Source organism: Bartonella sp. CL434QHHD, assembly GCF_042195145.1.
In the GTDB taxonomy this organism is placed as follows: Bacteria; Pseudomonadota; Alphaproteobacteria; order Rhizobiales; family Rhizobiaceae; genus Bartonella.
In genome coordinates, this window is sequence record NZ_JBHINT010000006.1 from 1 (window position 1) to 57,665 (window position 57,665).

General features: G+C 37.0%; 47 protein-coding genes, 3 tRNA genes and 1 pseudogene. 42 read left to right on the forward strand and 9 right to left on the reverse strand.

Translation table 11 applies throughout. The features are described 5' to 3' along the window. The first annotated feature begins 448 nt into the window (after window positions 1–448). A complete protein-coding gene (gene ndk, locus ACFILN_RS01020; RefSeq protein ID WP_375631370.1) occupies window positions 449–871 on the forward strand; it encodes a nucleoside-diphosphate kinase in 423 nt (140 codons plus the stop codon). 329 nt (window positions 872–1,200) lie between these two features. Here the strand turns inward: ndk and pgsA are convergent, their stop codons facing one another. The 3 genes from pgsA to ACFILN_RS01035 form a co-directional block, all read right to left on the reverse strand. Beyond that, on the reverse strand, window positions 1,201–1,782 hold the full coding sequence (gene pgsA / locus ACFILN_RS01025; RefSeq protein WP_273723320.1) for a CDP-diacylglycerol--glycerol-3-phosphate 3-phosphatidyltransferase: 582 nt from the start codon (window positions 1,780–1,782) through the stop codon (window positions 1,201–1,203). 72 nt (window positions 1,783–1,854) lie between these two features. Beyond that, window positions 1,855–3,834 (reverse strand): excinuclease ABC subunit UvrC, encoded by a 1,980-nt coding sequence (gene uvrC / locus ACFILN_RS01030; RefSeq protein ID WP_375670673.1) that lies wholly within the window; start codon window positions 3,832–3,834, stop codon window positions 1,855–1,857. Between the two features lie 397 nt (window positions 3,835–4,231). Next, entirely contained in the window at window positions 4,232–5,095 is an 864-nt protein-coding gene (locus ACFILN_RS01035) for a 23S rRNA (adenine(2030)-N(6))-methyltransferase RlmJ (protein WP_273791128.1), read from the reverse strand. Between the two features lie 1,644 nt (window positions 5,096–6,739). Here ACFILN_RS01035 and tatA point away from each other — a divergent pair. The 9 genes from tatA to ACFILN_RS01080 all read left to right on the forward strand — a co-directional run bounded on the left by tatA (window position 6,740) and on the right by ACFILN_RS01080 (window position 15,493). After that, window positions 6,740–7,042 (forward strand): twin-arginine translocase TatA/TatE family subunit, encoded by a 303-nt coding sequence (gene tatA, locus ACFILN_RS01040; protein ID WP_375658302.1) that lies wholly within the window; start codon window positions 6,740–6,742, stop codon window positions 7,040–7,042. Between the two features lie 55 nt (window positions 7,043–7,097). Further along, a complete protein-coding gene (locus ACFILN_RS01045; RefSeq protein ID WP_273791130.1) occupies window positions 7,098–7,502 on the forward strand; it encodes a twin-arginine translocase subunit TatB in 405 nt (134 codons plus the stop codon). Further along, on the forward strand, window positions 7,499–8,281 hold the full coding sequence (tatC, locus tag ACFILN_RS01050) for a twin-arginine translocase subunit TatC (RefSeq protein WP_375637380.1): 783 nt from the start codon (window positions 7,499–7,501) through the stop codon (window positions 8,279–8,281). Before ACFILN_RS01045 ends, tatC begins: the two co-directional genes overlap by 4 nt. A gap of 61 nt (window positions 8,282–8,342) precedes the next feature. Then, a complete protein-coding gene (gene serS, locus ACFILN_RS01055) occupies window positions 8,343–9,620 on the forward strand; it encodes a serine--tRNA ligase (protein WP_375631757.1) in 1,278 nt (425 codons plus the stop codon). A gap of 133 nt (window positions 9,621–9,753) precedes the next feature. Continuing rightward, window positions 9,754–10,413 carry a protein-L-isoaspartate(D-aspartate) O-methyltransferase gene (locus ACFILN_RS01060; RefSeq protein ID WP_273791164.1) on the forward strand — a complete coding sequence of 220 codons (660 nt, stop codon included), beginning with the start codon at window positions 9,754–9,756 and terminating at the stop codon, window positions 10,411–10,413. 155 nt (window positions 10,414–10,568) lie between these two features. Then, window positions 10,569–11,750 carry a peptidoglycan DD-metalloendopeptidase family protein gene (locus ACFILN_RS01065; RefSeq protein WP_375667425.1) on the forward strand — a complete coding sequence of 394 codons (1,182 nt, stop codon included), beginning with the start codon at window positions 10,569–10,571 and terminating at the stop codon, window positions 11,748–11,750. Window positions 11,751–12,433: 683 nt separating this feature from the next. Continuing rightward, on the forward strand, window positions 12,434–12,886 hold the full coding sequence (gene yajC / locus ACFILN_RS01070; RefSeq protein WP_375637377.1) for a preprotein translocase subunit YajC: 453 nt from the start codon (window positions 12,434–12,436) through the stop codon (window positions 12,884–12,886). Window positions 12,887–13,348: 462 nt separating this feature from the next. Beyond that, on the forward strand, window positions 13,349–13,735 hold the full coding sequence (locus ACFILN_RS01075) for an Mth938-like domain-containing protein (RefSeq protein ID WP_273791135.1): 387 nt from the start codon (window positions 13,349–13,351) through the stop codon (window positions 13,733–13,735). A gap of 897 nt (window positions 13,736–14,632) precedes the next feature. After that, a complete protein-coding gene (locus ACFILN_RS01080; RefSeq protein ID WP_375658303.1) occupies window positions 14,633–15,493 on the forward strand; it encodes a phytoene/squalene synthase family protein in 861 nt (286 codons plus the stop codon). 913 nt (window positions 15,494–16,406) lie between these two features. Here ACFILN_RS01080 and ACFILN_RS01085 read toward each other — a convergent pair. Continuing rightward, window positions 16,407–18,296, reverse strand: a complete 1,890-nt coding sequence (locus ACFILN_RS01085) for a peptidyl-prolyl cis-trans isomerase (protein WP_375670675.1) — start codon at window positions 18,294–18,296, stop codon at window positions 16,407–16,409. Between the two features lie 154 nt (window positions 18,297–18,450). Between ACFILN_RS01085 and tpiA the strand changes: the two genes are divergently transcribed. The 15 genes from tpiA (at window position 18,451) to ACFILN_RS01160 (ending at window position 33,471) form a co-directional block, all read left to right on the forward strand. Further along, the gene (tpiA, locus tag ACFILN_RS01090; RefSeq protein ID WP_375670677.1) at window positions 18,451–19,215 is read left to right on the forward strand and encodes a triose-phosphate isomerase; all 765 of its coding nucleotides are present in this window, start codon (window positions 18,451–18,453) and stop codon (window positions 19,213–19,215) included. An 82-nt stretch (window positions 19,216–19,297) separates the two neighbouring features. Further along, on the forward strand, window positions 19,298–19,750 hold the full coding sequence (secG, locus tag ACFILN_RS01095) for a preprotein translocase subunit SecG (protein ID WP_273791139.1): 453 nt from the start codon (window positions 19,298–19,300) through the stop codon (window positions 19,748–19,750). A 127-nt stretch (window positions 19,751–19,877) separates the two neighbouring features. Next, window positions 19,878–21,506 (forward strand): CTP synthase, encoded by a 1,629-nt coding sequence (locus ACFILN_RS01100; protein WP_273791140.1) that lies wholly within the window; start codon window positions 19,878–19,880, stop codon window positions 21,504–21,506. 36 nt (window positions 21,507–21,542) lie between these two features. Further along, complete coding sequence (gene kdsA, locus ACFILN_RS01105; protein WP_273791141.1) at window positions 21,543–22,379, forward strand: 3-deoxy-8-phosphooctulonate synthase; 837 nt, start codon at window positions 21,543–21,545, stop codon at window positions 22,377–22,379. Window positions 22,380–22,450: 71 nt separating this feature from the next. Beyond that, window positions 22,451–23,737 carry a phosphopyruvate hydratase gene (gene eno / locus ACFILN_RS01110; RefSeq protein ID WP_375643079.1) on the forward strand — a complete coding sequence of 429 codons (1,287 nt, stop codon included), beginning with the start codon at window positions 22,451–22,453 and terminating at the stop codon, window positions 23,735–23,737. Window positions 23,738–23,829: 92 nt separating this feature from the next. Beyond that, complete coding sequence (locus ACFILN_RS01115) at window positions 23,830–24,237, forward strand: TM2 domain-containing protein (RefSeq protein ID WP_375631359.1); 408 nt, start codon at window positions 23,830–23,832, stop codon at window positions 24,235–24,237. A gap of 382 nt (window positions 24,238–24,619) precedes the next feature. Continuing rightward, window positions 24,620–25,051: a TM2 domain-containing protein gene (locus ACFILN_RS01120; protein WP_375643078.1), complete on the forward strand. Its 432-nt coding sequence runs from the start codon at window positions 24,620–24,622 to the stop codon at window positions 25,049–25,051. A 383-nt stretch (window positions 25,052–25,434) separates the two neighbouring features. Beyond that, the gene (locus ACFILN_RS01125; RefSeq protein ID WP_375660883.1) at window positions 25,435–25,887 is read left to right on the forward strand and encodes a TM2 domain-containing protein; all 453 of its coding nucleotides are present in this window, start codon (window positions 25,435–25,437) and stop codon (window positions 25,885–25,887) included. 185 nt (window positions 25,888–26,072) lie between these two features. Further along, window positions 26,073–26,384 carry a septum formation initiator family protein gene (locus tag ACFILN_RS01130; RefSeq protein WP_012754998.1) on the forward strand — a complete coding sequence of 104 codons (312 nt, stop codon included), beginning with the start codon at window positions 26,073–26,075 and terminating at the stop codon, window positions 26,382–26,384. 136 nt (window positions 26,385–26,520) lie between these two features. Next, window positions 26,521–27,561, forward strand: coding sequence for a pyruvate dehydrogenase (acetyl-transferring) E1 component subunit alpha (gene pdhA / locus ACFILN_RS01135; RefSeq protein WP_273791144.1), 1,041 nt, complete (start codon window positions 26,521–26,523; stop codon window positions 27,559–27,561). A gap of 16 nt (window positions 27,562–27,577) precedes the next feature. Continuing rightward, window positions 27,578–28,945 carry a pyruvate dehydrogenase complex E1 component subunit beta gene (locus ACFILN_RS01140; protein ID WP_375670679.1) on the forward strand — a complete coding sequence of 456 codons (1,368 nt, stop codon included), beginning with the start codon at window positions 27,578–27,580 and terminating at the stop codon, window positions 28,943–28,945. 14 nt (window positions 28,946–28,959) lie between these two features. Beyond that, window positions 28,960–30,303, forward strand: coding sequence for a pyruvate dehydrogenase complex dihydrolipoamide acetyltransferase (locus ACFILN_RS01145; protein WP_273791146.1), 1,344 nt, complete (start codon window positions 28,960–28,962; stop codon window positions 30,301–30,303). 213 nt (window positions 30,304–30,516) lie between these two features. Next, complete coding sequence (gene lpdA, locus ACFILN_RS01150) at window positions 30,517–31,977, forward strand: dihydrolipoyl dehydrogenase (RefSeq protein WP_375658306.1); 1,461 nt, start codon at window positions 30,517–30,519, stop codon at window positions 31,975–31,977. Window positions 31,978–32,044: 67 nt separating this feature from the next. Next, the gene (gene lipA / locus ACFILN_RS01155) at window positions 32,045–33,007 is read left to right on the forward strand and encodes a lipoyl synthase (protein ID WP_273791148.1); all 963 of its coding nucleotides are present in this window, start codon (window positions 32,045–32,047) and stop codon (window positions 33,005–33,007) included. A gap of 2 nt (window positions 33,008–33,009) precedes the next feature. After that, window positions 33,010–33,471, forward strand: a complete 462-nt coding sequence (locus ACFILN_RS01160; protein WP_273791149.1) for a type II toxin-antitoxin system RatA family toxin — start codon at window positions 33,010–33,012, stop codon at window positions 33,469–33,471. Between the two features lie 577 nt (window positions 33,472–34,048). On the opposite strand, the gene ACFILN_RS01165 is transcribed toward ACFILN_RS01160, so the two are convergent. The 3 genes from ACFILN_RS01165 to rirA are packed head-to-tail and all read right to left on the reverse strand — an operon-like array spanning window position 34,049 to window position 36,192. Further along, a complete protein-coding gene (locus ACFILN_RS01165) occupies window positions 34,049–34,537 on the reverse strand; it encodes a CinA family protein (RefSeq protein WP_375631353.1) in 489 nt (162 codons plus the stop codon). Next, complete coding sequence (locus tag ACFILN_RS01170) at window positions 34,534–35,724, reverse strand: bifunctional 2-C-methyl-D-erythritol 4-phosphate cytidylyltransferase/2-C-methyl-D-erythritol 2,4-cyclodiphosphate synthase (RefSeq protein WP_273791165.1); 1,191 nt, start codon at window positions 35,722–35,724, stop codon at window positions 34,534–34,536. Before ACFILN_RS01170 ends, ACFILN_RS01165 begins: the two co-directional genes overlap by 4 nt. 24 nt (window positions 35,725–35,748) lie before the next feature. Then, complete coding sequence (gene rirA, locus ACFILN_RS01175; protein ID WP_273791151.1) at window positions 35,749–36,192, reverse strand: iron-responsive transcriptional regulator RirA; 444 nt, start codon at window positions 36,190–36,192, stop codon at window positions 35,749–35,751. A 173-nt stretch (window positions 36,193–36,365) separates the two neighbouring features. On the opposite strand from rirA, the gene ACFILN_RS01180 reads away from it, so the two are divergent. The 8 genes from ACFILN_RS01180 (at window position 36,366) to ACFILN_RS01215 (ending at window position 47,548) form a co-directional block, all read left to right on the forward strand. Beyond that, a complete protein-coding gene (locus ACFILN_RS01180; protein ID WP_273791152.1) occupies window positions 36,366–38,633 on the forward strand; it encodes a PAS domain-containing sensor histidine kinase in 2,268 nt (755 codons plus the stop codon). Between the two features lies 1 nt (window position 38,634). Further along, window positions 38,635–39,993: a sigma-54 dependent transcriptional regulator gene (locus tag ACFILN_RS01185; RefSeq protein ID WP_273791153.1), complete on the forward strand. Its 1,359-nt coding sequence runs from the start codon at window positions 38,635–38,637 to the stop codon at window positions 39,991–39,993. A 3-nt stretch (window positions 39,994–39,996) separates the two neighbouring features. Further along, the gene (trkA, locus tag ACFILN_RS01190) at window positions 39,997–41,373 is read left to right on the forward strand and encodes a Trk system potassium transporter TrkA (protein WP_273791154.1); all 1,377 of its coding nucleotides are present in this window, start codon (window positions 39,997–39,999) and stop codon (window positions 41,371–41,373) included. Between the two features lie 10 nt (window positions 41,374–41,383). Then, entirely contained in the window at window positions 41,384–42,193 is an 810-nt protein-coding gene (locus ACFILN_RS01195; RefSeq protein ID WP_273791155.1) for a hypothetical protein, read from the forward strand. A 146-nt stretch (window positions 42,194–42,339) separates the two neighbouring features. After that, window positions 42,340–42,972, forward strand: coding sequence for an ATP-dependent Clp endopeptidase proteolytic subunit ClpP (clpP, locus tag ACFILN_RS01200; protein ID WP_273791156.1), 633 nt, complete (start codon window positions 42,340–42,342; stop codon window positions 42,970–42,972). A 183-nt stretch (window positions 42,973–43,155) separates the two neighbouring features. Then, window positions 43,156–44,430: an ATP-dependent Clp protease ATP-binding subunit ClpX gene (clpX, locus tag ACFILN_RS01205; protein ID WP_273723371.1), complete on the forward strand. Its 1,275-nt coding sequence runs from the start codon at window positions 43,156–43,158 to the stop codon at window positions 44,428–44,430. 183 nt (window positions 44,431–44,613) lie between these two features. Beyond that, entirely contained in the window at window positions 44,614–47,040 is a 2,427-nt protein-coding gene (gene lon, locus ACFILN_RS01210) for an endopeptidase La (protein WP_375670681.1), read from the forward strand. Between the two features lie 229 nt (window positions 47,041–47,269). Next, the gene (locus tag ACFILN_RS01215; protein ID WP_273791158.1) at window positions 47,270–47,548 is read left to right on the forward strand and encodes an HU family DNA-binding protein; all 279 of its coding nucleotides are present in this window, start codon (window positions 47,270–47,272) and stop codon (window positions 47,546–47,548) included. Between the two features lie 1,100 nt (window positions 47,549–48,648). Here ACFILN_RS01215 and trmFO read toward each other — a convergent pair. After that, the gene (trmFO, locus tag ACFILN_RS01220) at window positions 48,649–50,061 is read right to left on the reverse strand and encodes a methylenetetrahydrofolate--tRNA-(uracil(54)-C(5))-methyltransferase (FADH(2)-oxidizing) TrmFO (protein ID WP_375670683.1); all 1,413 of its coding nucleotides are present in this window, start codon (window positions 50,059–50,061) and stop codon (window positions 48,649–48,651) included. Window positions 50,062–50,195: 134 nt separating this feature from the next. Here trmFO and ACFILN_RS01225 point away from each other — a divergent pair. The 6 genes from ACFILN_RS01225 to ACFILN_RS01250 all read left to right on the forward strand — a co-directional run bounded on the left by ACFILN_RS01225 (window position 50,196) and on the right by ACFILN_RS01250 (window position 56,183). After that, a tRNA-Leu gene (locus tag ACFILN_RS01225) sits at window positions 50,196–50,278 on the forward strand. A 135-nt stretch (window positions 50,279–50,413) separates the two neighbouring features. Beyond that, a complete protein-coding gene (gene tig, locus ACFILN_RS01230) occupies window positions 50,414–51,841 on the forward strand; it encodes a trigger factor (RefSeq protein ID WP_375670685.1) in 1,428 nt (475 codons plus the stop codon). A 129-nt stretch (window positions 51,842–51,970) separates the two neighbouring features. After that, complete coding sequence (gatB, locus tag ACFILN_RS01235) at window positions 51,971–53,470, forward strand: Asp-tRNA(Asn)/Glu-tRNA(Gln) amidotransferase subunit GatB (protein ID WP_375663407.1); 1,500 nt, start codon at window positions 51,971–51,973, stop codon at window positions 53,468–53,470. A gap of 182 nt (window positions 53,471–53,652) precedes the next feature. Then, window positions 53,653–54,051 carry an NADH:ubiquinone oxidoreductase subunit NDUFA12 gene (locus ACFILN_RS01240; RefSeq protein ID WP_012755018.1) on the forward strand — a complete coding sequence of 133 codons (399 nt, stop codon included), beginning with the start codon at window positions 53,653–53,655 and terminating at the stop codon, window positions 54,049–54,051. 90 nt (window positions 54,052–54,141) lie between these two features. Further along, window positions 54,142–54,567: a DUF2155 domain-containing protein gene (locus ACFILN_RS01245; protein ID WP_273791166.1), complete on the forward strand. Its 426-nt coding sequence runs from the start codon at window positions 54,142–54,144 to the stop codon at window positions 54,565–54,567. Between the two features lie 884 nt (window positions 54,568–55,451). Further along, window positions 55,452–56,183, forward strand: a complete 732-nt coding sequence (locus ACFILN_RS01250) for a rhomboid family intramembrane serine protease (RefSeq protein ID WP_375670687.1) — start codon at window positions 55,452–55,454, stop codon at window positions 56,181–56,183. On the opposite strand, the gene ACFILN_RS01255 is transcribed toward ACFILN_RS01250, so the two are convergent. Then, window positions 56,180–57,010: a TrmH family RNA methyltransferase gene (locus ACFILN_RS01255; protein WP_375637362.1), complete on the reverse strand. Its 831-nt coding sequence runs from the start codon at window positions 57,008–57,010 to the stop codon at window positions 56,180–56,182. The two genes, ACFILN_RS01250 and ACFILN_RS01255, sit on opposite strands and share 4 nt — an antisense overlap. Before the next feature lie 206 nt (window positions 57,011–57,216). Between ACFILN_RS01255 and ACFILN_RS01260 the strand changes: the two genes are divergently transcribed. The 3 genes and pseudogenes from ACFILN_RS01260 to ACFILN_RS01270 form a co-directional block, all read left to right on the forward strand. After that, window positions 57,217–57,300 (forward strand) — tRNA-Tyr (locus ACFILN_RS01260). 31 nt (window positions 57,301–57,331) lie between these two features. Continuing rightward, window positions 57,332–57,405, forward strand: a tRNA-Gly gene (locus tag ACFILN_RS01265). A 180-nt stretch (window positions 57,406–57,585) separates the two neighbouring features. After that, window positions 57,586–57,665 (forward strand): annotated as a pseudogene (locus ACFILN_RS01270) (elongation factor Tu); the annotation flags it as partial.

Here is a 57,665-nt window from a genome sequence, read left to right on the forward strand (position 1 = left end):
ATATTAAAGGGCGTAAAACAAAACAGTCCCTTCAGGGAATTATAGGTGTACGCTATAGTTTCTAAATATATGGTTATTTTTAATTGATCTCAATGTGTGTAGAAGGATTTTCAAACCAAGTGTCTAGGTTCGTCCTCTTTAAAGAAGAAGGCTTTCAAAAAGATATATTTTTTGCATGTGAGTTTTTTCTTATGACTTTTTATTGCTTAAATGATAATTTTGATGGGAAGCATTTAAGATTATGAAAGAAGGTTCAATATTTATTGAGAGTCGGTAGCGCATCTTTATGATGGGATGAGCGATTGCAGGTATTTTTATTAAAGTTTTCTTTATAATTCATTCTATATTTTGAGAATTTGTGTAGATTTTTGCAGAGTCACTTGGCAAAGGGCTCCTTGCTCGCTATAGAAACAGTCAGAGAATGTTATAATGAAATAAAGGTGAGTAAATGGCTTTAGAGCGTACTTTTTCGATGATTAAACCAGATGCAACCCGTCGTAATTTGACTGGCGCAATTACTAAAATGCTTGAGGATGCGGAGCTACGTGTTATTGCGTCTAAACGTGTTTGGATGAGCAAACGTGAGGCTGAAAAATTTTATGCTATTCATAAAGAACGCCCTTTTTTTAGTGAATTGGTTGAATTCATGTCTTCTGGTCCAACCGTTGTACAAGTTTTGGAAGGCGAAAATGCAATAGCTAAAAACCGTGAAGTAATGGGGGCTACGAATCCTAGTGATGCAGAAGAAGGGACAATTCGTAAGGTTCATGCTTTATCGATTGGCGAAAATTCTGTCCATGGATCCGATAGTGCTGAAACGGCAAAAACAGAAATCGCCTTTTGGTTTTCTGAGATAGAAATTGTTGGTTAATAAAGCGTTTATAATAATAAAGCGTATATAAGAAGCAAAAATCCGAAACACTATATTTCGGTTTTTTGCTTATAAGATTATAGACTTTTTTGAAAGCATATGGAGCATTAATTGTTTTTTTAGCTTTTAATATTACAGCTGCTTTTACGAAAATATAAAGCCTATTTACTCTTTTTTGAAGAGCTTTTATCTATATACCACCCTTACTTGTAATGTGCAAAAAAGTGCTTGATTGATTTATCATTAATAAAAATAAATCAATCTTATGCTATTCTTATCTCTTATTTAAGTACAAAAAGATAAATTATCATTATAAATCTCCATACTCTTCATAGGATAACGTGTTTTAAACCTGCACGAAAATAATCCCACCCTGTCCACAATGTAAGGAGGGCAGAAATCCACAGCATAGTAATGCCAAACTCTACTGTGTAAGGGAAAATTTTATTACCGGCTGGTCCAGCTAAAAGAAATACAATAGCGATCATTTGTACAAAAGTTTTCCATTTTGCAAGACGAGAGACAGGAACACTAACTTTTAACTCAGCCAAATATTCACGTAATCCTGATACAAGAATTTCTCTGCAAAGAATGATAATAGCTGCCCATAGTGTCCACCCAGCGATGGTACTGTCTGCGGCAAGCAAGAGCAAACAAGCAGAGACGAGAAGTTTATCGGCAATTGGATCTAACATGCGACCAATATTGGATGTTTGTTCCCAAATACGAGCAAGGTAACCGTCAAGAAAGTCAGTAATGGATGCAACGATAAAAATGGAAACAGCAATCCAGCGAGTGATATCACTTGATTGTAGTCGCCCTTCTAAAAAAAAGCATGCAACAACCATTGGGACTGCAACAATTCGTGCATAAGTTAAAATATTTGGAAAAGAAAAAGTATGATTTTTCATGGAGCCATTTTTAATTCTTGTGAAAGAGAATATATTTCCTTAACGTAACAAGTCGAAGGTTATGAAACAAGCCTATTTTTCATGAAAATGGTTATGAATTTTTTGTGCAATTGTCATAGAAATTCCCGTAACTTTTTTTAAATCTTCAAATGAGGCACTAGCAACAGCTTTGGCACTTCCAAAATGATGAAGCAATGCACGCTTTCTTGTCGGACCGATATTTTCGATTTCATCAAGTGGGTTTTTGAATGTTGCTTTTTTTCGTTTTATCCTATGAGTTCCAATCGCAAAACGGTGTGCTTCATCACGCAGACGTTGCAAAAAATAGAGGATAGGATCACGTGGAGGAAGTGTAAAGGGGGGGATACCTTTTATAAAAAATCGTTCACGTCCCGCATGACGGTCAACACCTTTGGCGATTCCAACAACTGTGAAGAGATCATTTAATTGTAATTCAGCAAGTATTGCATGTACGCTGTTGATTTGTCCTTCACCACCATCGATTAAGATAAGGTCAGGCCAAATGGGAAAAAGATCATCATCTTTTATGTCATGACTTCTATTTGGCAGATCATACTCTTTGATAAGGCGTGAAAATCTTCGTTTAATCACTTCTTTCATCATGCCAAAATCATCGCTAGGCGTGATATCTGTTGAGCGAATGTTGAATTTTCGATATTGATTTTTAATAAATCCCATTTGACCAGCAACAATCATAGCCCCTACAGCATTTGTTCCCATGATATGAGAATTGTCATAGACTTCTATCCGGCGTGGAGGAACAGGTAGTTGGAATGTTTTAGCAAGACCTTGAAGCAATTTTGTATGGGTGGCTGTTTCAGAAAGCTTATGTTCAAGTGCTTCATGAGCATTGAGATAGGCACGATTAACAAGAGTTTTTCGTTCACCTTGTTTAGGTAAAGAGAGGGACACTTTGTGATTTGCTTTGAGACTAAATGCCTCTGTAAGAAGTGTCTTTTCTTCAATTTCTTCAGATAAAAGGATGCTTTTAGGAAGTGGTTTATCATCGTAAAATTGGGCAAGAAAACTCGCTAAAATTTCAGTGCGGGAAAAAGAGGGATCTGCTTTAGGAAAATAGGCACGGTTTCCCCAATTTTGCCCCATGCGAAAAAAGAACACTTGAATACAGGTCATTCCTTCTTTTTGCGCAATTGCAAATACATCCGCTTCTTTTATCGTTTGAGGATTAATACCTTGATGGCTTTGTATGTGAGAAAGGGCTGATAAGCGGTCACGATAGGAAGCTGCTTGTTCAAAATCGAGATTTTCAGCGGCTTTATGCATAGCTTGAACCATATCGCTTTTAATAGATTGATCTTTTCCCGAAAGGAACGCTTTTGCTCCTTTCACCAGTTCTTTATAATCACTGTCACTAATTTCATGAGTACAAGGTGCAGAACATCGCTTAATTTGATAAAGCAAGCAGGGGCGTGTACGGTTTTCAAAAACTGAATCAGTACAGGTTCGTAATAAAAAGACGCGTTGTAAAACATGAACTGTTTGTGTCACTGCACCAGCAGAAGCAAAAGGACCAAAATAGTGAGCTTTTCGTATTCGAGCACCACGATGTTTGTAAAGTGCAGGCACTCGATGATCATCTGTAATCATAATATAAGGAAAACTTTTATCATCACGTAGGAGTACATTAAAATGTGGATGCAATCTTTTGATGAGATTGGCTTCTAAAAGGAGTGCTTCTGTTTCTGTATGGGTGACGATAAATTCCATATGATATGTTGCACGAATCATGCGGGTAATACGATTATTGTGTCCTTGTTCACGTGTATAGTTTGAAACACGTTTTTTGAGATTACGGGCTTTTCCAACATAGAGAATATCACCATTTTCACCAATCATCCGGTAAACCCCTGGCTTATGCGGAAGGTGTCTAACAAACTCTTGTATGAACTTGATACCTTGGAATTGATTTTTCTCATAGCTTTGATTAGCATTATGCCATGTAATATTAGAGAGAAAAGAAAGTTTTTCCCGTTCATTTTGCGGACAATTTGTATTATTTTTCAGGACCATTCCGTTTATTACAAATATGTTGTTTGTTTAATATATGAAATATTCTTTTTTATTAAATAATGATTATTTATGTTTTTATAATTTTTTTCTATAAATAATATCTTATAGCATAAGAGTATGATTTTAGAGAGCCGATCTTTCATAAAAAATATGAGAGTTGTTATTCTAAGACAGCTTTATGAATTTGCCTAATTTATCCATTAAAATGATTGAATAGGAAATCCATGATGATTAAGAGGATAGACTTTCTAAAAGAAAAAAAATTAATTCACGCTGATCGTTATTAGCTTACCATTATAATATGTTGGTATTATCCAAAGAATCAAAGAACTTTATCATTTAATGCCTTTGTATTTTACAACATGATATTTGATTTAGAAAAAATATAGAGAAAAGTCTAACATAATAGATGTTCTTTTTGAAGCCACTTATGCGTTATTTGGGCATTTTCATCTTGTCCCAGACGGTTGATAAGAAAGGGGCTGAGTTTTTTCATTTCTTCTTCCAAAAGGTAGGGAGGGTTAATAATAATCATACCACTTCCATTCATTGTCGGTGGACTTGAACTTTTTCGGATACGCATTTCAAGCTGTAGAATCTTAGGAATTCCGGTTTGATAAAGCGCGTGAAGAAAACTTTCAATTTCTTTGTCATATTTAACAGGATACCATAAAGCGTAGATTCCTCCAGAAAAGCGACGATAGGCTTTCGTTAATCCATCAATAAGGCGGGAAAACTCTCCAGTTTTTTCAAAGGGAGGGTCAACAAGGATAAACCCACGTTTTTCTTTTGGTGGTACATGAGCATTTAAGGAAAGCCAACCATCTAAATGCAGAACTTTTGTCTGATAATCTCCTGCAAAGTTTTTTGCTAAAATATGATAATCTTCATTGTGCAATTCTATTGCGGTGAGGCGATCTTGTTTCCGTAATAATTGACGAATAAGAACAGGAGATCCAGGATAAAATACAATTTCTTTTTCCCCTTTATTGAGGGCATCAATGATATCACACCATGGACAAAGGAGTGTTCTTAAATCTTCTGGGATAGGAGTTGAAAAAAGTCGTTGGACACCTTCGCGCCACTCTCCTGTTTTATATGCTTCTAAAGAAGAAAGGTCATAAATACCGATTCCAGCATGCGTATCTATAACGCGAAAAGCTTTTTCTTTGCGTTTGAGATATTCTACAATGCGAGTGACAATAATGTGTTTAAAAACATCAGCAAAATTGCCAGCATGATAAATATGCCGATAATTCATGGAGTAAACTCTATCATATGTATAACTGTACCGGATTATTAGCATAGAATAATAGAATTGATATCCATAAAAATATTCTTATAGAAATCAAACAATACCCTCACTCCCACATTATACACTACAGAAAAAATATTAATGTCATCGGAGCATTTATTCACAAGGCTATTTTTATATTATGAGATTAATCGTTAAAATTTTAAATTTTTTATATGAAAGATAGACAAGAAGAGATCAAACATTTCATATAGAGATATTTATGTTGTAAGAGATTTTTCTTTATGATCGCGGACTCTTCCAGGAATACTATAAAAAACACTCAATTAACGAGAATATTAGTGAAGTTTTTTGAAAAATTGAAGGGTATCTTTCAAATTCATTCATAAATTTTCTTGTTTAAAGATTAAAGAATTTCAAATGCTTGATAAAAACATTGTTACATTTATAAGTTTTTTTAGCGAGCGTAAAATTATGGATAGAGCAATAAAGTGCTGGTGTTATAGTGATAGATTTTTGTAAAAGTGTGAATGAATCTCATTGCTTTAAGCAGAGCCAAAGCTTTACATTATACACGCTAAATAGCTAGGTTATTGTGTATGATGCTAAAATAAAACTTTTGAAAATTGATATGTGCTCTGCAAGCGATCTCAATAAAAATGAGGAATTTTAAACTAAAGTAAATAGGTTTATCTATCTCTAACACTATATTATCGAGCGGCTTTATGAGGTAATCTTATAAAAAAGGCTAGGATAAGAAATTCTTTTTATATGGATTATGCTTCGATACCATGCTTTTGATTGAATGTAATTTTCTATTCATGCCCATTCTGTTTTCAATACTGAGATAGGTTAAACACATGATATTATGAGAACGCATGCCCAGAATCCGGAGACGTGTAATAGTTAGAGCATACAGTGGCTTAGAGAGCTAGTTATATGGAGGTATTTTCTGAATAAAGGCGCAAGCTGGTACCTTTTTTATTTTTTAGCAGTATTGCCATACCTCTTGGCACTTGAGTTAGTTCATAAAGTGCATTTTTACTCTTTCCGCTAATAGTTTTTATTTACACGCCAGATATTTAACTGAACGCGATGATGGCTCATATTTCGTATTGTACATAGAATAATGAATGATAAAATTCCTACCCCAACGCAAAGAATAAATGTTGTGCGTAAGATGATAGTTTTTGAAGAGACTGATGATGTGTTAAGAAAGTTTTTTAGAGATTTTTCTTTCTGAATTTTTTAATTGAATACGTAAAGTGTTTTACAACATGTTATGATCTTTATCAGTAAAGGATAATTTGACGGAAATGTTTGTAATGATACGTAAAACATTGTGTAAAAGGAGAGACATTAGCTATAGTATTTACAGGAAGATGAGTAACCTAGGAGATCAGATGAAGTTATTTTAGAAAAGTTTTTAAGTGTTTTGAATTTTGTATGAGGCGGTTTATCATTGTTGAATGGTTTGTGTTATAGTACGCTAAAAAGGGATGAGAGGATAAAAAGTTCTTTTGCAATAAAAGCGTGTAATTGTTTTTAAGTTAAGAAGAAAATATACAAGTAAGATATTATTTTGATACATTCTTCAGAGGAAGCATGAATAAATGAAATCAAATTTAAAAGCATAAGTTAGAGAGAGTAATGGGTAATATTTTTTCACCAACGCATTTAATTATAATTTTATTGATTATCTTTGTGCTTTTCGGTCGCGGTAAAATTTCTGAATTAATGGGCGATGTTGCTAAGGGAATTAAAGCCTTCAAAAAAAATATGAAGGAAGAAGATGACAGCATTGAGGATAAAGTTGAAATGGCTCCTACTTCCCAAATAATTGATGTAGAATCTCAACAATCTCAGCCGTTATCGGTAAAATATGCAACAGCGCGCAGAAAGGTTTCTTCTGCTTCTAAAAAAAGCAAAACATCTGTTGCTAAAAAACAGTAACAAAAACGCAATCATCATTGTGCATTATTTTTTGATGAGAAAGTCGAATTAAGAGATGTTTGGGATTGACGGACCAGAGTTTATCGTAATCTTACTTGTTCTCATCATTGTCGTTGGACCGAAAGATTTACCTAAAATATTAAAGACAGTAGCAAAGATAAGAGCGTATGTGTATTCAACAGCAAATGAACTTCGTCATCAGTTTGATGATGTAATAAAACAAATCGAGCGCGATGATTTGCAAAAAGTATGTTCGGATATTAGCGATTCAAGCAAGAAGTTGGCAGAAACTTTTGATCCCATTCAAAATACATTAGAAGATATCCACGATAATTTGGATGTTAAGGCAACACACCATAAATCAAAAAAAGATAAAGAAATTTTGGAATGCGATCAAAACGTAACCAATAAAGATACGACAGTATCTATTGCTTCTAAAGATAAAGAAGATATGTCATGAATGTTAAGAAAGATGAAGTTGATGCCCATATGGCACCACTTTTAGAACATTTAATTGAACTTCGTCAGCGAATTATTGCTGCCTTGGTTGCATTTATGATCGCTTTTATGATGTGTTTTCTTGTTAAAGATTATATCTTAATTTTTTTACTATGGCCATATCAGTGGGCAATGAAAATAGCAGGGGGTAATCCTGAGGGTATTCGTTTGCAATCAACGCAAGTATGGGAAACTTTTTTAACGAAGATGAAGCTTTCTGCTTTTGGGGGAATTATTTTATCTTTTCCCTATACGGCTTTTCAGTTTTATAGTTTTATTGCACCAGGGCTTTATAAAAATGAGCGGATGGCTTTTTTACCATTTCTCATTGGGGGGCCTATTTTATTTTGTATTGGGGGAGCGTTTGTTTATGGTCTATTAGCGCCAATAATACTATGGTTTAGCCTTTCTCAACAATTTCTTCCAGATGTTCATTTAAAAATAGAGTTTATAGTGCGTATTTCTGATTATTTGGGCTTTATGACATCATTTATCCTAATTTTTGGTTTGATTTTTCAATTACCTCTTGTCATCAGTCTTTTAACAAAAATTGGATTTTTAACGTCTTATGATTTGGCGTCTAAACGAAAATGGGCTATTTTGCTCTCTTTTATTATTGCGGCAATCATAACGCCGTCGGATTTTTTTACGATGTTTGCAGTGGCTTTACCAACGATAGCACTTTACGAGATTTCAATTTTAATTGCTTACAGTATAGAAAAGAGAAGAAAATCCGCTTAAGAAAAGTGTATAATCTTATGCGATAAGGAATGAATAAAAACAATATAAATGAGGAATTTTTATGCTTGATATTAAGTGGATTCGTGACAATCCTGAGAAATTAGATAAAGCACTCGTAAGTAGAGGTCTTGAGCCACAAGCTGAAAGGTTAATACAACTTGATCTTGCACGTCGGTCGCATATTGCTAAGGTGCAATTGGCACAGGAACGTCGCAATGCTGTTTCAAAGGAAATAGGACAGGCTTTAGCGGTATCGGATCAGCAAATGGCTGAACGTCTTAGAGCTGAAGTTGAAGAGATTAAAGCTTTTCTTTCCTCTGCAACAGTGGAAGAAAAACAGCTGACGGAGAGTCTTGAGAAAATTCTTTCAGCACTTCCAAATATTCCATTAGATGATGTTCCAGAAGGTAAAGATGAAAGTGATAATGTCGTCATTCGACATTTTGGTACACCTCCAACATTTAATTTTACACCAAAGGAACATTTTGATCTTGGTCAAGATCTCAAGCAGATGAATTTTGAACGAGCTAGTCGTTTGTCTGGAACACGTTTTACAGTACTTTCAGGGGCATTAGCACGGCTAGAACGAGCATTAGGCCAGTTTATGCTTGATGTGCATGTCAATGAGAATGGTTACACAGAAGTCTCAATACCTCTTCTTGTTCGTGATGAAATTGTTTACGGAGCAGCACAATTACCGAAATTTGCTGAAGACCTTTTTCGTACAACAGATGGTCGATGGCTTATTTCCACAGCAGAAGTGCCATTAACCAATTTGGTCAACGATGAAATTCTTGAAATATCAGATTTACCACTGCGATTTTCTTCTTTATCTCCCTGTTTTCGTTCAGAGGCGGGAGCAGCCGGTCGTGATACGCGCGGTATGTTGCGTCAGCATCAATTTTGGAAAGTTGAAATGGTCTCGATTACCAGTGAAGAGCAGTCTTTAATTGAATTAGAACGTATGACGGAATGTGCAGAAGATATATTAAAGCGGCTTGGTTTGCCTTTTCGCACAGTGGTTCTTTCTACTGGTGATATGGGGTTTGCAGCGCGTAAAACCTATGACATCGAGGTTTGGCTTCCTGGTCAAGAATGTTATCGTGAAATTTCTAGCTGTTCAGTTTGTGGAGATTTTCAAGGTCGTCGTATGAATGCGCGCTATCGTAAAGAAGGCGATAAAAAATTGCATTTTGTTCATAGCCTTAATGGTTCTGGTACGGCTGTTGGACGTTGTCTTATTGCCGTACTTGAAAATTATCAACAGGCTGATGGATCAATTATTATTCCAGATGTTTTACAACCTTATATGGGAGGCATGCGCTGTATTACTGCTTAATTTTACGAAAGGAGAGACAATATGCGTTTATTGCCAAGAGGTGATGATACACAGACGCAAGTTTTTGCCATTTTAAAAGAAGCAGTTTGTCAGTATGATAAAAGTGTACCTCCATTGGAGATTGAATGATACTATGGGGCAAAAGGGTATTTTACAATTTCGTGAGGAGTTAGCCGCTCTTGTACTGAAAATGCGTAGCAAAGGCATTGATGACGTGCGATTTTTTTCGGCATTAGAGAAAATTCCGCGTCAACAGTTTGTTGCTGCTCCTTGGTTCAATAGTGCTTATGATAATAAAGTTATTCCCCTTGAGTGTGGTGAATATATGGAACGTTTGGAAGAACAACTCTTAATTCTTTCGGCATTATCGTTGAAAAAAAGGCATCGTGTCTTAGAAATTGGTACAGGATCTGGTTTTTGTACTGCTCTTATGGCATGTCTGAGTGACCGCGTGACAACGATTGATCGTTATAAAACGCTTGTTGATTTAGCACGCCAAAAATTTCAAACTTTAGGAATTGAAAATATTGTTATAAGGCAGATTGATGGAAGTCATAGTGTGACAGGCTTAGGATCATTTGATCGCATTCTTATTTGGCCATCACGTTTTGATGAACCAAAGGAATTTTTAGAACTTTTAGCTGAAAATGGAATTCTCATTCAGGCGATAGGACCTGACGAAGGGGTACAAACGGTGACGCGCTATACAAAAATTGGTAGTCGATTTGAGTGTTTAGAACTGTTCCAAGTGCGTTACCAACCTTTTATTAAAGGCATTGCGGAGATACTTTAATTTTTAAAAGCTAAGAAGTTTCTGCAAATTGTCTACGTTAAATTCATTTTGATCTTATATAAAGATATTTATGAATAAAACATCTCATTTTAACTCTTCGGTAATTTAAAAAAGCTTTAATGGAGTGAGTTGATTATTGATGAGTGAGCAAAACGATGTATCTAAAAGCTTTGGATAATATTTTCCAGCATAATTTTCAGAGAATAACTTTGTTAGCGGTGGTAACTATTGTTGCTGGTTGTAGTTCTGGTACACAGCGTTTTTCCAATACGTTCTCTCATCGTACGGTATCATCTCAATCAAATATATCAAGCACTATGTATACAGATCCGCGAATGCTATCATACGGTAGTGGTATGATACAAAGCACTGAATTGCCACCTGTGGAATCAGGTGATGATTCGTGGGGAGATGACAATTCTCCCTATAATTTTCCACATCAAGATAGGATAACTTCTTCTGATGGTCGCGTTATGGGCTCCCCTCCACGTAATCTTGGAACACTTTCTCGTTCACAAATGGATAAATCTCCTATTTTTCGGCGGAATTCTTATATTGTCCAGAGTGGAGATACACTGCTCAGTATTGCACGACAAGTAGGGGTTAGTGTTGAGGCATTAAAATTAGCAAATGGTATAAACAGCAATTCCATTTATATCGGTCAGGTACTGGTTGTTCCAAGCAGGCGTACATTAGCAGCTTCAAATGCACACAATAATAACGATTGGGCAGTGTCAACAACAGAATCTGCATCCCAATCTCAAGTGATGTCCTCTATAAAAAACAAGAAGTCCTCTCCTATATATAAAGCTCCTGTAACAACGCCACCCTCTGCAAAGATGAACAAATCAAGTTCTGAGAAAAATTTTTCTAAACAAATGACGCAATTGAAACATGAGACTGGTTTGTCAAGTACTGTTACGAATACAGATAATATGACGACTCCGCAAGCCACAGGAATTTCTAAGATGCGTTGGCCAGTACGAGGGCGTTTATTAAGCCAGTTCGGTCAAAAAAAGGGAACAGTAATGAATCGAGGAATAGATATTGCAGTGCCTGAAGGGTCTTCGGTAAAGGCGGCAGAAAATGGTGTGGTTATTTACGCGGGAGATGGATTAAAAGAGCTTGGTAATGTTGTGATGATTCGACATGAAAATGATATTATCACTATTTATGGATGTAATAGTAAGCTTGTTGTTAACAAAGGACAAAGGATAAGGCGCGGTGATGAGATTGCTAAATCTGGTGTTTCAGGAAATGTTAAAACGCCACGTGTCTATTTTGAGATGCGTAAGAATTCATTACCTGTTGATCCCCTTAAATATTTAGAAAACTAATTTATTGATGACTTTTACATTTGAATAGTCTTACAGTTTATAGAAAATTCATGAAAAACAATTGATTTTCTTAAATCAATAACATTGCAGCAAAAAATCATTGGTTTCAGGAGAGTAGTTCGTGGGGGGCGTTAGATATTACCATCTTTGTATTTATGAAAGTGTAAGACAATAGTATCATACTATTTGTCAGCTTTGAGTGTTCCAATTGCTCTTGCATTTGAGAGAAGCATGAAAAAAAATTTCACGCCTTTCTTAAAAAGTTTTTATCTACAGGCTCATTTCATATGTGTGACGTGCAAGAAAATCGTTTTGATTAATTCAGAAGGTTTGAAATAAGAGCGTTTTATTGTATTTAGATCTGTCGTTCGATATCAAAAACGATAAATTATCTATATAAATTAAGTTTGTTCATTAGAAAAATTATCTTGTATAATTTATTGAGTTAGTGAAAAGATTTATATTGTAGGATATACAATAGGGGAAAGTGAATCTATTTTTTAAGATTTTTCTCATTGTATTTTGGTATTCTGCCTCTTAAGGATTTATTGTATTTTTGTAAAGCTGTGATTAGATTATGTAGTTATTGCTTTTTATGATAAATTCTTTAGGAATTTTTTCTGTATCGGAATTTCATTTTAATAGAGTGGGAAATACCTGAGGTTTAACTATAGGAGATAAAAATGTTTATGACGAACGCTTATGCTCAAGTTGCAGGCGATGTTTCCGGTGGAATTTCATTTGCTAACGCTGTCCCATTCATTTTAATTTTTGCAATTATGTATTTTTTTATGATTCGTCCACAGCGTGCCCAAATGAAAAAACGCCAAGAAATGCTTAATGCAGTACGTCGTGGTGATACAGTTATAACGGGTGGTGGTATTATCGGCAAGGTTACGAAGGTTCACGACGAGAGTGGTGAATTAGAGGTTGAAATTGGTGAGAGTATAAATATTCGTGTTATTCGCTCAACATTAGCTGATGTGCGCGTTAAAGGTGAGCCGATTGCAGAAAAAAAATCAAAACTTAATGCTAAAGCAAAAACACCACAAAAGTCTAAATCTAAAACGACAACGAAAGAAGATATGAGTATCTCTGAAGAGAAAAAAGCTATATCAAAGGAAAATGCATCTTAAGGTGTAATGGCAGTTTATTACATTTTTTAAGCATTTTTGTAAAAAGCTTGGCAAGATCAAGACAATTTCATTGGAAAAGGGGCTTTTATAGTGGATACAGAAAATGGAGTTTTTGTTTTCTTTAGATTATTAAAATAGTTGCTTTATTTATAGAATATTACGCAATTTTTTTCTGTTTTTTAAATAAGATCATTGTTTTTATAAAAAGAAATTTGTGAGTAAATAAGCTGAGGAAACTTTTTAAAAGATAGATTTATTGAAGCAGGTATAGCAATTTATCGCGATTTATTACCAAATTTTCCTATATTTGTTGTATGAGAAGATTAGGGTATTATATAAAAATTTTCACTTCAGTACTAGGTTATGGTTAACATATCAATGTTTATATCAGCCTTACTTTAATTTTTATGGTGAGAAGTAGCAAAGACAATTGGATTATTCAAAAATAAAAGGTGCTTATTCATGTTCGATGCAATTCAAATTCGTGAAGCACATTTTCCAAGTCGCGCACCTATTGATGCTTATGGAAATGGTGGGTTTCGTTTTGCTGATATGTCTCATAGAGGTTCTATTATTTGTGTACCATCAGGTATTTATGGCATTGACATGGCAGGGCCTATTCCCACTCAAGGGGATATATCTCGTGTTTTAGAAGAAGCTTCTGAAATCGAAGTTTTATTAATAGGTACTGGAATTGAATTATTACGATTACCTGAAGAGTTACGGGTGCTTTTAGGGGAAAAACGTATTTCATCAGATACAATGAGTACGGGAGCGGCGGTGCGTACATTTAATGTTTTATTGGCTGAAGATCGCGCTGTTGCGGCGTTATTATTTGCGGTAGAATAGAGTATTGTTTAATAAAACAAATGCTCTCGTCTAGATGAAAGACTTGTGCGATTATTTTTCTGCGCCGTAAAGTACCGTCGTTTAAGGCGGTGATATAAGGGTATAGAATATACATAACTTAACATATTAAAGTGTTTTTAAATACAAAAGTGTTTTTAAATACAGCGGCAAGTATTTAGGACAAAGCTTGCTCGTCGTTCCTAATGAATCACATGAGTGATCAACTCTTGGCACTTGAGACAGTTCATAAGAGGCATTTTTAGTTCTTTCTCATACAGTTGTTACCTACAAGCCAGTTACGCTTGGGACGTGCAAGGGAATGGTTTTTATTAATTTAACCTGGAATTGGTTTGAAATGAAAGCATATCTACGATATTTGGTATTCTAATTTAACATACAAAACAACAAATTATGATTATAAATAAATGTATTGATAGTAACAGAAACTCACCGAGAGCAATTAGACTTTTTACAAATTGGTATTGGTAAGAACCTTTGTCTTTTAGGATGGGGAGGAGGTCAATGAGTTGATGAAGTTTTTGTGATCAGTGCATTTTTTATAAAATAACATTGTCATCTATCCACTGAAAAAGTGTTTTTCGTTGTTTGTTGTTCAAGTTTTACTATGCATGTTACGATTGTTTTTTAGCTTTTTTACTGCAAATGAAAACTTGAAGTCCTATAAGATAAGTTTTATCAGAAAAATTATTTATTTAATTTTTTTCTTTCTAAAACGAAAAGTGACTAGAAAAGAAACTTTAATTCACAATACAGTTAAGAGACACATTTAAAAATCTTATTTTCTGAACTGTATTTGCTTATCCTTCATTTTTTAATATGAATAAAAAGAGGATATTAATTTAATTGCTAAAAAAGGGACGTTAATAGGTTCATAGAATGATAGGCTCTCTTCCTTATTGTCTTGATATTTTACGTACCATAGATCGTGATCGCTATATATCAGTTTTATTTGCACCTAAAAAAAAGCGCCAAGCATTGGCTGCTCTTTATGTATTTAATGCTGAAGTTTCTCGTATCCGCGAAAGTGTACATGATCCACTCATAGGAGAAATACGGTTACGTTGGTGGTATGATGCTATTGCTCATGGTGAAATGCAAATGAGTGGAAACAATCCGATTTTGAATGATTTATTAAAAGCAATGACTCTTTTTAATTTACCTAAGACAGCTTTTTTACGTTATTGTGATGCGCAAATTTTAGATCTTTATCACAATCCAATAGAAACACTTCATGATCTAGAGCATTATTGTGGTGAGACAGCAGGCATAATTTTACAGCTTTCTTGTCAGATACTAGATCCTGAAACTGCACAAGAGTTTACAGATATCTATGAACATGGAGGGATTTCTCAAGGGTTAAGCGGTGTATTGCGTCTTTTATCATTCATGCAATCACGATATCAATATTATTTACCTACTGATATATTAAAGGCTGTAGGAGTGAATAGGGAAGATTTAGAATCCCATCGTCTCAGTGATCAACAAAAGGGTCGTATTGTTGAAGCTATGGTAGCATTATCGCGCGATCATTATACCCAATTTTACGAGTATTCTTGTACTTTACCTAGAATTCTTAAGCCAGCTTTTCTTCCATTGGTCATTGTACCGGCTTCTCTTCAAAAAGCTATACAGCTGGGGGCAGCAATTTTTCAAGAGAGTGCAACTTTGCCATTGATATATCGCTATTGGTTGATAACAAGGGCAGCAATAAGCGGCAATTTTCCAAAGATACTGTAAAAGAATATTACTACGTTGGAATGCGTAACATGGAGACTGATTTTCTCATATGAAGATAAAAGGAGCCATTGTGATTCCAAACCATTTTTTTGTTATAAAAAATGTTGATGTTTTGGTTGTTATGAACGCAAAAGAATAAGAAATTTTATGATCTTGAAAATACAGTGTATTTCTTCATCAGTAATATGTTTTATTCAGTGTATTGGATGGGTGAGATGCAGATAAAGAAAAACATGAGATAAATCTTAATACATTGGTTTGTTGGATGAAGAACTTTTAAGTACTCTGCATGTATTGATTGTAGCTCATTTGCAAATGAAATAAAATTTCTATTTTATGAGAGAAGTTATCTTAGCAGTCTATAAGTCTATAAAAAACTCTTATTTTTGAGAAATTATAACATCATAATTGATGACTGTTATGATTTATGAGTATATTGATTTATAATGATAATTCGTTTTTTCTCATATTGAATGAGAGTCTTGAATAGAAAAAGATTTCTCCATTTTTATAATGAATTTTAAAAATAGTTTTTTTGTATATTATAAGTTTGGTGTGTAAATGAAATCATTTAAGGAAGAAGCAATATGCTCCTTATGAATGATATTAAGAGTAGTAATATGATGAGCTATAAATGAGTGACGATAGGGATGATATTTATAGCTTAATGGGCGACAACCTTTACAACCTTTGGATGAATAATGTTTTTTAATGCGTTGCAAAAACGACTCTACATTCCATTGACTATTTTCTCGCAAATCCATACATGCACTGATTTGCGAGAGAATGAATCATTATACAAATGTTTGATCCTAAGATATGCAAACAAGAGATCTATCTTACCTCTTCAACTATAGACGAAGAGCTGACGGAAACTTTATCAAATAAGTTCTTTAAATTATGTAAAATCTTTTTATTGGAGAGCGTTAAAGATCTGATTATAATTTGTGCTATTAATTTCCAAAGGATGTTCTTTATTGGCAACTTGTAGCATTTCTAGCTTGAGATCTTCTCTTATCATCATATCTATATTGGTGCGGACTTCAGTTGAAAGAGTATGAGACGTGATATCTTTAGGCATGGTTACAGTCTTTATTTGATAAATGATACGGTTTGTTGCAACCGGACCTTTTATGATGCCATAATGACCTTTGGGAGCGGAAAATAATGCTTTAATGCCTTCAACGCCAAGGGTTTCAAATGAGTCTTGACGCCGGAGGGTTGGTGTTGTTTGTTTTGTAACACCAAGACTACGAGCAAGAGCAACAAGACTTTTTCCTTCCGTGAGCTGTTTGAGAGCATTTTGGGCTTTTTCATCAAGAAGACGTTGGATTTCCTCATTTTTCCATTGAGAAAGAACATCTAGCTTAGCCTCTTCAAGTGTCTTATCACGGGCAGGAATAATTTTATCGACCTTGTACCAGAGATATCCACCATTTTGAAAAGAGAGAGGATCAAGATCGACTCCTTCGTTTGATTGATAGATGGCATTCAGTAAAATATCTTTTTGAGGTAAATCCGTGAGTATTGCACCTTCAAGCGTTTTTCCTGTTTTATCAATGGTAATTGTGCGCAAAGATAACTTGTATTGGTCAGCTAACTCTTTGAGAGAAGCACCCTCAAAACGAGCATTTTCAATGGCTGCATAATTGTTACGGATATCATCAGTAGCACGATTTTTGGCAAGTGTTTGGCGAATATTTTCTTCTACACTTTCAAAAGGAAGAGAGCTTGAGGGTTCAATATGCGTGACGCGAATGATAACAGGTCCTTGTAAGTCATTTATCACAGAACTGACTTGGCCTTGTTGAAGTTCAAAAATTTCAGATGTCAGATGATTAGGAAGTTCATTTTCTGCGAGAGGCCCTTTTTTTATTTCATTAAGAGTCTTTTTTTCAGCTTTTACCAGTTCATCAAAACTCAATCCATCAGCTATTTTTTTTGCTGCATTATCGGCTTCTTCGCGTGAGGGGAATCGCAGTTCTTCGAATGTACGCTTTTCAGGCGTTACAAAACGTGAAGCATTTTGTGTATAATAGGCTTTCGCCTCATCTGTTGAGATATCTTGAGGTTTTACAAAATCATTAAGTTCCATAGATAGCAAAGAGACAGTGCGGTATTCTGGAGCACGAAATTGACTTTGATGTGTTTCAAACCATTTTTGTAATGTTGCGTAATCAGGATCAGCAATTGTTTTCTTTTCTTTTAGATCAATAACAAAATAATCAGCAATACGCATTTCTTCTTGATAAAGAGCAAGTGCTTTATAAAAGAGATTTGGTGCCTTCATATCAGAAAGTAAAGCAGCAATAAGCTGATTACGCTTTTCTTGTTTGGTGTAATAATTAAGAAAAGCACTTTCACTAATACGTAAATGCTGAAGATAGTTATAAAACAAGTTTTTATCAAAAGTGCCATTTACCTGGAACATCTTATCAGAACCAATCGTATGAGCTATTGTATCTTTTGAAAGACTTATTTTCATTTTACGTGCTTGTTCATCAAGAAGTACATTTTGTTGTAATTGATTAAATACAAAAGCAGGAATTTGGTATTGCTGCATTTCATTTGCTGTAAACATTCGTCCAAGATGAGCTGCATATGCTAAACGTGCGCTTTGATCGGCGAGTGCAAGACGATAATCATCGACAGTTACTGTGGACTGTCCAGATGTAATAAGATCTCTTTCACTTTTTTTGTGTAACTGCGGTACCCCCCATAAAAGAATGAAGCATAAGAGTAAAATAGCAAGGAAAATTCTAAAAATCCAAGAATTTGTAGCATTTCTTATGATGTCAAGCATTGTTCAAGTCCATTTTTAATGTGAGTTATTATCAAAGCTGTAATGGAATTTGCAATAAAGAGATGAAAGATGCAAGCTTTAAAGACTTGCTTTCATTTTATAATTTGGTAACTACAGATAAACAATGTATTGTAAGAGCTCTTGAGGTGAAAATATGTCTCAAAATATTCGGCCTTTTCTTGCTGGAAATTGGAAAATGAATGGAACGAGTGAATCGCTTGGAGAGTTGCGTGCTATTGCTACAGGCGTTAGCTCTGATCTAGGTCATCTTTTTGAGGCGCTTATTTGTGTTCCAGCAACGCTTTTATCGCGTGCTTCTAATACGCTGAATGGTGAAAATCTCCTTTTAGGAGGACAAAATTGTCACTTTGATGATCATGGTCCTTATACTGGAGATATTTCAGCTGTTATGCTTAAAGAAGCGGGAGCAAGTCATGTTATTATTGGGCATTCAGAACGTCGTACAGTGTACCAAGAAAATGATGCGATTGTCTGTGCCAAAGTACAAGCTGCGTGGCGAGCAGGTCTTGTGGCTCTTGTGTGTATTGGTGAAACATTGGAGGAGCGTAAGAATAATAAAGTACTGGATATTCTCACGCAGCAGCTTGAAGAATCTTTACCAGATGATGCAACAGAAGAGAATACCATTATCGCTTATGAACCAGTTTGGGCGATAGGCACCGGCAATACAGCGACTCCAGAAGATATTGCAAAAGTACATCATTTCATTCGTGATAAGGTGCGCTCTCGTTTTGGTGATGAAGGCAATAAGATTCGTTTGCTTTATGGTGGATCCGTAAAGCCATCCAATGCATTTGAGCTTTTAAGCATTGCTCATGTTAATGGTGCTTTGATAGGTGGAGCAAGCTTAAAAGCGATTGATTTTTTAACTATTTGCGATGTTTGTCGTAAACTATAGCAGAGAAATTTGAGTTTCCCCTTGGATTGTGCGTTATTTATGTGTAAATAGCTATTAAAGAGTTATTTGAAGAGCAGGGTTTATGCAAACAGTACTTATAGTTATTCATTTTTTGATTGTGATTACTTTGGTTGGTGTTATATTAATTCAACCTTCAGAAGGTGGTGGGCTAGGTGTGAGTAATAGCTCAGGGTTGATGAAAACTCGTGGATCTCGAAACCCTTTAACACGTTTGACTGCTATTTTAGCCTGTTGTTTTTTTGTTGTGTCTATTGGACTTACCGTGGTGGGTAATATATCAAATTCTAGTTCTGATATCTTAAAGCGTATACCGGTTAATTCAGAACAGAATTCTACCGATAAAGGCTCAGGCTCAGTTCCATCATCAAATGATGAGTCTTCCCCTTCTGTTCTTGAACAGCTAGGAGGCACTTCGAATTCTCCGCAGGAACAGAAACAGTCCACAAATCCTGAAGCAGAAAGTCCAGTTCCACAGGTTCTTGAAAACACAGTTCCGGATAACAGTACAAAATAGTTTTTTAAGAAAATATAGACTTTTTAAAAAGGTGATTTTTTCACCTTTTTTATTTTAGAAGAAAAATTGTTTCTTTTTGCATTTTTTGCTGGAAAAATCATTATAAATTGCTTATCACCATAAGCCCATGGCACGTTATGTTTTTATTACTGGTGGTGTGGTTTCTTCCCTTGGAAAAGGCATCGCAGCGGCGGCGTTAGCAGCGTTATTACAGGCTCGTGGTTATCGCGTACGTCTTCGCAAACTTGATCCTTATTTAAATGTTGATCCAGGTACGATGTCACCTTATCAACATGGTGAAGTATTTGTGACCGATGATGGTGCAGAAACGGATCTTGATCTTGGTCATTATGAGCGTTTTACTGGGCGTTCTGCAAATAGCCAAGATAGTATTACAACAGGGCGTATTTATCGCAATATCATTGAACGAGAGCGGCGTGGTGATTATTTGGGGGCAACAGTCCAAGTTATTCCTCATGTTACGGATGAAATTAAGAGATTCATTACGATGGGAAATGAAGAATTTGATTTTGTTTTGTGTGAGATAGGTGGAACGGTTGGTGATATTGAAGCAATGCCTTTTCTAGAAGCGATTCGTCAGCTTCGCAATGAGCTACCGAGACAAAATGTCGTTTATGTCCATCTCACATTAATGCCTTATATTCCTTCAGCAGGTGAATTAAAAACGAAACCAACACAACATTCTGTCAAAGAATTGCAAGCAGTTGGTATTTCTCCTGATATTTTGCTTGTACGTGCAGATAGATCTATTCCAGAAACAGAACGGTGCAAATTATCACTTTTTTGCAATGTTCGCTCCAATGCAGTCATTCAGGCATTAGATATGCCAACGATTTATGATGTTCCTATGGCATACCATAAGGAAGGTTTGGACTCTGAAGTTCTTTGCGCTTTTGGAATTGATTCGGCACCTTCCCCCAAGATGGATCGTTGGGAGGATATTACGCATCGTATTCACAATCCTGAAGGAGAAGTCACGATTGCTATTGTAGGAAAATATACGGGCTTAAAGGATGCTTATAAATCTCTTATTGAAGCGATTGCGCATGGTGGTTTAGCGAATAGAGTGAAAGTTAATATTGAGTGGATTGATTCGGAACTTTTTGAAAAAGAAGATTCTGTTTCAGCTTTACAAAAAGCCCATGGAATTTTGGTTCCAGGTGCTTTTGGGGCACGTGGGGCAGAAGGGAAGATTCGAGCAATTCAATTTGCACGAGAGCGTAAAGTTCCATTTTTAGGGATTTGTTTTGGGATGCAATTAGCTTGTATAGAAGCTGCGCGCAATATTGCACAGATTGAGAATGCTTCATCGAGTGAGTTTTGCGAAACAGACAATCCAATTGTAGGTTTAATGACAGAATGGCTTAAAGGAGACGTCCTTGAAAAACGTACAAGAAATGGTGATCTCGGCGGTTCGATGCGCCTTGGTGCTTTTGCTGCTGAATTAAAAGAAGAGAGTCATATTGCTCAAATTTATGGGATGACCAAGATTGTCGAGCGACATCGTCATCGTTATGAGGTTAATATTGATTATAAGGATAAGTTAGAACAGTGTGGTTTGATTTTTTCTGGGATGTCTCCTGATGGTATTTTACCAGAAACGATAGAATATGTAGATCATCCATGGTTTATTGGTGTTCAATATCATCCAGAATTAAAATCCCGCCCTTTTGATCCACATCCGCTTTTTTCTTCTTTTATTGAAGCTGCTGTAGAACAAAGTCGATTAGTTTAATGCATAAATTGGGTTACTTTGCTTTTGAGGGATAAAATGACTAAACCAAATGCCCGTGTGAAAGTTGGAAATATGATTTTTTCAAATGAAATGCCTCTTTCATTAATTGCAGGGCCGTGTCAGATGGAAAGTCGTGATCATGCTTTTGAAATGGCTGGTCGTATTAAAACAATTACCGATCAGCTTGGTATCGGGTTTGTTTATAAATCAAGTTACGATAAAGCCAACAGAACCTCTTTGGGGGCGGCACGTGGTATTGGTCTTGAAAAAGCAATGTCCATTTTTTCTGATTTAAAAAAAGAGTTTAATTGTCCCATATTAACTGATGTGCATACAGAAGAGCAATGTACAATTGTTTCTTCTACAGTGGATATTTTACAAATACCGGCTTTTTTATGTCGTCAAACAGATCTTTTGGTAGCAGCAGCCAAAACAGAATGTGTTATTAACATTAAAAAAGGTCAGTTTTTAGCGCCGTGGGACATGGAGAATGTTTTAAAAAAGGTTGTTTACAGTGGTAATCCGAATGTTATGCTTTGTGAGCGAGGCACGTCATTTGGTTACAACCGACTTATTTCTGATATGCGTTCGTTGCCTATTTTACGTTCATTTGGTGCTCCTGTTATTTTTGATGCAACGCATTCTGTTCAAGAACCTGGGGGGCAGGGGGCTTCATCTGGTGGGCAGCGTCAATTTGTTGAAATTTTAGCGCGTGCAGCTGTCTCTGTTGGGGTAGCTGGTATTTTTTTAGAAACACATCAAGATCCAGATAATGCACCTTCTGATGGACCCAATATGGTTAAAGTTGATGATTTACAAAGATTGCTTGAGACTTTAATGGAATTTGATTATCTGTCAAAAAAGTTGAGTTGAGAAGAGAAAAAATATTTCATTAATAGGGCATTATAAATGAATCGAGACTTTTATTGGATAAGGAAACACATATGACTATAATTGTCGATATCATTGGGCGTGAAGTTCTTGATAGCCGTGGTAATCCAACGGTAGAAGTTGATGTTCATTTGGAGAATGGAGCTTTTGGTCGCGCTCTGGTTCCTTCGGGAGCTTCAACAGGAGCACACGAGGCTATAGAGCTTCGTGATGGTGGTTTGCGCTATCAAGGGAAAGGTGTTGAAAAAGCGGTTGCTGCAGTTAATGGCGAAATTCTTGAAGAACTTGGTGGGCGGGATGCAACAAATCAAATTGCTATTGATCAAGCAATGATTGCTTTGGATGGAACGCCAAACAAAGCCCGTCTTGGTGCCAATGCACTTCTTGGTGTTTCATTAGCTGTTGCAAAAGCAGCTGCGGATTCATTAAATTTACCTTTGTATCGTTATATTGGTGGTACACAAGCGCATATTCTTCCAACCCCCATGATGAATATTATTAATGGTGGCGTTCATGCTGATAATTTGATTGATTTTCAAGAGTTTATGATTATCCCTATAGGAGCTCCTACTGTAAAAGAAGCTATCCGTTATGGCGCTGAGATTTTCCATGCATTGAAAAAGCGTTTAAAAGATGCGGGTTATAATACCAATGTTGGTGATGAAGGTGGTTTTGCACCTCAATTTAAAAGTGCTGATCAAGCAATTGATTTTATTATGGAATCTATCATGATATGTGGCTATAAACCAGGTGAACAAATTGCCATTGGTTTAGACTGTGCTTCAACCGAATTTTATAAAAATGGTTCGTATTTTTATAAAGGTGAGGGGAAATGCCGAGACATCCAAGAGCAGGTAGATTATTTAGCACATCTTGTGAAAAATTATCCTATTATTACAATTGAAGATGGAATGGCAGAGGATGATTGGGAAGGTTGGAAGTTACTCACTGACACAATTGGAGAAAAATGTCAGCTTGTTGGCGATGATTTGTTTGTAACGAATTCAGCACGTTTGCGTGATGGTATCAAAATGGGGGTAGGCAATTCTATTCTCATAAAAGTTAATCAAATTGGTACATTGAGTGAAACACTTGATGCTGTAGAAGTAGCACATAAAGCAGGTTATCGTGCCATTATATCTCATCGTTCAGGCGAAACAGAGGATTCTTTCATTGCAGATCTTGCGGTTGCAACGAATTGTGGACAAATTAAAACAGGTTCTCTTGCACGTTCGGATAGATTAGCCAAATACAATCAACTTATTCGTATTGAAGAAATGCTAGGAGCCCAAGCGCGTTATGCTGGTGATTTAGTGTATAGTTCTGAGCACAAAATATGAAAGTATAAGATCATTTAGATTATGAAATTGAGATTTCTTATCAAAGGCATATACGCAATAATTTTTAAGTGTTTAAATTTATAGGGATTAAGATGAGAGGTATAATTATTAGTCAAGATCAAGGAACTTATCTCGTTGCTGGTGATGATGGTAAACGTTATCAGTTTGCGACTTGGGATTGGTTGGGAAAGAATCCACCAAGGATTGGTAATGCTGTTGATTTTGTCTGTGAAGGGGGGGTTGTCAGTTCTGTTTTTCCATTGTTGAGATCAGGTACAGAGAACACAAAGATAATGTTCGCACTGCTTTGTTGGGTTGCAGGTATCTTTGGTGTCCATCGCTTTATGGTTGGTAAAGTTAGGACTGGTGCTTTAATGCTAGTTCTATCTTTATCATTGTTTGGATTGATAATTACCGGCATTTGGGCAATTGTTGATTTTATAGTCATTCTTGGTGGAAGATTTACGGATAAAGATGGAAATCAGATTACAGATTTGTGAAAATCTTATAATAAAAAAAGGTAATTTAGCTCGCTTTTTATTTTTATAAATATATTAAGTTGCATCATGCGAAATTATTGTACTACATTTATTTAATATGAGATATTAAAAAACATGTACAGCTAAGTAAACGTATTGAAAAAGACAATGCTATTTTATATGGGTAAAGCAAAGATATAAATCAACTAAAGCATGTTTTTTGTTACTGCTTATAGCAGGGGGAAATATTAGATTATTGGGGAGTTACGAACTATTTTAATTTCATGTTTATCATGGTGAGTACGAATTGTATTTACACCGTGAGGTTAATCCGCATATTATCGAATTAGAAATAATCTCTTTATGAATAACACATGAGGAGCAGCTTTATAGGTGGGCAAGAATGAAAGGTAAGATTATTGGTCAGGATCAAGGAGATTATTTTGTTTCAGGGGCTGACGGTAAGCGTTATCAATTTACGAGTTGGGATTGGTTAGGAAAAAAAACACCAAAAGTGGGTGATACCGTTGATTTTGTATATGAAGATAATGTTGTTAAATCTGTTCTCCCTCTCGTGAGTAAAACTCAGTCAGAAAAATCAAGATTGGCGATAGCACTTGTTTGTTGGTTTTTTGGATGGTTGGGAATTCATCGCTTTATGGCAGGTAAAGTTGGAACGGGTATTGTAATGCTTCTTATAAGCCTACTAAGTATACCATTTACTTTTGGGGTAGGGATACTTTTAGTAACTGGTCCTTGGTCATTCATTGATTTTATAGTTATTTTATCCGGATATTTTAGGGATGAAAATGGGGATAAAATTATAAATTGGTAGAAATTTTAGAATAATATAAAAAGTAAAGAGTGAGGCACTTTCTTTACTTTTAATGTTGTCAATATATTAATTTAATAATGTAAATTATTTTAATATATGTCTTTAAATGTGAAATATTAAAGAAAATTATGAATATTTAAATAAAACTATTGAAAAAGACTGTACTATTTCATATGAAAAAAGCAAAGGTGCAAATCGAACAGCGTGCTTTGTATTACCACTTGTAATTGCGGGAATTTTAAGTTGTTGGGGAATTTTTAGCTTTTTAAATTGTCATATATCACGGTGAATACAGACTGTATTCATGCTGTGAGGTTTATTCAACATATTATCATATTAGAAGAAAAGCTTCTTTATGAATAACAATTTTATAGGTGGTGAAGATGAAAGGTAAGATTATTGGTCATGATCAAGGAGATTATTTCATTTCAGGGGCTGATGGTAAGCGCTATCAGTTTGCGAATTGGGATTGGTCAGGAAAAACGCCGCCGAAAGTTGGTGACGTCGTTGATTTTGTGTGTGAAGGGGATACCATTAAATCTATTTTCCCTATCTCAACTGAAGGTCAGTCACAGCAATCAAAAGTGACGTTAGCGGTCGTTTGTTTTTTTCTAGGTGGACTAGGAATTCATCGTTTTATGGTTGGTAAAGTTGGAACTGGTATTGCAATACTTCTTATAAATATAATAAGTGTAATAAGTATAATAAGTATAATATTTATGCCGGTAGGGCTTATAGGAATTTTTTTGATAATTACACCTTGGGTATTGATTGATTTTATAGTCATTTTAACAGGAAGTTTTAAGGACAAAGATGGGTGTAAAATCACAACTTAGAGGATATCCAATATTTATAATATAAAAAGTGGGGCATTCAGCTTACTTTGATCGTATTAAGGGGGGGGGGATAAATTGAAATAACAAATTATTTTGGTGTAGATTTGGTAATGAGGTATTAATCAAAATCATGCATAGTTGGGCAAAATATCAAGAAATTTGTGCTGTAAAGACTGTGCTATTTTATGTGGACAAAGCAGAAACGTCGATCAATCAAAGTACGCTTTGTACTACCTCTTATGACGGTGGGAGTCTTAAGCTATTTCAGTTATCACATTTATCATGGTGAGTATGGATTGTATTCACGCAGTGAAGTTAATCAGCATATTAGCGAATTAGAAAAGGAGCTTCATAAAATAGAAGCTGAGCGGATATTCATGGAAAAGCGTATTTCTCTTTTACGCAATGGGCATATAGAAAAAGATATGTTGGATGAGTATGTCCGAAAGAATTTGAACTTTTCTAAGCCAAATGAACTGACAATCTTAATACCTTGAAATTGATACTAAAGGTAAATGAAAAATCGCTTAATTTAAACAACAATCAGCAATGATATTGTTTAAGCCGATTGATAAGGCTTGTAACTTTTGTTCGTAAAGGTTATTCCTAAATAATCATAAAAGGGAGTTTAATATGGCAGAACGACTTAAAAAAAATTCTGCGTCGGCGGCGCGCACTGCATTATCAAGCACCACAAAGAAAGCACCAATAGCAGATTTTACAAAAGAAGAAGAAATTGATGCTTATCGTGAAATGCTTTTAATTCGCCGTTTTGAAGAAAAAGCAGGACAACTTTATGGTATGGGGCTTATTGGGGGATTTTGTCACCTTTATATTGGTCAGGAAGCCGTTGTTATAGGAACATTGAAAGCGGCAAAAGAAGGTGATCAGGTTATTACGTCTTACCGTGATCATGGTCATATGTTAGCGGTTGGGATGAGTCCGCGTGGTGTCATGGCAGAATTAACGGGGCGCCAAGGTGGCTTTTCCAAAGGGAAAGGTGGCTCGATGCATATGTTCTCTAAAGAAAAGAACTTTTATGGAGGACATGGTATTGTTGGTGCGCAGGTTCCAATTGGTTCAGGTTTGGCATTTTCGAATCAGTACCTTGGTAAAGATAATGTGACATTGGTTTATTTTGGTGATGGTGCTGCAAATCAGGGGCAGGTTTACGAGAGTTTTAATATGGCTTCACTTTGGAAGCTTCCCGTTGTTTATATTATTGAAAACAATCAGTATGCTATGGGAACGTCAGTTTCACGTGCATCTGCAGAAACTGATTTTTCCCGACGTGGTCTTTCTTTTGAAATTCCAGGTATTGTTGTTGACGGTATGGATGTTCGATCAGTAAAAGGAGCTGCTGATGAAGCAATTTCTTGGGCACGCTCAGGTAAAGGACCGATCATTCTTGATATGCAGACCTATCGCTATCGTGGTCATTCCATGTCTGACCCAGCAAAATATCGTTCAAAGGAAGAAGTCCAAAAAATAAAAGAGGAGCACGATCCGATTGATCAAGTAAAAAGTCGGATTCTTAAAAAAAATTGGGCGAGCGAAGACGATTTAAAATCTATTGAGAAAGAGGTCCGTGCAATTGTTGCTGATGCGGTAGATTTTGCACAAAGTGATCAAGAGCCAGATGCTTCTGAGCTCTATACTGATATTTTAGTTTGATGCGAGGGAAGCAAGTATGTCTATTGATATTTTGATGCCGGCGCTTTCACCAACTATGGAAGAAGGTAAACTGTCTAAATGGCTCAAGAAAGAAGGTGATAAGGTTAGCTCTGGCGATGTTATTGCTGAAATTGAAACGGATAAGGCTACAATGGAAGTAGAGGCCGTTGATGAAGGTACTCTTGGTAAAATTTTTGTGCCTGAAGGTTCAGAAGGCGTAAGGGTTAACACTGTTATTGCAATTTTGTTAGAAGAAGGTGAGCGTGCTGAGGATATTTCGCAGCCTACGGATACAGCACAAAAACCTAAGGAATCTGCTCTTTCTCTACCTTTGTCAGTTCCGCAGGCTGCTCCTACTTTTGATACATCTCTTAATTTTGATATTCCAGCGGGAACACAAATGGTTACAATGACAGTTCGTGAAGCGCTTAATCAGGCTTTGGCTGAAGAAATGCGGCGTGATGAAACAGTTTTTCTTATGGGGGAAGAAGTCGCGCAATATCAAGGTGCCTATAAGGTTAGTCAGGGTTTGTTGGAAGAGTTCGGGGAACGCCGAGTTATTGATACCCCAATTACAGAGCACGGCTTTGCTGGGCTGGCTGTTGGGGCTGCTTTTGGTGGGTTACGTCCTATTGTCGAGTTTATGACCTTTAATTTTGCGATGCAGGCGATGGACCAAATTATTAACTCAGCAGCCAAAACACGTTATATGTCTGGTGGACAAATGACCGCTCCTATGGTTTTCCGAGGTCCCAATGGTGCGGCTGCCCGTGTTGGTGCTCAACATTCTCAATGCTATGCTGCATGGTATAGTCATGTACCAGGTCTGAAAGTTGTCATGCCTTATAGTGCTGCAGATGCAAAAGGTTTGCTGAAAGCTGCTATTCGTGATGATAATCCTGTTATTTTCCTTGAAAATGAGATTTTGTATGGGCATCAATTTGATGTTCCTCAACTGGATGATTTTCTTTTGCCTATTGGTAAGGCGCGTATTCATAAGTCTGGACAAGATGTGACGATTGTTGCATGTGGAATTGGGATGCATTATGCTGTTCAAGCGTTACCAGAAATTGAAAAACTTGGTATTGATGTTGAATTGATTGATTTACGAACCATTCGCCCTATGGATCTTCCTACAATTCTTTCGTCAGTTAAAAAAACAGGTCGTTTGGTAACAATTGAAGAGGGATTTCCTCAGTCATCCGTGGGAACTGAAATAGCAACGCGTGTTATGCAGCAGGCTTTTGACTATCTTGATGCGCCAATTGCTACGATTTCTGGCAAAGATGTTCCGATGCCTTATGCCGCTAATCTTGAGAAGTTGGCTTTGCCTAATACTGCTGAAATTATTGAGGCAGTTCAAGTTGTGACATACAGAGCATAACGGAGGAAAGCATAATGCCCATTAAAATTACAATGCCAGCGCTTTCCCCTACGATGGAAGAGGGAAATTTAACAAAATGGAATATTAAGGAGGGAGATAAGGTTTCCTCTGGTGATGTTATTGCTGAAATTGAGACGGATAAAGCGACAATGGAAGTCGAAGCCGTTGATGAAGGTAGGGTTGCTAAAATTGTTGTTCCTGCTGGAACACAAGGCGTTAAAGTAAATGCTTTAATTGTTGTTTTAGCAGAAGAAGGTGAAGATTTAGCTGAAGCTGCAAAAGTTACAGAAGAAATCTCTTCTTCTACAAGACAAGAATCAGAGGGCATCAAACAGACAGATTCTCTGAAACAGACGGACTCAAAGGGAATAAAAATGTCTCATGAATCATCAACTGGGCAATTAATACAGCAAGATAAAAAAGAAGCTCGTCTTTTTGCCTCTCCCTTAGCGCGGCGATTAGCATCTCAGGCAGGTCTTGATTTATCCCTTATTTCTGGAAGTGGTCCGCATGGGCGTATTATTAAGCGCGATGTGGAAAAAGCTGTGAGCAGCGATATTTCTAAAGTGTCTTATTCATCACAGATAGGGGAGCTAACAGCTACAGGTGCTTCAGACAAACAGATATTGAAACTCTTCAAAGAGGATGAATATAGCTTCGTTCCCCATAATAATATGCGTAAAACAATCGCGACACGTTTGGTGGAATCAAAACAGAAAGTCCCACATTTCTATGTAACGGTAGATTGTGAACTTGATGCGCTATTAGCACTGCGTACACAACTGAATGCTGCTGCACCAATGGTTAAAAGGCAAGAAGAAACTCAGCCTACTTATAAGCTTTCTGTTAATGATATGGTGATCAAAGCTGTCGCACTTTCTTTGAAAGCGGTTCCTGATGCGAATGTCTCTTGGCTTGAAGGTGGGATGATTCATCATAAACATTGTGATGTTGGGGTTGCTGTTTCCATTCCCAATGGATTAATTACACCGATTATTCGCCATGCAGAGGAAAAGCCGTTATCACTTATTTCCAAAGAGATGAAGGATTTTGCAAAGCGTGCGCGCGAGGGCAAGTTAAAAATGGAAGAATATCAGGGTGGAACAACAGCTGTATCAAATATGGGGATGTATGGTATAAAAAGTTTTTCTGCTATTCTTAATCCACCGCATGCGACGATTTTTGCGATTGGAGCAGGGGAGCAGCGCGCCGTTGTTAAAAATGATGCATTAGTCGTTGCGACAGTTATGTCAGTTACGATTTCTGCTGATCATCGTGCTGTCGATGGTGCTTTAGCAGCAGAGATCGCGCGGACTTTTAAGAAGATGATTGAAAATCCATTAGCAATGTTGGTTTGAACTGTTTAACAGTTCTTCACGTAAATTGTGAGAGAGTGTATTAAGAGAATAAAAGCAAATTTAACGAGTTTGAAGAGCAATGTTATTGCTATTTCTGGTTTGGGTAAAGCATTTACGTAAGCAAAAGACATAAGATAATTCTGTCATGTTATTTTGCAGACTTAAGTTCAAAAAGTGCATATCCGTTTTATATATATCCATGGAGGAATTACTGTGGCAAATCTTTATGATGTAATTGTGATTGGATCAGGTCCAGGCGGATATGTAACCGCAATTCGTGCAGCACAATGTGGCTTTAAGACTGCGATTGTTGAACGTGAACATTTGGGAGGGATCTGTTTAAATTGGGGATGTATTCCCACAAAGGCCCTTCTACGTTCAGCGGAAATGAAACATTTTGCTGAACATGCAAAAAATTATGGACTAAAAATTAATGGTTCAATTGAGGCAAACATCAAAGATGTTGTGGCACGTTCACGCGGTGTTTCAGCACGTTTAAATGCTGGTGTTGATTTTCTAATGAAAAAAAACAAAATTGATATTATTTGGGGTGAAGCAAAGCTTACTAAAAAAGCAAAGGGAAGCCATCCTGCGGAAATTATGGTTTCTTCATCCTCCAAGCCGATTATGCAACCGCAAAATCCAGTCCCTAAAGGGACGTTAGGGGAGGGAACTTATCAAGCAAAACATATCATTATTGCAACAGGTGCACGTCCTCGTGTCCTTCCTGGTATTGAGCCAGATGGAAAACTCATTTGGACTTATTTTGAAGCTATGATACCGTCATCAATGCCAAAATCGCTTTTGGTTATAGGGTCTGGGGCTATTGGCATTGAATTTGCCTCTTTTTATCGTGATATGGGGGCGACAGTAACTGTTGTTGAAATGATGCCCCATATCATGCCTGCTGAAGATATTGAAATTTCAACGTTTGCTCGTAAACAGTTAGAGAAAAGAGGTTTACGCATTCTTCGTCAAGCAAAAGTAACAAAGGTTGAAAAGTCTTCCGATTCTGTGACTGTACATATTGATGTTCAAGGTAAAATAGAGACAATAACTGTTGACCGGTTAATTTCCGCTGTAGGGGTGCAAGGTAATATTGAGAATCTTGGTTTAGAATCTTTGGGAATAAAAACCGATCGCGGGTGCATTGTAACTGATGAATGGAGTTGGACGGGGGTGGAAGGCATTTATGCTATTGGTGATGTAGCAGGTCCTCCTATGTTGGCCCATAAAGCAGAAGAAGAAGGAGTGATATGTATTGAGCATCTTGCAGGTTTGAAGAGTGCTCATCCGCTTGATAAAAGAAAAATTCCAGGGTGTACATATTGTACACCACAGGTTGCCTCTGTAGGGCTTTCAGAAGCGGCTGCAAAAGAAGCAGGTTATGATATACGTATTGGTCGTTATTCTTTTGCTGCGAATGGTAAGGCGATTGCTTTGGGTGAAGATCAGGGGTTAGTAAAAACGATTTTTGATAAAAAAACAGGACAGCTTCTCGGGGCCCATATGGTAGGGGCTGAGGTAACAGAATTGATACAGGGTTTTGTTATTGCTATGAATCTTGAAACAACAGAAGAAGAATTAATGCATACTGTCTTTCCACATCCGACCTTATCGGAAATGATGAAAGAAAGTGTATTAGATGCTTATGGTCAAGTTTTAAACGCTTGATGACTGGATTGTATGAAAAATTTTATATTTTTGATTGTTACTTCGTATTTATAAGGCAAAGGCTTAAATGGTTACGGTTGTTGATAGAGTTACAAATAGACGTTTGCGTCATCCTGAAAAGGCACATCGTCCTGATACAAGCGTTCAAAAAAAGCCAGATTGGATTCGTGTAAAAGCGCCAACATCACCAATTTATAAGGAAACACATGGTATTGTACGTACGCATAAGTTAGTGACTGTATGCGAAGAAGCTGGTTGCCCTAATATTGGCGAATGTTGGAGCCAGAGGCATGCTAGCTTTATGATTTTAGGTGAAATATGTACGCGTGCTTGTGCTTTTTGTAACGTTGCAACAGGTATTCCACTTGCCGTTGATGATAATGAGCCAGAACGTGTCGCCGATGCTGTTGCACGGATGGAATTAAAACATGTTGTCATTACATCTGTTGATCGTGATGATCTTGCTGATGGTGGTGCTGAGCATTTTGCAAAAGTTATTTATGCGATTCGTCAAAAAACTCCTAAAACAACAATTGAAGTTCTTACACCTGATTTTCGTCATAAGGATGGCGCTTTAGAAGTTGTTGTTGCTGCTAAGCCTGATGTTTTTAATCATAACTTAGAAACAGTTCCTTCTAAATATTTGAAGGTCCGTCCAGGGGCGCGTTATTTTCATTCAATTCGTTTATTACAACGCGTTAAAGAACTTGATCCAACAATTTTTACAAAATCGGGAATTATGGTTGGCCTTGGGGAGGAGCGAAATGAGATTTTGCAATTGATGGATGATTTGCGCGCTGCTGATGTTGACTTTATGACAATTGGACAATATTTGCAGCCTACACGAAAACATCATCCAGTTGTTCGTTTTGTGCCTCCTGAAGAATTTGAGTCTTTTGCCAAGATTGGTAAAGTAAAAGGATTTTTACATATGGCTTCCAATCCTCTGACGCGTTCATCTCATCACGCTGGAGATGATTTTGCCATTTTGCAAAAAGCGCGTGATGAAAAATTTTCCTTACAGAGATAATTATGCCGATTTTTACAATACATCGGCAGATCACCCATAGTGCCAGTGAAATGTTTGATCTGGTTTCAGATATTGAGCGTTATCCTGAATTTTTACCAATGTGTGAGTCTTTAATAATACGCTCTCGAAAAGAATATGGAAAAAAAATATTGCTTCTTGCGGATATGACCGTTGGCTATAAGATTATTCGTGAAACTTTTACGACTCAAGTATTTCTTCAGCCGGAAAAAAGTCTTATAGAAGTTAAGTATATTGATGGTCCATTCAAATATCTTGAAAATCGTTGGGCCTTTCATGATATTGAAAATACCAATGCATGTAATGTAGAGTTTTTTATTGATTATGAATTTAAAAGTAAAACGCTTGGATTAGTGATGGGCTCAATGTTTGATATTGCGTTTCGTAAATTTACCGAGGCTTTTGAGAAGCGTGCGCATCAGATTTATGGCTCTACGGTAACATAGTCTATTCTGTTATTTTTTAACAATACGTATTGCTTATAACAGCGTGAAGGTGGAAATCGGTTTCCATCTTTACTATTTGTTTTTAATCCAGCTTTCAAAAACATATTGAAGGAACATCATTTTAAATGATGAAGATGATGTACAGCTTCACTCTTTTGTTTCTCTCTTTTTTAATGGATACACATCCGTTAAACAGAACGCCCAAATAGAACATGCTTGCGTCATACCCATTTCATAATAGTGCTCATAATAAATAGTATAGATCCTTCGTAAAAGCATATAAACTCCACATCTGTACGTTTATGAACAAGTCAGCCTGCACCATTTATTTGCCATCTCTCAAGATGTTGCGCCAGCTCTTAGCACTTGAGAGAGAGGTACAAGTGTCCCTTTCTTTAATCATTTTATTTACTACAGTTTTTTTCTCTTGTGGCGTGCAAGTGAATAAATTTGATTAATTCAACCTACACAGGGCTGAAGTGAGATAACTTTACGCTATTCAGGTCTTTCATTTTCAAGTTGTGGGCGATTATAGACTCAATGTGGAATAGAGAATTTTGAAATTAGTATGGGGAATTCAGTGAAGTAATTCCAGAATCATTTTAAAAACATTTTCAACAGTTGCATGGCGGATAGCATTGCGATTAAGATGAGCAAAGTGCATTTCTTTGTGCAGGGGGGGGTGATTTTTGTAAGCAACTGCGCAATGCACAAGTCCTACAGGTTTATCAAGACTTGCACCTCCTGGACCAGCAATCCCTGTTACAGAAACTGCAATGTCAGCTTGTGAATGTTTTAATCCACCCTCAGCCATTGCAAGAGCAACTTCTTTTGAAACGGCACCATAGGTTCTTATAAGTTCAGCACAAACGCCAACAAGGCGTGTTTTGGATTCATTTGAATAAACAACAAATCCACAATCGAGAACATCTGACGATCCTGCAATATTTGTGAGGCTTGCAGCAATGAGCCCCCCTGTACAAGACTCTACAGTTGTTAACAGTAAACCTTTTTGGCGAAAGGTATTAAGGACTTCATGTGCTTGTTTTTCACAAAGATATGTCATTGGGGAATTTCTCCTGAATAAAGAACGCTCGCTGTTGCAAGAGCAGCAATTCCCTCACCACGACCAATAAATCCAAGCTTTTCATTTGTTGTTGCTTTGATAGAGATTCGATCAGGTGTCATTGCAAGTATTGTCATAAGATTTTCTGTCATAGCATGACGATAGGGACCAATTTTAGGATTTTCAGCGATAATTGTGATATCAACATTGGCGATACGACCATCTGCTTGTTTTATAATATCGAGAGCATGACGGAGAAAAATTTCTGATGATACATTTTTCCATTGAGGATCAGAGGGAGGAAAATGTGTACCGATATCTCCAGCACCTTGAGTTGCAAGAAGGGCATCTGTTAATGCATGAAGAGCAACATCTGCATCGGAGTGTCCATTTAATTTTTTATGAAAAGGGATTTTTATACCACATAATATAAGAAAATCACCATCTTCAAAAGAGTGAACATCATAACCATTGCCGGTACGGATATCAGGAAACATTTGCATTTTCTTTTGGAGATATAAATGTGCAGTATTAAAATCTTCATGCCATGTAATTTTTATGTTGTTAGGATCCCCAGGAACGGTACGCATAGGAATTCCAAACCATTCGGCAATTGCAGAATCGTCAGTGAATTCTTGTTTGCAAGCTTGTTTTGCTTGTTTATGGGCCGCTAAGATATGTTCAAAGGGAAAACACTGTGGAGTTTGTGCACTATAAAGATGGGTACGGGGAATTGTTTCTAAAACATGCTGATTATTTATACGTTTAAGGGTATCAGAGATGGGCAGAACAGGAAGAACACCTTCTTGAGGCGTGATAGTGTTGTGAATGTTATTAAAAAGCTTGTTTTCAATAAAAGGGCGTGCACCATCATGAATATGCACATATTGGGGGGAAAATTTTTTAAGTGCCTGAAGTCCATGTAAGGTAGAGATTTGACGTGTATTGCCTCCTTCAACGATAATAAGGCGCTCTTTAAAATCGCCAATAGCTTGTTCACAGATTTGACGATCTTCTGGATGAATAACAAGGATAATTGTTGTGATAGCTGGATGCTGCAAAAAACAATGCACGGTATGATAAATAATCGGCTTTTGTCCTAGAAGCCGATATTGTTTTGGAATTTTATAGGGAGATCCTGCTCTTTCACCCCGTCCAGCGGCTAATATTATTGCTGCAATAGAAATACTTAATCTCCTTGTATTATAATCTTAGTTTTCTTTTTTGTCATTAATTTTAAAATGATTTTGAAAGGATGGTTGTTGTAGATCAGCAAGGGATATCATGGACAACACCTCAAAAAAAGCATTTAATGCTTTTTGAAGTGCGGTATTTAAACCACAAAAATCAAACAAGGGGCAAGTTGGTTCTGCAGTATCGAAACATTCTGCTAGGGAAAAGTTGTCTTCTGTTACTTTCACAACATCAGCGACTGAAATCTCTGCTGCGGGTTTAGCCAATCTAACTCCACCATTGCGTCCACGCACTGTTTGTATAAAACCTGCTTGAACAAGCAGCTGAAGGATTTTAAATAAAAAAAGTTCTGAAACGGCATATGCTTTAGCAATTTCTGGAACACGACTGAGAGTTCCCTGATTATCTGCACAATACATGAGCATTCGAAGAGCATAATTTGTTTGTTTTGTTAATCGCATCTCATTTCCTTCGTAAAGTATCGTCGAACACAGTCTATTTTAAAGATATTTTGCAAAATATAGAAGCTTTTCCTCATTGACTATATTTGCCCTATTTTAAATGTAGTATTAGTATTGTCAATTTTTGCTACAAAAGGTTATATGAGAATAATGGGATAAGGGTATGTAAGCTCATGACGAATATAACATCTGTGACGAATCTTCAAGACATAGATAAAAATACTTATAACGATGAGTTGTATCGTTTAAGTAAGGTATATATTTTTTTAGGGATTACAATTATTGTATTGGCTTTACTTACGGCCTCTGTTTCGTTTATTATTCTTATTGGATTAACTCCTGTTGTTCCCAGTAGAACAGTAACCCTTATTCTTATAGGGATTAATAGTTTTTGGGTTTTAGGGCTTATTGTCATCGTTTTTTATGAGATGATTCCGATCATTCGTGCTTGGCGTTCAAGGCGTGCAGGATCGCGTCTTCATGTGCGTCTTATTTCATTGTTTGCACTTGTTGCGACAATGCCAGCTGTTGCTGTAGCTCTTGTATCGGGTCCAGCACTAAATTTGGGACTTGATCGATGGTTTGATACAACAACGCGGCAAATTGTGGGCTCTTCTATTGATTTAGCAAATGCTTATGCAGATGAAATGCTTCAAAATTTAAAAAATTTATCCTACGCGATGGCATTTGCACTTGATAACAAAAAACTCTTAGAACGTAATCCAGCTGAATATAGGATGCAATTGACGCGTCATGCTATAGGACGCAATTTGCGTGGTGCATTTTTGTTAAGTTCTAGCGGAGCTATTTTTGTATCGAGTGCTCTTGGTGATGAAGATAAACTGCCAATTCCTCCTTCTCATCTTATTGAACGTGCAACCAGTGCGAGACCTTTTTCTTTTCAACCAGGCGTTCATGATTATTTTGGTATTATTTTAAAATTTACCAACATTCCAAACACATTTTTATATTTGGTGCGTGACGTTGATAAAGGTGTTTTATCTGCTTTGCGTTTGACAGAAGTTAATACAGATCGTTATCGTGATTTAAATGAAAATCGCCTGCTGACACAGATTGCATTTGGTATGCTTTATTTGTGTCTTTTTTTTAGTTTATTCTTATCAGCTATTTGGGCTGCTATTGCTGTTGCTGATCGTTTAGTGCGTCCTATTCGTCTTCTCATTAGTGCTGCCGATGATGTTGCTTCTGGAAATATGGAAATTTTCGTGCCAGTACGAGCAAAAGATGGAGATATTGGGCAATTATCCAAAACTTTTAATTACATGGTCAGTGAATTGAAAAGTCGGCGTAATGAGTTGATTGCAGTGCGTGATCAAATTGATGAAAGACGGCGTTTTTCTGAAGCTGTGTTATCGGGTGTAACAGCGGGAGTAGCAGGTATAGATGATAATGGTGATATCACCATTATCAATCGGTCTATTGAAGCGATGTTTGATATTCGCTCTGAGCACGTTGTTGGACAAAGTCTTTTATCTTTAAGCGCTGAAATTTGGCAGGTTTTTCAGTTTGTGCGTTCATTAGATCGTAAAAACCATCGTGAACAGGTCACTTTAAACGTTGCAGGAAAAGAGCGTGTCTGTAATGTTCAAGTTACGATGGAGGAGGATGATGGACAGGGGCAATCTTGGGTTCTAACAATTGATGATATTACTGACCTTGTTGCAGCGCAACGTACAGCGGCGTGGGCGGATATTGCGCGGCGTATTGCGCACGAAATTAAAAATCCTCTTACACCTATTCAGTTATCCGCTGAACGCATTCGTAAACGTTATAACAAAGCTATTACACAAGATAGAGAGGTTTTTGAGCGGTGTATTGACACGATTATTCGGCAGGTTGGAGATATTGGGCGTATGGTTGATGAGTTTTCCTCTTTTGCACGTATGCCCAAACCCAAAATGCATATTTTAGATATACGAGAATTGTTGCGCGAAGCATGTTTCTTGATAGAGGTGACGCGACATGATATTCATTTTGAGCAAGATTTAGGAACTCTACCACTTATGGGTGCATTTGATAACCGTCTCATTGTACAGGCTTTCTGCAATGTTATCAAAAACGCGAGCGAATCCATAGATTCAGTTATGCGAGAGGAAAATATTCACGGTCATATTCTTGTCCGTTCTTATCGACAGAAAGAATGGGTGGTTGTGGATGTTGTTGATAACGGGAAAGGACTTCCTAAAGAGCAAAGACAAAAGTTATTAGAACCCTATATAACAACGCGGGAAAAAGGAACAGGACTGGGGTTAGCCATTGTGCGCAAAGTTATTGAAGATCACGGTGGTTTCATGGAGCTTCATGATGCACCGGAGAGTTTTTATGAAGGTCGTGGTGCGATGATCCGTTTGATATTTCCTGCGGATGGGGGTAAGCAGGGTAATATTATACAAGCCATAAATCATAAGATAGGGGAATAGTATGGTATCAGATATCTTGATTGTTGATGATGAAGCAGATATTCGTGAGCTTGTTGCTGGTATTTTAGAGGATGAAGGTTATGAAACGCGCGTTGCTTGTAACTCTGATGAAGCATTGGCTCAAATTAGTGAGCGTATTCCAAAGCTCATTTTTTTGGATATTTGGCTACAGGGTAGTCGTCTCGATGGTTTAGCACTGCTTGATGAAATTAAAACACAATATCCGGCTCTTCCGGTCGTTATGATCTCTGGTCATGGTAATATTGAGACGGCTGTTTCCGCTATAAAGCGAGGGGCATATGATTTCATTGAAAAACCTTTTAAAGCTGATAGACTTGTATTGGTTGCAGAGAGAACACTTGAAAATTCAAATTTAAAACGTGAGCTTTTAGAATTACGAAAGCGTTCGAACGAGACATTAGAGTTGCTCGGAAAATCGACAGTTATAAAAAATTTGCGTCAAATCATAGAAAAAGTAGCACCAACCAATAGTCGCATCATGATAACAGGTCCTTCAGGGGCAGGAAAAGAGACTGTTGCACGAACTATTCATGCGCTTTCAACGCGTTCGAATGGGCCATTTGTTACAATAAATGCTGCAACGATTACTCCGGAAAGAATGGAAATAGAGCTGTTTGGCAGCGAAATGGAGGGAAGAGAGCGTAAAATCGGTGCCTTAGAGGAAGCTCATGGTGGTATCTTATATCTTGATGAAATTGCTGACATGCCGCGTGAGACTCAAGGGAAGATTCTTCGGGTTTTAACGGGGCAAACATTTGAGAGAATTGGCGGCACAAAACGTGTTAAGGTGGATGTCCGTATCATTTCTTCGACAGCGCAAAATCTTGAAAACCTCATTTCTGATGGGCGCTTTAGGGAGGATCTTTTTCACCGTCTTTCCGTTGTTCCTATTGTTGTTCCGCCCCTTTCAGCGCGTCGTGAAGATATTCCAGAACTTGTACATCATTTTGTAAAAACAATATCACAGCAGGTTGGGATTAAACCGCGTGCAATCAGTGATGATGTGATTGCTATTTTGCAAACGCACGCTTGGCCGGGTAATGTGCGGCAATTACGTAATAATATTGAGCGTCTTCTTATTCTTGTGCGGGATGGTGATGGTCCTATAACAGCGGACTTTCTTCCCAGTGAAGTAAGTGATTCTTTGCCACGCCTTCAAATGGATTCAGATGAAAGTATAATGGATTTGCCGTTACGTGAAGCTCGAGAATTGTTTGAAAAGAGATATTTAGTGGCGCAGATTGGGCGTTTGGGTGGAAATATATCACGTACTGCTGAATTTATAGGCATGGAGCGTTCAGCTTTGCACCGTAAACTTAAAGCGCTTGGAGTTTCTTAAGCGATGCGTGTTATTATTTGTGGAGCAGGACAGGTTGGTTATGGGATAGCAGAGCGTCTTGCTGCTGAAAATCATGATGTTACTGTTATTGATATCGAAACGAGATTAATTGAAAAGATTCGCGATACATTGGATGTGAGAGGTTTTGTTGGTCACGGTTCACGGCCTGAAGTTCTTTTGGCAGCGGATGCAGACAAAGCTGATATGTTGATTGCTGTTACTTTGTTTGATGAAGTCAATATGGTAGCTTGCCAAGTAGCACATTCATTATTTAATGTGCCCACAAAAATTGCTCGTATTCGCTCACAATCTTATTTAGAGCCACGTTATAAGACGCTTTTTTCCAGAGAGAATATTCCCATTGATGTGGTTATTTCGCCAGAAGTTGAAGTTGGGGAAATGGTTTTGCGCCGTATTGCTTTACCTGGTGCAATAGATGTTCTTTATTTTTGTAATGATGATATTGTTGCGCTAGCCTTGGAATGTATGGAAGATTGTCCAGTTATTAATACACCTTTGCGTCAATTAACAGAGCTTTTTCCAGATCTTCATACGACGGTTACCGCTATTAAACGTGGCGCGGAATTATTGGTTGCACATTCAGAAACGCAATTACGCGTTGGTGATATAACCTATCTTGTTGTTTCTCGTGAACAGATGCGTCGTGCTGTTGGGCTTTTTGGTCATAAAGAACAAGATGCACACCGCATGATTATTGCAGGGGGTGGTCACATTGGCCTTTATGTTGCACAGGCGATTGAAAAGCGTTTCCATAAATTAAAATTGAAGATTATAGAATCGCATAGAGAAAGAGCTCTTACAATTGCTGATCAGCTTGAAAAAACGACAGTCTTATACGGTAACGTGTTAGATCCAGTGATTCTTCAAGATGCGGGAATTGATCAGTCCGATTTAATGATTACATTGACCAATCAAGATCAGGTTAATCTCTTAAGCGCTATTATTGCTAAAAGATTGGGCTGCAAAGCCAATATGGTATTGATTAATAATGTTGCCTATCAAGAATTTAGTCGTGCTGTTGGTGTGGATGCATATCTTAATCCCCATAGCGTTACAATATCGAGAATTTTGCAACAAATGCGCCGTGGGCGTATTCGTTCTGTTCATTCAGTTTTTAATGGCCGAGCAGAAATTATTGAAGCTGAAGTGATGCAAACATCTTCATTAGTTGGTAAGTCATTATCAGAGCTCAATTTATCAGATGGTTTGAGAATTGGTGCAATTTATCGCAATAAGACAATAATACAGCTTTCGGCAGATACGCGTATTTTGTCTGGTGATAGAATAGTGATTTTTGCTCTTGCTGATAGAGTTCGTGATGTTGAACAACTCTTTCGCGTAAGTTTAGAATATTTTTGATGTATTATCTATGGATATTTGTACTTTTTGGTATAGTGGACAATTAAGATTGGTGGATAGGCTTTGTTTGTCTTCAATGGTTAAAACTGGACAGCGCGTTAAGCTTTTTAGTTATGATAAAAAAATAGATAATCTCCCTGCTGGTGTTGAGCTGCATGAAGCCGAATCAATTTTACCACGCTCAGCAATTTATCGCCTTGATCCCGATTTTTCTGATGATAAACTAGGGTGTACAATTGTTCAGTTCTCGGATTTTTTTCGTGTTATGCTGATGAAATATCAACAAGGTGTTTGGTTAGATACAGATGTTTACCTTGTTAAACAATTTCATCCAGATGCCGATAAGGTTTGGTTGGCAAGAGAAAATAATACAAGAGTAGGCGTTTCTGCACTTTATTTTCCGCCCAATAACCCTATTATAAAAATATTTGAAGATTATTGGGCAGGCACAGAAATTATTCCTCATTGGCTTGGGTTTAAGCGTCGTGTTTGGAGACCGTTCTGGTTAAAGAGGAAAAAAATGCCGATTTTACCGGGAAATCTTGGCGTTACAATATTTGGCAATGATGGTATTTCACGATTAGCAAAACGATATGGTTTTTTTCATGAAGCAAGGGAAAAGGAAACTTTTTATTATTGGACTGGGCGAAAAACTGAACGTATTTTTGAACCAGCTTTTGGCGTAAAGCCGCTTACAGATTCACGCTTGATAGGCTTTCATATTCACAGAAAGACAAAGACCACGAAAAGACCTCAGGAAGGAAGTTTTTACCATTGGGCGGTATCTCGCATTCCTGATGTTCATCATTTGTTTAGGTAGAGTTATTATTGCTATTTTAACTATTGAGATTTTAATCTATCTTATACATCTCTTGATTGTAGCTTGCACAAGAGAGTAATGTTAGCATATGGATAAAAACATTGAATGTGTAAAGAGCGGTTGTTATATGAACGGAAAGTAAAAATATGAGTGATCCAATGAAAACAGCATTAAGCCTTGTTCCTATGGTTATTGAACAAACCAATCGTGGTGAGCGGGCCTATGATATTTTTTCCCGTCTTTTAAAGGAGCGGATTATTTTTATTAATGGTCCTGTTGAAGATGGTATGGCAATGCTTGTTTGTGCACAATTGCTTTTCTTAGAAGCGGAAAATCCTAAAAAAGAAATTAGTCTTTATATTAATTCTCCAGGTGGTGTCGTAACATCTGGTATGGCTATTTATGATACTATGCAGTTTATTCGCCCTCCTGTTTCTACGCTTTGCATGGGGCAAGCGGCATCTATGGGGTCTTTATTGTTAACAGCTGGAGCAAAAGGTCATCGTTTTACATTGCCAAACGCACGTATTATGGTGCATCAACCATCTGGAGGTTTTCAAGGTCAAGCTTCAGATATTGAGCGACATGCGCAAGATATTATAAAGATGAAACGGCGTTTAAATGAAATTTATGTCCAACATACGGGTCAAGATTATGAGGTTATAGAGAAAACTCTCGATCGCGATCATTTTATGACAGCAGAAGAAGCCAAAGCGTTTGGCTTAGTTGATGATGTTATACAATATCGTGCAGAAACTGAAAAAGAAGAAAAAGATTAAGAATTTTTATAGAAAAAACAGCTACTTTAAATCAAAGAGTTTTATAAAAAATATCGCAAAATAAGAGAAACACCTAAAAATATTGAGACATGCATGGTTTTCTATATGTCTTTTAGTTTTCATGATGAAAAGCTTCCTTTGAAAAGGCAAAGTGTTCATATATCGTGGTGAAAGGAAAGAAAAATGAGCAAAATTAGCAATAGCGGGAACGAATCAAAAAATACTCTCTATTGCTCGTTCTGCGGCAAGAGTCAGCATGAGGTGCGTAAGCTCATTGCGGGGCCTACTGTATTTATCTGTGATGAATGTGTAGAGCTTTGCATGGATATTATTCGGGAAGAAAATAAGTCTTCTGGGGTTAAGGTGCGTGATGGTGTTCCTACGCCACAGGAAATTATAACAGTTCTTGATGATTATGTTATTGGTCAGCAGCATGCGAAGCGTGTTCTTTCTGTTGCTGTGCATAATCATTATAAACGGTTGGCGCATCAGTCTAAAAGCAATGATATTGAGTTGGCAAAATCAAATATTCTTCTTGTTGGTCCAACGGGCTGCGGTAAAACTTATCTCGCACAAACATTAGCACGTATTATTGATGTACCTTTTACGATGGCGGATGCGACCACTTTGACTGAAGCAGGTTATGTGGGGGAAGATGTTGAAAATATTATTCTTAAGCTTCTTCAAGCAGCAGATTATAATGTTGAACGTGCACAGCGTGGTATTGTTTATATCGATGAGGTTGATAAGATTTCTCGTAAAGCAGATAATCCTTCTATTACAAGAGATGTTTCGGGGGAAGGAGTTCAGCAAGCGTTATTAAAAATTATGGAAGGAACGATTGCTTCTGTTCCTCCTCAAGGTGGACGTAAGCATCCGCAACAAGAGTTTCTTCAGGTTGACACCACAAACATCTTATTCATTTGTGGGGGAGCTTTTGCAGGTTTAGAACGGATTATTTCAGGGCGTGGTGAAAAAACTTCTATTGGTTTTTCTGCGACCGTTAAGGCTCCTGATGAGCGTTGTGTCGGTGAAATTTTTCGTGATTTAGAGCCTGAAGATCTTATAAAATTTGGTTTAATACCAGAATTTATTGGACGCCTTCCTATAGTCGCTACCTTAGAGGATTTAGATGTTAACGCCCTCATGCAAATTTTATCACAACCTAAAAATGCATTAGTAAAGCAATATCAGCGTCTTTTTGAAATGGAGAATGTCGAGTTAGCATTTCATGAAGATGCTTTACGTGTTATTGCAAAGAAAGCAATTGAACGTAAAACTGGTGCTCGTGGTTTACGTTCAATTATGGAGAAGATCCTTCTTGAGACGATGTTTGAGCTACCGGCTCTTGAAGGCGTTCAAAAAGTGGTTATTTCGAGTGATGTCGTTGATGGGAAAGCGCGTCCTCTTTATATTTACTCAGAACGTGCAGAAGATAAAGAAAATGTATCAGCATGACATTGTGCGATGCACAATATAAAAGGTGGTAATGAATGGTATTTGATGGGTGTTTCTAATAATATCATTATAATGCTTGATTTATGTATGAGTAATTACCACTTCATGTACAGTGAAGAGCTGAGGTTTTCTAAAAGTGGGCTGGTTGTTGTAGATAGCTCATAGGCTCCAGAAAGGAGAGTTATGCAATATATTGATGAAAAGACAGATGAAGTAAGAGATGGGGTTTATGCTGTTTTACCTCTTCGTGATATTGTTGTTTTCCCCCATATGATTGTTCCACTTTTTGTGGGCCGCGAAAAATCAATTCGTGCTCTTGAAGAAACGATGGCGGTTGATAAGCAAATACTATTGGTGACACAAAAAAATGCTTCTGATGACGATCCAAAATCAGAGGATATTTATCATATTGGTACATTTGCTAATATTCTTCAACTTTTAAAGCTTCCTGATGGTACTGTAAAGGTTTTGGTTGAAGGAACTGCACGTGCAAAAATTAGTCAATTTGCTTTAAGTGAAGGTTATCATCAGGCTTTTGCAACTGTTACAGAAGAACCTAGAGAGAGTGATGTTGAGATTGAAGCTCTTTCAAGGTCAGTGATTGCTTATTTTGAAAACTATGTAAAGCTTAATAAAAAAATCTCTCCTGAAGTTGTGAATGCGATTGGCCAGCTTGATAATCCTTCTAAGCTTGCCGATACAATTGCTTCTCATTTGATGATTAAACTTGCAGAAAAGCAGGAAATATTAGAGCTCTTACCTGTGCGGGCCCGTCTTGAACGTGTTTTGTCCTTCATGGAAGGAGAAATTTCTGTTTTGCAGGTTGAAAAACGTATTCGTTCGCATGTTAAACGGCAAATGGAAAAAAACCAACGAGAATATTATCTCAATGAGCAGATGAAGGCTATTCAAAAAGAGTTAGGAGCAGGTGATGATAGCCGAGATGAACTCTCTGAATTAGAAGAACGTATCAAGAATACAAAACTATCCAAGGAAGCGCAGGAAAAAGCTGGAGCAGAATTGAGAAAATTACGGAATATGTCTCCTATGTCTGCAGAAGCGACAGTTGTACGTAACTATCTTGATTGGTTATTAGCAATGCCTTGGGGTAAAAAATCTAAGATTAAAAACAATTTAGATTTTGCTGAAAAGGTCATGAATAATGAACATTTTGGTCTTGAAAAAGTTAAGGAGCGAATTATTGAATATTTGGCCGTACAAAGTCGCGCGTCAAAGATAAAAGGTCCCATTATTTGTTTGTTAGGTCCTCCAGGTGTAGGGAAAACATCATTAGCGCGCTCTATTGCAAAGGCAACGGGACGTGAGTATGTTCGTATCTCATTGGGAGGTGTCCGGGATGAAGCAGAAATTCGTGGACATCGCCGAACATATATTGGCTCGATGCCTGGAAAAATTATCCAGTCTATGAAAAAAGCAAAAAAATCTAATCCGCTTTTCTTGCTTGATGAAATTGATAAAATGGGACAAGATTTTCGTGGCGATCCTTCATCTGCTTTATTAGAAGTTCTTGATCCTGAACAAAATGGTACGTTCATTGATCACTATTTGGAAGTTGAATATGATCTTTCTGATGTCATGTTTATCACAACTGCCAATACGCTTAATATTCCAGGTCCGTTAATGGATCGTATGGAAATTATTCGTATTGCTGGTTATACTGAATGTGAGAAAATGGAAATTGTTAAACAGCATCTTTTTCCAAAGGCACTAAAAGATCACTGTTTGTCTAAAAAAGAACTCAGTATTTCTGATGGAGCACTAAGGTCAATTATTCAGTTTTACACACGTGAGGCAGGCGTTCGTAACCTTGAGCGTGAACTCATGAAAATTTCCCGCAAATCCGTTACAAAAATTCTCAAAACGCATCAAAAATCTGTAAAAGTTACAGAAAGTAATATTCATGATTTCTTGGGTGTTAAACGTTATCATTACAATCAGATTGAAGGCGAAAATCAAATTGGTGTTGTGACAGGCCTTGCGTGGACAGAAGTCGGCGGAGAGTTATTGACCATTGAAGGAGTTATGATGCCCGGCAAAGGTAAGATGACTGTAACTGGAAATTTACGTGATATTATGAAAGAGTCCATTTCAGCGGCCGCATCTTATGTGCGTTCTCGTGCTGTTGATTTTGGTATTGAGCCTCCACTTTTTGAAAAACGCGATATCCATGTTCATGTTCCAGAGGGGGCGACACCAAAAGATGGTCCCTCTGCTGGGATTGCAATGGTGACAGCAATTGTGTCGGTCCTTACAGGAGTAGCTGTGCATAAAGATATTGCAATGACTGGTGAAATTACTTTACGTGGACGCGTTTTACCCATTGGTGGATTAAAAGAAAAACTCTTAGCAGCTCTTCGAGGAGGGATAAAAAAAGTACTTATTCCTGAAGAAAATGCAAAAGATTTGGTTGATATTCCTGATGATGTCAAAAATAATATGGAAATTATTCCGGTAAATCATGTGAGTGAAGTTTTGAAACACGCTTTGGTTCGTTTTCCAGATACTATTGAATGGAAAGAACCCTCTACAGTGGCTGTCCCAATCCGGTCAGAGAGCAGTGATAGTGAAGGAATACAGATTGCGCACTGATTCACTTATCTCATTTATAACGGCATTTTTTAGGTGGCAGAAGGCGTTGTTGAGGTTATTATTTTGTTTTTTGTTGGAAAAAGTGAAAAATTCCGTGAATAACTGTGATTATTGCTAAAAAAACAATGTTTTGGATAAAAATAAGACTTCTGTTTGCTGTACTTTTCAATAAACTGACCAATAACATGATTAAGTCATGTTCAGGTAATATAGGGAAAGGAAATATTTTATGAATAAAAGTGAATTGGTTAGCTCCGTTGCTGAAAAGGCAGGTGTTTCGAAAGCGCAAGCTGGTGCTGTTGTTGATGCTTTTATGGCTTCTGTAACAGAAGCTTTAGCTTCAGGGGGAGATGTTCGTCTTCCAGGTTTTGGCACTTTTGAAGTTTCTCATCGTGCTGCAACAAAGGGGCGTAATCCTTCAACTGGTGCTGAAATCGATATTCCAGCACGTTCTGTACCCAAATTTTCTGCAGGAAAAAGCCTTAAAGAAGCAGTTAATAAAAAATAATTTAGAGCTACATTAAAAAAACCCGATTTATTTATAAGCGGGTTTTTTTAACACATGTGTTATGCGCATTTTTCATATAAAACTTTGAGATCTTTGCGATATTTTTTATTTTCATGTATTGCTGGTATTTTTGAAAATGATTTTAAGTTTTGTATAAAATACTGTCAGCTTAAAATATATTTTTTTTAGTATTTTCAAAAAATATTGCACCGTATTAATTGAGCACGGGTATGGCTTATAAAATGTAATATTAACTTTTATTACGCTGAAGTGTTACGGTATTTATTTCAAAACAAGATCCGTAAATAATATGAGGCGGAAAACTCTGTAAAGTCCATAAAAGTTATTATATATCACCATTGACGCTTAATAAAAGTGCATGTTGGTGCCACCGTGCTATCTATTTTCTCAGTTCCTATAATGTTGCGACTAGCCCCAGATATCTGAGACGAGTGCATAAGGGATAGTTTTATTCTTTTACTCTTATACGCCAACCTTTCTTGTGACACACCAAGAGGATAATTTTATTGATTTATTAGAGAGCCTGAAATGAAAGAATCTTTTGATATTCAGATTTGGTTTTCAATATTGTAATTTTTCTTGGCATTTGAGAGGGGAGAGATAGCTCCAGCTCTATCCTACAAATATTTTTTCCATATCTTTATTTCACTTGTGATATGCAAGCGAGTATTTTTCCTTCATCATACAAGAGTTAAAATGAGAGAACATCACAAATTTTGAGGGAGGAAGTTACAAAACAGAAAAATTACTCTTATAAAATAATATACATTACGTAATATAAAAACTATTAATAAAGATAGTACAGTATTACGTGTGTATTTTTCATCTATTTTTTTGATTATTCATAATATATTTATATGATTATTTTTTTTAGTCATTAAATCATATTAAATTGTTGATAGCGGTAAAGGTTTTTTATAGCCAAAAGTTATTTTACAGCACCTACATAATTGAATAAATGATGAAATGTAGGTAGTATTTATTGATTGTAGGAGACAGTCTTTAAAAGGCTTTAGAATGATTTTTTCACGAGAGTCATAAAGATCTATTCAGTAGGTGAGAGGCGAATCGTATGTTTTTTATAAACAGGAGCTCTTTGATTCTTTATCTGCTAACCACTGAGTACAATCATTGAGAGCTCTCGCTGTTATGGCTTGTTTTTTTACTATTTTTTTTTCTTTACTTGGTAAGCGTTTCCCTGAATGTTTAATAGAAGCAATAGGGGGAAAAAGTCCGAAATTGATATTCATTGGCTGAAAAGACTGTGTTTCTGCTTTTTCATCTATGATGTGTCCCCCCGTAATATGATTCAAAAGGGCTCCGAATGCTGTAGTTTGTGGGGGGAGGCAAGGGGAAATATGATGATATTCGGCAGCAGCAAAACGTCCAGCAAGAAGCCCTATTGCCGCTGATTCTACATAACCTTCACATCCGGTAATTTGCCCTGCAAAGCGTAGTTGTCTTTTTTGTTTTAAACGAAGGGTTTGATCAAGAATAATTGGCGAGTTGAGGTAGGTATTGCGGTGAAGACCACCAAGACGCGCAAACTCTGCTTTTTCAAGACCGGGAATCATTCTAAAAATACGAATTTGTTCACCATATTTCAGTTTTGTTTGAAAGCCGACCATATTATAAAGCGTTCCAAGTTTATTATCTTGGCGTAATTGAACGACAGCATAGGGTTTAACTGTAGGGTTATGGGCATTAGTTAAGCCCATAGGTTTCATAGGACCATGTCTTAACGTTTCAAGTCCGCGCTCAGCCATAATTTCAATGGGGAGGCATCCATCAAAATAGGGCGTTTTTTCAAAGTCACGAAACTCTGTTTTTTCAGCATTTTTTAACGCTTCAACGAATGTTTCATATTGTTCTTTGTTGAGAGGACAATTAAGATAATCTTTTCCTGTTCCCTCAGGACCAATTTTATCATAGCGAGATTGATACCAACAAATGTTGATATCAATACTGTCGGTATGGATAATAGGTGCAATCGCATCAAAAAAAGAAAGAGCTTTTATACCGGTTATTGCTTGTAATTTTTGAGCAAGTGCAGGCGATGTAAGGGGGCCCGTTGCAATGACAACATGTTTCCAAGCTTTAGGAATTTCTTGAACTTCTTCACGTTTGATTGTTATAAGGGGGTGGTTTTCGAGTGCTGTCGTAACGGTTTTTGAAAATCCATCACGGTCAACAGCAAGAGCACTCCCTGCGGGAACTTTGTTGGCATCAGCAGCTTTCATAATTAACGATTTTGCTAATCGCATTTCAGCATGTAAAAGCCCTACGGCATTTGTTAATGAATCATCGCAACGAAACGAATTTGAACAAACCAGTTCTGCCAATTTATCTGTTTTATGGGCATCTGATTTTTTTTCAGGCCGCATTTCATGCAAAACAACAGGAATTCCTGATTGAGCGATTTGCCAGCTCGCTTCACACCCCGCAAGACCGCCACCGATGATATGAATTGGGATATCAAATGTCTTTAACATAATTGACTTTTAGCGTAAGCAGTTATGTATGAAAAGCATAGATTTTGTTTTTTTTAATATATTTGTTTGCTTTTTTTCTGTAATTAATGGTATAGAAACGCCGCTTGTATAAGGTTATTAGCTTGTAAGTTTGAGCGGATGTGGCGAAATTGGTAGACGCACCAGATTTAGGTTCTGGCGGGAGACCGTGGGGGTTCGAGTCCCTCCATCCGCACCAAAGCAATCCCTTAGGTGCTACGGATTTCTACGTGTCTGAAATTCCGCTTCATGGTAAATGTAACACTCGAAGTGTTAGAATGTAATGATTATTAGAGTGGGTTGATCCCTCTCCTTAGAAAAATGAAGGTGTTTAATGCAGGTTACCGAGACGCTTAATGAAGGACTGAAGCGCGAAATTAAGATCGTGGTTCCAGCGAAAGATTTAGAAGAAAAGTTGAATGAACGATTGGATGATACCAAGGGAAAAATCAAGCTTAATGGTTTTCGTCCCGGTAAAGTGCCTAGTGGGCATTTGCGAAAAATGTATGGTAAATCCTTTATGGCGGAGATTCTCAATGAGATACTCAGTGATGCACCCCGTTCTATTTTAGCAGACCGCAATGAACGTGCAGCGATGCAGCCAAAAATTGATATAGATGAAGATGAAAAAATTCTAGATGGCAAAGCTGATTTTACTTTTAGTTTAAAGTATGAAGTTTTACCAAAAATTGACATTAAAGATTTTGAACACATTACGGTTATCCGTGAAATTGCAACTGTTCCTGAACAGGATATTGATGATCAAGTCAAACGCGTCCTTTCTTCTACGCGTAATTATTCCCTAAAAGAGGGGAATTCTGAAGAAGGTGATCGTATTACCATAGATTATCAAGGTAAGCTTGAAGGCGTTCCATTTGAAGGTGGGGCAGATAGTGATGCACAACTGATTCTTGGGTCAAAACAATTTATTCCTGGTTTTGAAGAGCAATTGGTTGGTGTGAAAGCTGGGGATGCAAAAACGATTTTTGTTAAATTTCCAGATAATTACAGTGCGGCACATTTGGCGGGACGGGAAGCAGAGTTTGACATTACTATCAAAGCTGTCTTTAAACCAGATGAATTAAAAATTGATGATGAAGCAGCGCAAAAAGTTGGTTTAGAGTCTCTAGATCGCTTACGTGAGGTCGTTCGTGGGCAGATTGAAAGCCAATATGGTTCAGTGACACGTCAAAAAGTTAAGCGTCAAATTCTTGATGCTTTAGATGCTGATTATAATTTTGAGATTCCTGAAGAACTTTTAGAGGTTGAGTTTAACAATATATGGGCTCAGGTTAATGATGATTTGAAAAAGGCTGGGCGCAGTTTTGAAGATGAAGGTATTACAGAAGAAAAGGCGCGGGAGGAATATCGTGTCCTTGCGCAGCGTCGTGTTCGTCTTGGTTTGGTGCTTTCTGAAATTGGAATGAAGGTTGGTGTTAAAGTTAGTGAGGATGAGCTAAAAGCAGCCGTTTTTGATCAGGTTCGCCAGTATCCTGGACAAGAGAAAGAGATTATGGATTTTTTCCGTAGGACTCCGGAAGCTGTTGAAAATCTACGTGCTCCGATTTTTGAAGAAAAGGTCATTGATCATTTATTAGCACAGATAAAAGTCACAGATAAAGAAGTGACGGTTGAAGAGTTGATGAAAGAATATGACGAATCAGATGTCCCTGAAGAAAAGCCGGCAAAGAAAAAGTCTGCAGTGAAAGAAACGTCTACAGAGAAAAAAACAGCTAAGAAAAAGGCTCCTAAAAAAGCTTAATATTTATGCAAACAGAACAAGCCCGATAGAAACGGGCTTGTGTTGTAAGATTTATGTTCTGGGGTTACATTGAGAGAATGGTTTTAGATAAGCCATGAGTATATTTTAAATATTGGTAGTGGATTGGCAATGAGCATCATTGATACGCGTACTCCTGATTCTAAGCGTTTTATTTCTGGAGTTACAGGTGATTGGGAAGTCATCATTGGCATGGAAGTTCATGCGCAAATCATATCAAATTCAAAACTTTTTTCAGGAGCATCAACAAAATTTGGTGCAGAGCCGAACAATCATGTATCACTTATTGATGCAGCCATGCCAGGTATGTTGCCTGTTCTTAATCAAGAATGTGTTCGTCAAGCGGTTCGAACGGGGTTAGGATTAAAGGCGCATATTAATTTAAAGTCTGTTTTTGATCGCAAAAATTATTTTTATCCAGATTTACCGCAGGGGTATCAGATTTCTCAATTTCGCTATCCCATTGTGGGAGAGGGAAAGATTATCATATCTGTTGGCCCAGATTCGAATGGCCAATTTGAGGATATTGAAGTGGGAATTGAGAGGTTGCATCTTGAACAGGATGCTGGAAAATCGATGCACGATCAACATCCAACGATGTCTTTTGTAGATCTTAATCGTTCTGGTGTTGCTCTTATGGAAATTGTTTCCAAACCTGATATGCGCTCATCAGATGAAGCCAAAGCCTATATGACAAAATTGCGTACGATTGTTCGTTATTTGGGCACTTGCGATGGCAATATGGATGAAGGTTCTATGCGTGCAGATGTCAATGTATCTGTTCGTCGTCCTGGTGAAGATTTTGGAACGCGCTGTGAAATTAAAAATGTTAATTCTATTCGCTTTATTGGTCAAGCAATTGAGTATGAAGCGCGTCGTCAGATCGCAATTTTAGAAGATGGAGGCGTCATAGATCAAGAGACTCGGCTTTTTGATGCCGCTAAAGGTGAAACGCGTTCTATGCGCTCAAAGGAAGAAGCGCATGACTATCGTTATTTTCCTGACCCTGATCTTTTACCATTAGAATTTGATCAAGCATTTGTGGATGCTTTGGCAGCAGACTTACCAGAATTGCCTGACGCTATAAAAGCACGTTTTATTAAGGAAATGGGATTGACAGTGTATGATGCTTCCATTCTTGTGACAGAAAAGGCTATTGCTGATTATTTTGAAGAGGTAGCGCGTGGGCGTGATGGAAAAATAGTTGCCAATTGGGTGATTAACGACCTTTTAGGGGCTTTAAATAAAGATAATCGTGAGATTGAAGAGTCCCCAGTATCGCCAAATCAATTGGGAAGTATTATTGATCTCATAAAAGAAGGAGTTATTTCTGGAAAAATTGCCAAAGATCTTTTTGAGATTATTTGGAATGAGGGGGGTGATGCACGCCAAATTGTAGAAGAGCGAAATATGAAGCAAGTAACGGATACAAAGGCTATTGAAAGAGCTGTTGATGAGATCGTTGCTAATAATTCTGATAAAGTTGTGCAAGCAAAGCACAAACCTGCTTTAGCTGGTTGGTTTGTTGGACAGGTAATGAAAGCAACAGGTGGTAAGGCAAATCCCCAAGCTGTTAATGAATTGGTTAAGATGAAACTTGGCATAGATTAAATTTTTATGGGGTGGAGAAGAAGCCATACATATGATATCTTCTTGAAATTAAAGGATAGCACGTTAACCTATCAATTGGAATTGTAGTTGAATTTACGAGTAACTTTTTCGATAATTTCAATCGTTAATAATTTTATTCCAACGATTAATTTCATGAGCGCACTAAATGAATGGAATAGCAGATGGCTCGTTTTTTTAAGCAAATCTTCACATGGTGGAATGGCAATACCATTGGTACGCGTTTTTTTACATGGCGCAAAGGTAAGCGGATAGGGGAAGATCAATTTGGAAATATATATTATGAAGGAGGACTTCATAAGGATGGTTATCCGCACCGTTGGGTTATCTATAAAGACTATTCTGAGGCCTCTACTATTCCACCAGGTTGGCACGGCTGGATTCATCATCGCTGTGAGTGTCCACCAACACAGGAGGATTATCATCCTTATGAATGGGAAAAGCCTCATGTTGCAAATATGACAGGAACAAGTGAGGACTATCGACCAAAGGGGGCTATCACTTCCAATGGAGAGCGTTCTTGTGTGCATGAAGATTATGATGCGTGGTCACCTAAAAAATAACATGTTTTAATGTGCGTGTGTATTTTTGTCTTATTTGACTCTATGTTATGAAAAGAATTATTTTTTTAAGGTGCGATTGATTTTGATATGATGAGATTTTTTTTATTGTTAGGGGTGAGGCATTTTTTTTATATTTTTTTAATGGGAATTTTAGTGTTTTTATCCTTAAATAGTGGAGTGCGGGCTGAGCGTATTAGCAATGGAATTGCTGTTTTTGCGGGTCTTGACAAAATCACGGGGCGGACTACACGTTTTGAAGTTACTCTTGGTAAAATTTATCAGTACGGTGCATTACAGGTAACTCCACGTGCGTGTTATACGAGCTCTAAAGATGAACCCACGCGTACAACAGGTTTTGTTGAAGTCAATGAAGTGACATTAGATAAAAAAATACGGCGTATTTTTACAGGATGGATGTTTGCAGATAGTCCTGGTTTGAACGCTGTTGAGCATCCTATTTATGATGTATGGTTAAAGGATTGCAAGCAGAATTCTCAAGATCTTCCTCTTCAATGATTAGTGTATTATCTATTTATAATACATTGATTTATAATGGTTATTTATCATTTTACAACTTAATAGGAGGTTCAAATTCCTATGATTACCTCATTTAAAATTTTTTATATTGAATTGATCCAAACTATTCTCTTGCGCGTTAAAAGTGACGGATGTGTAAATAAGACTGTCTAAGAAAGGAATAAAAAACTCCGTCATGAACTGTTTAAATTCAAAGATGCATCATTAGAATAAACATATTTTTTCAGTGTTTCATAAGAGACAGTTCTTGAATTATATCTGTAAAAGGTTGAAATGAAAGGCTTGTTTATATTTGTTAAAGAGATGAACTGACGCTTTTGCATTTATGAGGGAAACAGACTATCAAGTAAGTAATTCATCATGAAACACCAATCGGTATATCTAGAGAACGCTGTATTGGTATTTTTTCTCATAGAGATGTCGCTTTTCGTTCAAAGCGTAGAAGCAATGCAGGCTATATTAATGGAAAAATTGAGATTTAAGATTATTTAAAGTTTATCAATCGAAGTATAGCTTGGTTAAAAAATGCAGTGATCAATATATTTCTAGTAAGAAAACAATGTTTATATATTTTTATTATATACCACACTCATAAGTGAGTTTGTCTATTCGTAAGTTCTTGTATATTGCATGATAACTTCACATTTAAGTAAGCAGGATACCATTAAGTTTGTAAATCATATTCTTGGTATCCATGCTTTTTAAAATCTTTTGTATAAAATACACGTGTTTTCATGTAGAGCTATTGAAAATTTTAAAAGGGGCTTCGAAGAGGCGTTAAAAAGATTTTGCATCACTGGGAGTGGTATATTTATTTTGTATAAAGAATAACCCATTTTCTGAAAAATACGAGATTTTATACAATGAAAGTTTCTAGTCACCACCATAATGATATTTCCCGATTGCCGAAACAACCTAAAGAACCTTTATTGAATGTTCCATTTATTATAGTTGTTTTGATAGCATTTTGTTTTTGTCTTTATTGCATTTCCCAGTATTTTTTTTCTCATCAGTTTTATGTTGAAAGCCTTGAGTTTTTTTCATTTATACCAGCATTGTTTAAGAGGGATCCTGTAGCATTTTGTTATACCATGGTGAGTTATTCATTTATGCATAGTAGTTTTAAACATGTTGCTCTTAATATGGTTTGGCTTTTGGTTTTTGGCTCTCCTTTAGCAAGGCATTTTGGTGTTTTACGTTTTTTAATTTTTTGGGTGTTAACGGCAGTTATTTCTGTTTTGACTTATTTTACATTTCATCAAGAAAGTACCATATCACTTATTGGGGCGTCAGGTGCCGTATCTGGAATGATGGGTGCTATTGCACGTTACGGTTTTCCTAGTGGTAATCTAGCTGTCAATGCGCAGAACGAAAAACTTTTAGGACCTTTATTATCTGTCAAAAAAGCTCTGTGTTCTAAGGGGGTTCTTGTTTATATGAGTGTATGGCTGACGACTGATTTGATCATAGGTATTTCTTCTATTTTGTTTGAAGAAAATGGAATCTCAATAGCATGGGAAGCTCATATTGGCGGTTTTTTTGCGGGTTTTTTGTTGGTTGGTTTTTTTGATGTATCACAAAAAATTAAAAACTAGAATCTAAGATATTGATGTGCCACATAAAGAGCTATTGTTGCTGCATTTGAAACATTTAATGATTTAATATTTCCAGGCATGTCAAGGCGTGTTAAAGCGCAAACGGTTTCGCGTGTTTTTTTACGTAAACCTTTACCTTCTGCTCCTAAAACAAGAGCAATTTTATTCCCTGTTAATGCTGTTTCTAGAGGTTGGTCACCTTCTGAATCGAGACCAAAGCTTGTAAAACCTGTTTGATGAAGTTCTTGAAGAGCTTCAGCGAGGTTTCGTACGGTAATATAATGAATCATTTCCAGAGCTCCAGATGCCGCTTTCGCAAGAACACCGCTTTCGTGGGGAGAGTGACGGCAAGTTGTAATAAGTGCTTTAGCTTTCAATGCAACTGCAGAGCGCATAATAGCGCCAACATTATGTGGATCGGTAATTTGATCCATGACAATGACCAGATCAGTATTGGTTAGTTCCGACAGTTTGCATGGTTTGAGGGGGAGAGTTTCCAGAACAATACCTTGATGAACAGCCTCACTTCCAACAAGCGAATCAAGATATTTGGGGGTGCATAATGTAACAGAGCAAGGATAATCTGATTCGGATATATTTAATCGTTTTAAGGCATTTTGTGTAACGTAAAGACATTTTAAAATTCTTTTTGGGTTTTCTAAAGCAGCCTGAACAGAATGAATACCATAAAGATAGATGATCCCTTGCTGTAAAGAAGCAGCTTTCTTCTTTGGGTGTGTAAAAGATCGAGAAGGAGAGCCTTTTGTATCGCGATATCGGCGACGCAAACGAGCATAATGAGAATTTTGTGATGTTTTTTCTTTCATAGCTTCTTTATAGCGTGTTAATAAGAAAAATAGAGAGAAAAAAATCTATGATTTAAAATTATGAGCAGGAAATTTGTACAGAACTGTATTTATTCTGTTGACAGATACAATAGTAATCGTCATAACCACTTCGCAATCAGATTGAATTGAATGGGTATTCAAGATGGTTGTCGTGATGTCTCATTGCGTGACTTTATCGGTGTAATGGAGGGGTGCCCGAGTGGTTAAAGGGGGCGGACTGTAAATCCGTTGCGTATGCTACGTTGGTTCGAATCCAACCCCCTCCACCATTCATCGAAGGAGAGTTAGTAAGTGGGTCATGCGGGTATAGCTCAATGGTAGAGCAGCAGCCTTCCAAGCTGAATATGCGGGTTCGATTCCCGCTACCCGCTCCAAATGGTTGTTGATGATTGGGCAAATAGGTATGATGGAGGATATTCCATTTATAGATGGGGTGGGGTTTTGCCTCTAAGAGTTGTGGTTATTGGGCTGTTTACAGTCTGGTCAGACTCATTTTTGCAGGACTGACCCTAGGTGCTAACAAAAATAGGGAATAAAACAAGAGATTAATAGCAATGGCGAAGAGCAAGTTTGAACGAACAAAACCGCATGTTAATATTGGTACGATTGGTCACGTTGATCATGGGAAGACCTC

What these genes read in the sequence shown, in the direction of transcription:
- ndk (WP_375631370.1), top strand. Translation starts at nt 449, where the DNA reads ATGGCTTTAGAGCGTACTTTTTCGATGATTAAACCAGATGCAACCCGT.
- pgsA (WP_273723320.1), bottom strand. Translation starts at nt 1,782, where the DNA reads ATGAAAAATCATACTTTTTCTTTTCCAAATATTTTAACTTATGCACGA.
- uvrC (WP_375670673.1), bottom strand. Translation starts at nt 3,834, where the DNA reads ATGGTCCTGAAAAATAATACAAATTGTCCGCAAAATGAACGGGAAAAA.
- ACFILN_RS01035 (WP_273791128.1), bottom strand. Translation starts at nt 5,095, where the DNA reads ATGAATTATCGGCATATTTATCATGCTGGCAATTTTGCTGATGTTTTT.
- tatA (WP_375658302.1), top strand. Translation starts at nt 6,740, where the DNA reads ATGGGTAATATTTTTTCACCAACGCATTTAATTATAATTTTATTGATT.
- ACFILN_RS01045 (WP_273791130.1), top strand. Translation starts at nt 7,098, where the DNA reads ATGTTTGGGATTGACGGACCAGAGTTTATCGTAATCTTACTTGTTCTC.
- tatC (WP_375637380.1), top strand. Translation starts at nt 7,499, where the DNA reads ATGAATGTTAAGAAAGATGAAGTTGATGCCCATATGGCACCACTTTTA.
- serS (WP_375631757.1), top strand. Translation starts at nt 8,343, where the DNA reads ATGCTTGATATTAAGTGGATTCGTGACAATCCTGAGAAATTAGATAAA.
- ACFILN_RS01060 (WP_273791164.1), top strand. Translation starts at nt 9,754, where the DNA reads ATGGGGCAAAAGGGTATTTTACAATTTCGTGAGGAGTTAGCCGCTCTT.
- ACFILN_RS01065 (WP_375667425.1), top strand. Translation starts at nt 10,569, where the DNA reads ATGTATCTAAAAGCTTTGGATAATATTTTCCAGCATAATTTTCAGAGA.
- yajC (WP_375637377.1), top strand. Translation starts at nt 12,434, where the DNA reads ATGTTTATGACGAACGCTTATGCTCAAGTTGCAGGCGATGTTTCCGGT.
- ACFILN_RS01075 (WP_273791135.1), top strand. Translation starts at nt 13,349, where the DNA reads ATGTTCGATGCAATTCAAATTCGTGAAGCACATTTTCCAAGTCGCGCA.
- ACFILN_RS01080 (WP_375658303.1), top strand. Translation starts at nt 14,633, where the DNA reads ATGATAGGCTCTCTTCCTTATTGTCTTGATATTTTACGTACCATAGAT.
- ACFILN_RS01085 (WP_375670675.1), bottom strand. Translation starts at nt 18,296, where the DNA reads ATGCTTGACATCATAAGAAATGCTACAAATTCTTGGATTTTTAGAATT.
- tpiA (WP_375670677.1), top strand. Translation starts at nt 18,451, where the DNA reads ATGTCTCAAAATATTCGGCCTTTTCTTGCTGGAAATTGGAAAATGAAT.
- secG (WP_273791139.1), top strand. Translation starts at nt 19,298, where the DNA reads ATGCAAACAGTACTTATAGTTATTCATTTTTTGATTGTGATTACTTTG.
- ACFILN_RS01100 (WP_273791140.1), top strand. Translation starts at nt 19,878, where the DNA reads ATGGCACGTTATGTTTTTATTACTGGTGGTGTGGTTTCTTCCCTTGGA.
- kdsA (WP_273791141.1), top strand. Translation starts at nt 21,543, where the DNA reads ATGACTAAACCAAATGCCCGTGTGAAAGTTGGAAATATGATTTTTTCA.
- eno (WP_375643079.1), top strand. Translation starts at nt 22,451, where the DNA reads ATGACTATAATTGTCGATATCATTGGGCGTGAAGTTCTTGATAGCCGT.
- ACFILN_RS01115 (WP_375631359.1), top strand. Translation starts at nt 23,830, where the DNA reads ATGAGAGGTATAATTATTAGTCAAGATCAAGGAACTTATCTCGTTGCT.
- ACFILN_RS01120 (WP_375643078.1), top strand. Translation starts at nt 24,620, where the DNA reads ATGAAAGGTAAGATTATTGGTCAGGATCAAGGAGATTATTTTGTTTCA.
- ACFILN_RS01125 (WP_375660883.1), top strand. Translation starts at nt 25,435, where the DNA reads ATGAAAGGTAAGATTATTGGTCATGATCAAGGAGATTATTTCATTTCA.
- ACFILN_RS01130 (WP_012754998.1), top strand. Translation starts at nt 26,073, where the DNA reads ATGTGGACAAAGCAGAAACGTCGATCAATCAAAGTACGCTTTGTACTA.
- pdhA (WP_273791144.1), top strand. Translation starts at nt 26,521, where the DNA reads ATGGCAGAACGACTTAAAAAAAATTCTGCGTCGGCGGCGCGCACTGCA.
- ACFILN_RS01140 (WP_375670679.1), top strand. Translation starts at nt 27,578, where the DNA reads ATGTCTATTGATATTTTGATGCCGGCGCTTTCACCAACTATGGAAGAA.
- ACFILN_RS01145 (WP_273791146.1), top strand. Translation starts at nt 28,960, where the DNA reads ATGCCCATTAAAATTACAATGCCAGCGCTTTCCCCTACGATGGAAGAG.
- lipA (WP_273791148.1), top strand. Translation starts at nt 32,045, where the DNA reads ATGGTTACGGTTGTTGATAGAGTTACAAATAGACGTTTGCGTCATCCT.
- ACFILN_RS01160 (WP_273791149.1), top strand. Translation starts at nt 33,010, where the DNA reads ATGCCGATTTTTACAATACATCGGCAGATCACCCATAGTGCCAGTGAA.
- ACFILN_RS01165 (WP_375631353.1), bottom strand. Translation starts at nt 34,537, where the DNA reads ATGACATATCTTTGTGAAAAACAAGCACATGAAGTCCTTAATACCTTT.
- rirA (WP_273791151.1), bottom strand. Translation starts at nt 36,192, where the DNA reads ATGCGATTAACAAAACAAACAAATTATGCTCTTCGAATGCTCATGTAT.
- ACFILN_RS01180 (WP_273791152.1), top strand. Translation starts at nt 36,366, where the DNA reads ATGACGAATATAACATCTGTGACGAATCTTCAAGACATAGATAAAAAT.
- ACFILN_RS01185 (WP_273791153.1), top strand. Translation starts at nt 38,635, where the DNA reads ATGGTATCAGATATCTTGATTGTTGATGATGAAGCAGATATTCGTGAG.
- trkA (WP_273791154.1), top strand. Translation starts at nt 39,997, where the DNA reads ATGCGTGTTATTATTTGTGGAGCAGGACAGGTTGGTTATGGGATAGCA.
- ACFILN_RS01195 (WP_273791155.1), top strand. Translation starts at nt 41,384, where the DNA reads ATGGATATTTGTACTTTTTGGTATAGTGGACAATTAAGATTGGTGGAT.
- clpP (WP_273791156.1), top strand. Translation starts at nt 42,340, where the DNA reads ATGAGTGATCCAATGAAAACAGCATTAAGCCTTGTTCCTATGGTTATT.
- clpX (WP_273723371.1), top strand. Translation starts at nt 43,156, where the DNA reads ATGAGCAAAATTAGCAATAGCGGGAACGAATCAAAAAATACTCTCTAT.
- lon (WP_375670681.1), top strand. Translation starts at nt 44,614, where the DNA reads ATGCAATATATTGATGAAAAGACAGATGAAGTAAGAGATGGGGTTTAT.
- ACFILN_RS01215 (WP_273791158.1), top strand. Translation starts at nt 47,270, where the DNA reads ATGAATAAAAGTGAATTGGTTAGCTCCGTTGCTGAAAAGGCAGGTGTT.
- trmFO (WP_375670683.1), bottom strand. Translation starts at nt 50,061, where the DNA reads ATGTTAAAGACATTTGATATCCCAATTCATATCATCGGTGGCGGTCTT.
- tig (WP_375670685.1), top strand. Translation starts at nt 50,414, where the DNA reads ATGCAGGTTACCGAGACGCTTAATGAAGGACTGAAGCGCGAAATTAAG.
- gatB (WP_375663407.1), top strand. Translation starts at nt 51,971, where the DNA reads ATGAGCATCATTGATACGCGTACTCCTGATTCTAAGCGTTTTATTTCT.
- ACFILN_RS01240 (WP_012755018.1), top strand. Translation starts at nt 53,653, where the DNA reads ATGGCTCGTTTTTTTAAGCAAATCTTCACATGGTGGAATGGCAATACC.
- ACFILN_RS01245 (WP_273791166.1), top strand. Translation starts at nt 54,142, where the DNA reads ATGAGATTTTTTTTATTGTTAGGGGTGAGGCATTTTTTTTATATTTTT.
- ACFILN_RS01250 (WP_375670687.1), top strand. Translation starts at nt 55,452, where the DNA reads ATGAAAGTTTCTAGTCACCACCATAATGATATTTCCCGATTGCCGAAA.
- ACFILN_RS01255 (WP_375637362.1), bottom strand. Translation starts at nt 57,010, where the DNA reads ATGAAAGAAAAAACATCACAAAATTCTCATTATGCTCGTTTGCGTCGC.